This window comes from Enterobacter sp. BNK-16, assembly GCF_048684955.1.
Taxonomy (GTDB): domain Bacteria; phylum Pseudomonadota; class Gammaproteobacteria; order Enterobacterales; family Enterobacteriaceae; genus Enterobacter; species Enterobacter bugandensis.
In genome coordinates, this window is record NZ_JBLQTQ010000001.1 from 1,488,631 (window position 1) to 1,544,572 (window position 55,942).

The following is a 55,942-nucleotide window of genomic DNA, read 5'->3' on the forward strand; positions in this document are numbered from 1 at the left end:
TTGGTAGTTGAGGGGTAGCCTCGGGTGAATGAAAATTTCCCGGGGCTTTCCACTTTCTGTCCCTCAACAATGCTCAAGACAGAAAGTCTTAAGCACCCGCCGCACATCTTATCCTTCTGAATTAAAATGCAAAGATGTAATTCTGTTCTGAGCAAATTACATTATTTTGCGAGCCGCTTTCCAGAATAATAATTGATATTTTTAATGTTTTAAGCGGAAATAAAAAGGGAGTGAATAACTCACTCCCTTTATTCAACGATTAATTAACGGCTTCAACCCATTGCGCTTTCACGCAGCCGTGCTTTCAGCTTGTTATATTCGTCGATCACATACTGTTCCGCCGCGTGCTGATCCGCAATCGGCTCCACGTTGACGGCGCAGTATTTATACTCCGGCGTTTTGGTTATCGGGCTGAGGTTCTCCGTCACCAGCTCGTTACAGGCACCAATCCACCACTGGTAGGTCATATAGACCGCCCCTTTGTTTGGACGGTCGCTGACCTGCGCGCGGGTAATGATGCGCCCTTTGCGCGAATTCACCCACACCAGCGCTTCATCTTCAATACCGAGCCGTTCGGCGTCGGCGGTGTTGATCTGCGCGTAGCCCGGTTCGTCCGCCAGCGCCGCCAGCGCGGCGCAGTTGCCGGTCATTGAACGGCAGGAGTAGTGGCCTACTTCACGCACGGTAGAGAGCACCATCGGGTACTCCTCGGTGAGTTTATCGATCGGCGCAACCCAGTCGCAGGTGAAGAACTGCGCCAGCCCGTTCGGCGTGTCAAATTTCTCTTTAAAGAGATACGACGTCCCCTGGTCGGCCTCCGACTCGTCCCGGCACGGCCACTGGATGTAGCCCAGCTCACCCATTTTTTCATAGGTTGCCCCATAAAAGTCCGGGCACAGATGCCGCAGCTCGTCCCAGATCTCCTGGGTGTTGTTGTAGTGCATCGGGTAGCCCATGCGGGTGGCGATTTCGCTGATGATCTGCCAGTCCGTTTTCAGATCCCACTTCGGCTCGACCGCCTTAAAGAAGCGCTGGAAGCCGCGGTCCGCCGCCGTGTAGACGCCTTCATGCTCGCCCCAGGAGGTCGACGGGAGAATCACATCCGCCGCCGCCGCGGTTTTGGTCATGAAGATATCCTGGACAATCACCAACTCCAGATCCTCAAAGCCTTTGCGCACCGCAGACAGCTCGGCGTCGGTCTGGAGCGGATCTTCACCCATGATGTAGGCCGCCCGCACTTCACCGTGCGCCGCGCGGTGCGGCAGCTCGCTGATGCGATAGCCGGTGTGTGCCGGCAGGCTCTCCACGCCCCAGGCCTTCGCGAACTTCTCGCGGTTTTCCGGGTACTTCACGTACTGGTAGCCCGGATACGTGTCCGGCAGCGCGCCCATGTCGCAGGCACCCTGGACGTTATTCTGGCCGCGAACCGGGTTAACGCCGACGTGCGCTTTGCCCAGATTCCCGGTCAGCATCGCGAGGCTGGTCAGGGAGCGCACGGTTTCCACGCCCTGGTAGAACTGGGTCACGCCCATGCCCCACAGGATGGCGGCGGTTTTCGCTCCGGCATACATCCGTGCCGCCTGGCGGATCTCCTGCGCGCTCACGCCGGTTATCGCCTCTACCGACTCCGGCGTGTAGCCTTCGACAATTTTCCGGTACTCTTCAAACCCTTCCGTACGCGTGGCGACAAACGCCTGATCGTACAGGTTTTCCTCGATAATGACGTGCCCCATCGCATTCAACAGCGCGATATTCGAGCCGTTTTTCAGCGCAATGTGCATATCCGCAATGCGCGCGGTTTCAATTTTGCGCGGATCGCAGACGATAATTATCGCCCCGTTCTGTTTAGCGCGAATCACGTGGTTCGCGACGATAGGGTGAGAATCCGCCGGGTTATAACCGAAGATAAACACCAGATCGGTGTTATCTATCTCGTTGATAGCATTACTCATTGCGCCGTTACCGACCGACTGGTGCAGACCTGCAACCGATGGGCCGTGTCAGACGCGAGCGCAGCAGTCGACGTTATTGGTACCAATAACGGCGCGCGCGAATTTTTGCATCACGTAGTTGGTTTCATTCCCGGTCCCGCGTGAGGAGCCGGTGGTCTGAATGGCATCCGGGCCATACTTGGCCTTAATAGCACTCAGGCGCGTGGCGACGTAATCCAGCGCCTCGTTCCAGGAGACGGCTTCCAGCTTGCCGCCGCGCTCGCGGCGGATCATAGGGTTTTTCAGGCGCGGGGTGAGGATTTGTGTATCGTTAATAAAATCCCAGCCGTAATACCCCTTCAGGCACAGCGTGCCCTGGTTGGTTTTCCCCTGCGCGGCCTCCGCCCGGACGATTTTGCCGTTATCGACCACCAGGTGGATCTTGCAACCTGAGGCACAATAAGGGCAAACCGTGACGACTTTTTTCATCAGTCTGCTCCAGTTAATCAAATCTTTCGCACCGACTAATGCAGCTTCTATGCCATGTTTTTAGTGGGGTTACTCACCGGCTTTACGGTGCATTCCCGGCGAAATCCCTGACGAAAAGCAGACAATCGTCAAAATTGACGTGTCGAATGAGCGGCGGATGTGACATGGGTTGAATTTCCGTCACGGAAAAATCCATTTCACTGGAGCCGACGGCAGAATGGTTCAGACTTAACATAATCCCCTGACGGAAGCATATGATGAAACCGGCGATTCTGGTGGTTGATGACGATATGGCAGTGTGTGAACTGCTGCAGGATGTGCTGAGCGAGCACGTCTTTAGCGTGCTTGTCTGCCACAACGGCCAGGATGCGCTGCGGCAGGTCCAACAGGAGCCGGCTATCGCCCTTGTTCTGCTGGATATGATGCTGCCGGACATCAACGGCCTGCAGGTTTTGCTGCAGCTGCAAAAGCAGCGCCCGGCGCTACCGGTGATCATGTTAACCGGGCTGGGCAGTGAATCAGACGTGGTGGTGGGGCTGGAGATGGGGGCTGACGATTATATTGGCAAACCGTTCAACCCGCGCGTGGTGGTCGCCCGCGTGAAGGCGGTGCTGAGGCGTACGGGCGTGCTGGCGGCGGAAGCTCCCGCCGCGGGCATTGTGTTTAACGGATGGACGCTGGATACCTCCCGCTGCGAGCTGAGCGATCCGCAGCGTAATACCGTGCCCTTAACCCAGGGCGAGTACGGCCTGCTGCTGGCGCTCACGCAGAATGCCCGCCGGGTGCTGAGCCGCGATCGCCTGCTCGAGCTGACCCACAGCGAAAGCGCCGACGTGTTCGATCGCACGATTGACGTGCTGATCATGCGCCTGCGCCGGAAAATAGAGGCTAACCCGCATCAGCCTGCGCTTATCAAAACGATCCGCGGGCTGGGTTACGTGTTTGCCTCCGATGTGAGCCGACCCGAACAGGCGGCATAAGGCTTACGTTATCGCCGGAACAATGATGGCGGCAAAGATTGCAGCGATGCACAGATACTTGATGGCGTAATAGGCCTTACGGTTTCATTTTTTCAGACGCTGTCCCCGCTCGCGGCCCGCATGAACGTATTTAAAAATGCGGTTAATGCCGCCGGTGCTGTCATTCTCGTCATTCGGTGAGCGGGCTGCAGACATCAGCGTGGTCCCCACCCAATGGTTAACCGCCTGCGCCCAGCGCCACTTCATCGGACGTTCAATATCGCAGAAGAGAATAATGCGCGTTTGATCCGATTTATTTTCTGCCCAGTGGACGTAGGTCTCATCAAAAATAACGGCTTCGCCATCCCGCCAGCTGTGGCGCTGCCTGTCGACTTCAATAAAGCAGCGATCGTCATTCGGTGTGAATAAGCCCAGATGGTAACGAACCGATCCCGCGTACGGATCCCGGTGCTTACCCAGCTTCGCACCCGCCGGCAGCTCGGCAAACATGGCCGCCTTCACCGAGGGGATTTCACTCACCAGCCGGGTCGTCACCGGGCATAAAGACTGCGCGGAGGGATGGGCATCGGCATACCATTTCAGGTAAAAACGTTTCCAGCCGCGTTTAAAAAAGGTGTTAAAGCCAGCGTCGTTATTATTTTCCGCCGCCTTAATATGATGCTGCAAACGCAGCGCCTCTTCGCGAATAACCAGCCAGTTTTCCGTCAGCTTATTTAATTCCGGGAAGCGCTCTGTTTCAAAGAAAGGCTGCCTGGCGGGCAGGGAAGAAAACGCCGTCATAAACATATTGATGGGGGCCATGAACGTCGAATGGTCGAAGAGCTGACGAGAAAGCGTCTGTTTTTCTTTGCCGCGTGAATGCGCATAAATAACGCTGATAATGAAAATACCGATGATGATTGCTGCGAACATTTTTCCCTTGTCCTCTTTCTATCTCATTTCGGAAAAGCGTGCGGACAGAGTGCTGCCCACGCCGAATATGCCAGATGGAGAGAGTGTAGTTCGGGAATATAAAATTCATAGAACTGTAATGAAAAATCGCAATTATTGTTAAACTAAGCGCTCTCGCGAATAAACGCCTGCAGCTCGGCCAGCGTTTTTGCGCCGTCAATCGCATTGGCGGCCAGCAGGCTTGCCCGCGCGCAGGCGTGCGCCAGATAAATACTTTCTGTCAGCGGCAGCGATTCATGGCAGCCGTATAAAAAGCCGGCGCAAAAGGCATCGCCCGCGCCAACGCTGCCGATAATCTCGTCCTGCTCCAGCATCCATGACGGGATCCAGCAACCCGCTTCACCGCGAGCTTCTCCCCATGCGCCTTCCGGACAGTGGATCACCACCCGCTGGCGTACCCCGGCCGCCAGCAGCTGCGCCGCGGCGTCGGCGATATGGACAATGTGCGGGGCGTCGTTTTCGTCACGCATTGTCAGGCCGCTAAACTCACCGGCCTCGAGCTCGTTAATCACCAGATAGTCGAGATGGCGCAGGGCAGGGATGACCAGCGGCTGATAGCGCGGGTCGCCCTTGCGGGACACCAGGTCAAGGGAGGTTTCATACCCTTGCTCGCGCATCTGCGCCAGCAGCCGCGCGCTGCGGGTGCCAAACTCGTCATCCGGCATATCCAGGCTGTCGAGCAGCAGCAGGTAGCCGAGATGGAAGATCTTCATCGATCCATCGAGACGATCGAAGGCGGGAAGATCCAGCAGACGGTTGGCTCCCGGCGAGTGGAAAAAGGTGCGCTGCCCGCTGGGATCGGTCATCACCTGCGACATGGAGGTTGGGGCGAAGGTGGTGCGCTGCACGCGCTGGCGGTTGACGTGGTACTGGTCGAGCATCGCCAGAATGTAATCCCCGTCGCCGTCTTCCCCGATCAGCCCCACCGCCTGCAGCGGCAGGCCGGCGTGCATTTTCGCCAGCGTCAGCAGCACGTTGAGCGGCGCGCCGCCGGTTGAGCGTTCGCTGTGGGTGATTTCCGCCAGCCAGCCGCGCTCCGGCCACTGCACGATCTGGTGAACGTGATCCACCAGCATATTGCCTGCGGCGATGATGCCTTTGCGTTCCATTATGCCTGCCCCGCGCTGCCGAAGATGCGCATCTGCTCGGCGACCGTATCGGTTATCGCCTCTTCTATCCCCAGCAGCAGTTCGGCAAACTCATCGTACAGCGGCTGGCGGTTCGCCATACGCTGCTCAACGGCGGCGAGCGCGGCCTGCGACATGCCGGTGTAGAAGTTGATTTTATGAATGCCCAGCTCGATGGCGCGGCGGAAGTCTGCATCGCTAATCCCGGAGCCGCCGTGCAGCACCAGCGGCAGCCCCGTCTGCTGACGAATGGCGTCCAGGCGCGGGAAATCGAGCTTCGGTTCGCCTTTGTATTTGCCGTGCGCGTTGCCGATGGCGACCGCCAGCGCGTCGATGCCGGTCTTATCGACAAACTCCCGCGCCAGCTGCGGGTCGGTAAAGAACGCTTCATCCGCATGTCCGTACAGCGCGCCGCCTTCATCCCCGCCGACCGCGCCCAGCTCCGCCTCCACCGAGACGCCCACCGCGTGGCACATCTTCACCACTTCCCGGGTCTGGCGAATGTTCTCCTCGTAGCTCAGCGTCGAGCCGTCGAACATCACCGAGCTAAACCCCAGGCGCAGGGCGCGCACGACGGCCTCGAAATGCAGACCGTGGTCGAGATTCAGCACCACGGGAATATCGTGACGGGCGGCTTCGAACTTGACCGCTTCGACCAGCGAATCCAGGGAAACATACTTAAAGTGCACTTCGGCGATGTTGATGATAAACGGCGAGCGTTCCTGCTTTGCGGCGGCAAACAGCGCGCGCAGGAAATGGGAGTCGAGCACGTTGAACGCGCCCAGCGCGTAGCGATGTTTCCTGGCGTGCTCAAGACCGTCGGCAAGAGAAATCAGTGGCATCATTCACTCCTTATCTCCGAAACAGGTTGTACTCGTTGCACAACACCAGCACCGCCGGTTCGTCTTCTTCGATGTTGTTATAGCGGGCAACGGGCTGCAAAAAGTGGTTGTCGTGCTCGTCGTCATTCACCGACGACACTTCGCCCACCAGCACGTCGCCAAAGCCGCGTTCGCCCCAGAAGCTGTGATACAGACCGGGCGTGAGACAGATGCTTTCCCCTGGTGTGAGGCGCAGCTGGCTGCCGGGAGCGTGGGTTTGCCGACAGCCGTCAATCGTGACGGTCACGTCGGTGTTTTCGGTCTCTTCATGCGCTCCCGCATTCCATAACTCAATAATCAGGTTCCCGCCGCCCCGGTTAATGATGTCCTCCCGCTTGCGCCAGTGAAAATGCATCGGCGTCACCTGGCCGTCGCGCACGTGCATGATTTTTTCGGCGTAGCATTTCTCATACGGCACGCCGTTGGGGGAGCCGTTGCGCAGGGTAAACAGCGTCAGACCCTGTGCGGAAAAGCTGTTGCCGCCGAAAGCGGTCACGTCCCAGCCGAGCTTGAGGTCAAACACTTCCTGCCACTCGGCCCGATCAAGCTGCTGCCATTTTGTGGGTGGAAAGCTGGCAAACGGCGGGAGATGCACGTCGTGCATGGAAAAGAACTGCCGCGTGTGGCCGAGGATTTCATTAATGTCGGAGCGTTTCATGGGGACTCCTTGAAAACAGTTCCCTCTCCCTGTGGGAGAGGGAAAAGGATCATTTAACCGTCCACCCCTTATACGTGCCGACGTTCTTTTTATCGATCATCGTCACCGGGATCAGCACAGGCTCTTTCGGCGCAGGTTTGCCCTGCAGAATGTCATAGCCGATCTCCACCGCCTTCGCCGCCATCACCTGCGGATCCTGCGCCGGGGTCGCCACAAACAGGGAGTTTTCGCGCTTCAGCGCCTCTTCACCGTCCGGGGAACCGTCCACGCCGACGATAAAGAACTCGTTGCGCTGGGCCTGTTTCGCCGCCAGATCGGCGCCGATCGCGGTCGGATCGTTAATCGCGAATACGCCGTCGATCTTCGGATTGGCCGCCAGCAGGGAGGTCATCACTTCCAGCCCGCCTTCACGACTGCCTTTGGCATTCTGGTTGTCCGAGAGCACCTTGATGTCCGGATGTTTTTTGAATTCCGTCTGGCAGCCTTCCACGCGGTTCTGCACCGCGGAGACCGGCGGTCCGTTGATGATCACCACGTTGCCTTTGCCTTTCAGGCGGTCGGTAATGTACTTACAGGCCATTTCCCCCGCCTGGGTATTATCGGAGGTGATGGTCGCATCGGCCCCTTCCGCCGCCACGTCCACCGCCACGACCACGATCCCCGCTTCTTTGGCTCGCTTCACCGCCGGGCCGATCCCTTTGGAATCCGCAGCGTTGAGGATGATCATGTCCACCTTCGCGGCGATGAAGTTATCGATCTGCGACACCTGCTGACCCAGATCGTAACCGCTGGAAACCAGCGTCACCTTGACGTTATCGCCAGCCAGCTTGCGTGCTTCCAGCTCGGCACCTTTGGTGATCTGCACGAAGAACGGGTTAGCCAGGTCGCCCACCGTCACGCCGATGGACTTCAAATCTTTTGCCTGCGCAAACGGCGTTGCGGCCAGCAGGGCGCCAGCACAGAGCGCGGTCACTAAGGGTTTCAAACGCATCTTGTCTTCCTCGCTTGTAGGGTATTGTTGTTATGCACTTTGATGGTGTCGGGTACGGTATTTGTCGATCAGCACCGCTATGATGATCACCGCCCCTTTGATCACCAGCTGCCAGAAGTAGGAGACGCCCATCAGCGTCATACCGTTGTTGAGGGTGGCGATGATCAGCGCCCCCACCAGCGTGCCGGTGATCGTGCCGATCCCGCCGACGAAGCTGGTGCCGCCGAGGATCACCGCCGCAATCGCATCCAACTCGTAACCCGTGCCGAGGTTGCCGTTGGCGCTGTAGAGGCGAGAGGCGCTCATCACCCCGCCGAGGCCGGAGAGCAGGCCGCTCATGCCGTAGACAAACAGCAGCACCAGCCAGACCTTGATGCCGGTTAAGCGCGCCGCCTGCATGTTGCCGCCGACCGCGTAGATATGAACGCCGAGCGTGGTGCGGCGCAGGATGAACCAGCAGATAGCGATGACCGCCAGGGCAATGACGACGAGCCACGGAATCGGGCCGAGATAGTTATTGCCGATCCACTCGAAGCTGATGCTGGAGTTAATCACCGTGGTGCCGTCCGCCAGCAGATACGCCGCGCCTCGCAGCGCCGTATAGGTGCCGAGCGTGACGATAAACGGCGGCAGCCCGGCGAAGGCCACCAGCGCGCCGTTGAACAGCCCCAGCACCATGCCGAGCATCAGCGCCGCCGGTATGGAGAGCATCGCGAATTCAGGAATAAGCGAGACCACCATCGCCGCCACCGCCGTGGTGCCGAGAATCGAGCCCACGGAGAGGTCAATCCCGCCGGTCAGGATGATGAAGGTCATCCCCGCCGCCAGCACGATGTTGATCGACGCCTGACGGGTAATGTTGAGCAGGTTACTTTCGGTAAAGAAGTTCGGGGCGATAAAGCCAAACACCGCCACAATCAGGATTAAAATCGGCAAAATGCCGACCGTTTGCATCAGATCGCTCATCAGCATTTTTTTGGCGGAGGCGGATTTCGCCACCTGCTGCGGATGGGTTGGAGTTGTCATGATTGCACCGCCTGATGATGTGTGTCGTTCACGCCGGTTGCCAGCGTCATAATATTTTCCTGGGAGATGTCGCGCCCGTGCAGTTCACCCGCAATGCTGCCTTCCCGCATTACGTACACCCGGTCGCTCATGCCTACCACTTCCGGCAGCTCGCTGGAGATCATCAGAATCGCCACCCCCTTGCGCGCCATCTGGTTCATGATGCGGTAGATCTCGCTTTTGGCACCGACGTCCACCCCGCGCGTGGGTTCGTCGAGGATCAGAATGCGCGGGCCAATCGCCACCCAGCGGGAGATCAGCAGCTTTTGCTGGTTGCCGCCGGAGAGCCCGCCCGCGCGCACCTGAGAATGCGGCACGCGGATGTTGAGCAGGGCGATAGCATCGTCGGAAATGGACTGGGCTTTTTTGCGGTTAAGCATGCCGAAGGTGGCGTCGCGCTCCAGCGTCGCCATGGTGATGTTCTCCTGCGCCGCCAGCTCCAGAAACAGCCCCTGCTCCTTGCGGTTCTCGGTGAGAAAACCAATCCCGTTTTCAATGGCCGCGCGCGGGGAGTGGATCACCACCGGCTCGCCGTCCACCTCAATCATGCCGCCTGTGGCTTTACGCACGCCGAAAATCAACTGCGCCAGCTCGGAGCGTCCGGCCCCGACCAGCCCCGCCAGCCCGACGATTTCACCGGAGCGCACCTGCAGGCTGCATGGCTGCACTTTTTTACCGTCGGTGAGGTGGTGCACGTTGAGACGCGGGCTGCCGAGAGGGATATCGCGCTCTTTGTTGAACAGATCGCTGAGCGGGCGGCCCACCATCATTTTTACCAGCTCGGAGGCGTTGAGCTTGTCGCGCGTCAGGCTGCCGACGTACTGCCCGTCGCGCAGAACGCTGACGCGGTCAGAGAGTTCATACACTTCCGCCATGCGGTGGCTGATATAGATAATCGCCATGCCTTCATCGCGCAGGCGCAAAATCAGTTCGAACAGGCGGTGGGTTTCGCGGGAGGAGAGGGCGGCAGTGGGTTCGTCCATCACCAGGATGCGGCTGTTGCGGTGCAGCGCGCGGGCGATTTCCACCTGCTGCTGCTCGGCGATGGTCAGCTTCATCACCAGGTCGGTGGCGCTGAACTGCGCGCCGAGACGGTCAATCACCGCCTGCGCCTGGGCGGCCATCTCCTTGCGCTGCACCAGCCCGCCGCGCGACAGCTCGCTGCCGAGGAAGATATTTTCCGCGACGGTCAGATTGGGGGCGAGCTGCATCTCCTGGTAAATCAGGGTAATGCCTGCGGCCAGCGCGTCCTTCGGCCCTTTAATGTGAAACGGCTGGCCGTCGATCAGGATCTCGCCGCCGGTGGCGGTATAGGCCCCCGCGAGGATCTTCATCAGCGTGCTTTTTCCCGCGCCGTTTTCCCCCATCAGCGCGTGGATCTCACCGGGGAAGACCGTCAAATCTACGCCCTTGAGCGCGTGGAAATTGCCAAAGGTCTTGGCAATGTGGCGCATCTCTAAAACCGGGGTTCTGCTCATGGCGGATCTCCTGTGAATGTCGATATCTGCACTTCATCACAGGTGCGTAAATGCAAAATGTCAGAAGCTGTTCATATTTGTCATAGTTATGAATAGCGAATGTGGATCACAGTTACGGAGTCAACATGTCTTCACGCCCCCCGTTCTTCTCCAGCGCCCGCGGTCGCCTGCTGATATTTAACCTGCTGGTGGTCGCCGTCACGCTGATGGTGAGCGGCGTGGCGGTGCTCGGCTTTCGTCATGCCAGCCAGATCCAGGAGCAGGTCCAACAGCAAACGCTGGACGACATGACCGGGAGCATGAACCTCGCGCGCGACACGGCCAACGTGGCAACGGCGGCGGTGCGGCTTTCGCAGGTGGTAGGGGCGCTGGAGTACAAAGGCGAGGCCGAGCGGCTGAAGCAGATGCAAACGGCGCTGCGCCGCTCGCTGGAACAGCTGGCGGATGCCCCGCTGGCGCAGCAGGAGCCGGCGCTGGTGGCGCGGATTATTCGCAGAAGCAATGAATTACAGCAAAGCGTAACGGGGATGCTGGAGCGTGGGCAAAAGCGGCATCTTGAGCGTAACGCTTTGCTGAGCTCGCTCTATCAAAGCCAGAGCTATTTACGCCATCTTCAGGACATCAACCGCCGCTTCGGCAGCAACGTGCCGGACGCGCGGCAGCTGATGGAGATGGATCGGCTGATCGCGGCCGCGATTGATACACCTTCGCCGCGTGCTACCGTTCAGCAGCTGGACGCCGTGACCGCCACGCTGCCCCGAAGCGCCATACAGCCGGTCGTGGAGGGCGTTCTGCCCGATTTTAACGCCGAGCTGCGCAAGCTTGCCCCGCTGTCGAAGCAGCTGGAGGAGAGCGATCTGTCCATCAGCTGGTATATGTTCCACATTAAGGCGCTGGTGGCGATCCTTAATAGCGATATTAATCAGTACGTTGAGCAGGTGGCGCAGGCTTCCCGGCTTCGCACGGCCCAGAGCCATCACGAGTTGCAATCCATAAGCGTGTTTATCAGCATCTTCGCCGTGCTGGCGCTGATCATCACCGGCTGCGCCTGCTGGTATATCTACCGCAATCTGGGCTCCAACCTGACGGCCATCTCCCGGGCGATGTCGCGACTTGCCCACGGTGAACAGGATGTTTCTGTTCCTGCGCTGCAGCGGCGCGACGAGCTGGGCGAGCTGGCGCGCGCGTTTAACGTTTTTGCCCGCAACACCGCCTCGCTTGAGCACACCACGCGTTTGCTGAAAGAGAAAACCACGCAGATGGAGATCGACCGCATCGAGCGTCAGGGGCTGGAAGAGGCGCTGCTGCACAGCCAGAAGATGAAGGCCGTCGGACAGCTGACCGGCGGGCTGGCGCATGATTTTAACAACCTGCTGGCGGTAATTATCGGCAGCCTTGAGCTGACAGACCCCGAATCAAACGACGCGCCGCGCATTACCCGTGCGCTGAAGGCTGCCGAACGCGGCGCGCTGCTGACCCAGCGCCTGCTGGCGTTTTCCCGCAAACAGTCCCTGACGCCGCATGCAGTAGAGATGCTGCCCCTGCTGGAAAACCTTCGGGAACTGATGCGCCACTCGCTGCCCGCCACGCTTACCCTGGAGATTGAAGCGCAAACCCCGGCATGGCCCGCGTGGATTGACGTCAGCCAGCTGGAAAACGCCATTATCAACCTGGTGATGAACGCCCGGGATGCGATGGAAGGCCAGAGCGGGGCGATAAAAATTCGCACCTGGAACCAGCGCGTGACCCGCAGCGACGGACGCAGGCAGGATATGGTAGCGCTGGAGGTCATCGATCGCGGCAGCGGGATGTCGCAGGAAGTGAAATCCCGGGTTTTTGAACCGTTCTTCACCACCAAGCAGACCGGAAGCGGAAGCGGGCTGGGCCTGTCGATGGTGTACGGTTTTGTGCGTCAGTCCGGGGGGCGGGTAGAGATCGAAAGCGCGCCGGGACAAGGAACGACCGTGCGGCTCCACCTCCCGCGCTCGACGCTGCCCGCCGTTTCGGAGGATGAAGCGCTGGCTGCCACAACGTCCGTGGATAACGAGCGGCTTGTACTGGTGCTGGAAGATGAGGCGGACGTTCGCCAGACCCTGTGCGAACAGCTGCATCAGCTTGGTTACCTGACGCTCGAGGCGGACAGCGGCGAACAGGCCCTGAACATGCTGGCGGCGTCGCCGGATATTGGCATGTTTATCAGCGATCTGATGTTGCCCGGAAGCCTGAGCGGGGCCGAGGTGATTAACCATGTGCGCAGCCATTATCCGCAGCTTCCGGTGCTGCTGATCAGCGGGCAGGATTTGCGCCCGGCGCATAACCCGCAGCTGCCGGACGTTCCGTTACTGCGTAAGCCGTTTACCCGCCAGCAGCTGGCGCAGGCGCTGCGGAAGGTGATGGTAATTTGAGATTCCTCCGCTACCCCGGTTCCCGGCCATTCATTACCGTAAGGCCAGTTCCCCTGCGAGTCTGGCCTTATGAAACGTTACTCTACCGTCCTGTTATTTGGTCTGCTGGCTTTAACCAGCCAACTGGCGCATGCCGATGTGATTGATGACGCCATTGGCAACATTCAGCAGGCGATCAACGATGCCTACAACCCCAGCAGCAGCCGTAATGACGATGACGACGATCGTTACGACCGCAGCCGTCAAATCGACAGCCGACAGTACGACGATCGTCGTCGGCAGCTCGAAGACAGACGCCGCCGTTTAGACGAGCGTCAGCGCCAGCTGGATGACGACAGGCGTCGGTTAGAAGAGGACGAGCGCAGGTTGGAAGACGATTACGATCGCGGCTAAGTGCGGCCTGTTGCCCTCACCCAACCCTCTCCCACGGGAGAGGGAGAAAACCTAATCCAGCACAAGTACCATCCCGTCATATCCCGCTTCAATGCCGTCCGGCAGCGGGTTATCCATCATCCATGCGTCAAACTGGTGGCTAACGTGCGTCAGGATCACCTGCGGACAGCCAATCACCTCGTTCAGGGCTATCACCGTATTTAAATCACTGTGGTTGCGCGGCGTCTCCGGACGCGGTTCATGGCTGCAGTCGATGATTATCGCCTGTGGCTGATTGTTGAGCAGAAACGTCACCGTTTTATCCGGCAGCCCGGCGGTATCAGAAAGCCACGCCACGCGGCTATGGGCCGATTCCAGCAGATACCCGAAGGTCAGTTTTGAATGGTTGAGCGGCAGCGGCGTGACCCGCAGCCCCTGCAGTTCAAACATCACGAACGGCTCGACCGTGTGGCTGAAATCCAGAATGCCGGGGTGTTTAAACAGGTCGTCACAGCCCGCTTCATCCGGCGGACCGTAGACCGGGATGGTTGCGCCCACGCCCCAGCGCAGGGGGAATAGCCCCTGGACGTGATCCATATGATAGTGCGTGAGTAAAAACTGCTGGAAACTGCCCGCTGGCCAGTCGTCCATCAGGTGCGGAAAGCCCGCATCCAGCAGGGTGACTGCATCGTTGAATTTGACCACCGCGCTACAGGGGCGACGGCGATAGTTGTCCTGCAAACGCGCCCTGCGACACGCCGCGCAGTCGCAGCCAAAGACCGGGACCAGCTGCGCGCTTCCGGTTCCCGTTAACGTGATGGTCAGACTCATAACGCACCTCTACAGCGGTTTGGTGAATCGAAAATGGCTCTGCGTATATCCCTCACGAACGTAAAAACGGTGCGCGTCCGTGCGCTTCACGCTGGTGGAGAGTTCGGTCAGCTCGGCACCTGCCTGCCTCGCGATGTCCTCCGCCCATGCCAGCAGCTTGCTTCCAATCTTTAACCCGCGCGCCTGCGGCATCACCACCAGCTCCTGGATCTCGCCGATCCAACGGGCATGGTGCAGGTGAAACTGCATGTGCAGGCCGATCATGCCGACGACATTTCCGTCCAGCTCGGCAAGCTGGTAGCGCATGTTGTGATCCTGCAGATTGGCAAGATAACCGGCGTGAAACGCCTGGTGGTCAAATTCACACTGCTTAAGCTCGCAGATCAGAGCGTAAACGTTTTGCGCGTCGTCGGCGGTGGCGGGGCGAAGCTGGCAGTCAGGCATGCTGTCTCTCCTTCTGGCGAATAAGCGATAAAAAGGTCTCGACTGACTGTAGCAAACTTCCGTCGTTATTGAGGACGTGACAGCCCGACGGAGTGTAGCGCGCCGCGCGCTCAAGGCGCTGGTCGATCTCACGCGCATTTTCGCGCCCCCGGCTTTGCAGGCGGCTGCGCAGAATATCCGGAGAAACCTGCAGGCAGACCGGCAGCAGCGCCGCTTCGTACCGGGCTTTGGCCTGCGGCAGATGTGCGCGCGAGCCGTTAACCAGCACGTCGAAGCCCGCGTGCAGCCAGAGGTCGATCTCGATGCCGACGCCGTAATAAAAGCCGTTCGCGTGCCAGCTCAGCGCCAGCAGATTTTGCCCGGCGCGGGTAAAAAACTCCTGCTCGCTCAGGGCGATATGGTTTTCACTGCCAGCGTTCGCCGCGCGGGTAATGTAGCGGTGCGCCACCAGCAGCTGTGAATGTTCCCGCTGCCGTAACGCCGACAGCAGGCTGTCTTTTCCCGAGCCGGACGGGCCCATTAACCAGATGAGTCTTCCCATCAGAACACCCTTTTTCCCTGACGCCAGACGTGATCGATATGAACGTGCTCGCCCTTGCGGTGCGCCAGCACCAGATCCGCCCGTTTGCCTTCGGCAATCTCACCGCGGTCGTGAAGGTTGAGCGCGCTGGCGGGGTTTTTCGTCACCAGTCGAATCGCCTGCGGCAGCGTAAAGCGGTTGTCCTCGTCGTCTGCAACGCGGAAGGCCGCGTCCAGCAGGCTGGCGGGGTAGTAGTCAGACGAGAGGATATCCAGCAGGCCGAGGGAAGCGAGTTTGCTTGCCGCCACGTTGCCGGAGTGCGATCCGCCGCGCACGATGTTCGGCGCGCCCATCAGCACGTTCATGCCGTGTTTGCGCGATGCCTCTGCCGCCTCGAACGTGGTGGGAAATTCGGCGATCACGCTGCCAAGCTGGTGGGATTCGCGCACGTGATCGTGCGTGGCGTCGTCATGGCTGGCCAGCGCGATATTCCGGTCCCGACACATCGCGGCAATGGAGAGGCGGTTCGGCTGCGACCATTGTGCCGCAAGCGCCAGCTGCTCTTCTTCGTAGCGCGCCATCTCCGCGTCGTTGAGCGAGTATTTGCCCTGATAGTATTCACGGTACTTTTCAATGTTGGCGAACTGGCGCTGCCCCGGGGAGTGATCCATCAGGGAGACCAGCGAGACCGGCTCGCGCCCGACCAGCTTTTCAAACAGCGGCAGGGTGGTGTGGTGCGGCAGCTCGCAGCGCAGGTGCAGGCGGTGCTCGGCGCGGTTGAGGCCGCGCTTTTGCGTCTCCTCCACGGCGTTGATCATCTTTTCCAGATTTTCCAGACGATCGCCGCCGTCGCGCACGTCGCCGATCGCCACCGCGTCCAGCACCGTGGTGATGCCGCTGGCGACCATCAGCGCGTCGTGGCTGCTCATTGCCGAATGGGCGGGCCAGTCCACCTTCGGGCGCGGGGTGAAGAATTTATCCAGATTATCGGTATGCAGCTCAATCAGCCCCGGCAGCAGCCAGCCGCCGTCGCCGTCCATCGCCTCCGGGGAGCGACTCTGTGTTTCGGCAAACGCGCGGATGACGCCGTCCCGGACCTCAATCGAGCCGTTTACGACCTCATTTTCCAGCACCAGCCTGACGTTATTGATAATCATGCGTTTGTCCCCATCGGGTGCAGCCTGTCCGCCACGCGGGTGCGTACGGCGTCGTCGTGGAAGATCCCGACGATCGCCGCGCCGCGCGCTTTGGCCTGTTCGATCAGATCCATCACCGCTGCGCTGTTTTTAGCGTCGAGCGAGGCGGTGGGTTCATCCAGCAGTAAAATCGGATAGTCGACGATAAACCCGCGCGCGATATTCACGCGCTGCTGCTCGCCGCCGGAAAAGGTCGACGGGGCGAGGTGCCACAGGCGCTCCGGCACGTTGAGGCGCGTCAGCAGGCTGGCGGCCCTGGCGGCGCAGGTTTCGCGCGGCACGCCAAGATCCAGCAGAGGCTGCATCACCACGTCCAGAGCGGAGATCCGCGGGATCACCCGCAGGAACTGGCTAACCCAGCCGATCGTTGAGCGGCGCACTTCCAGCACCTTGCGCGCCGGGGCCTGAACCAGATCGACCCACTCTTCGTTATGGCGAATATGGATGTGGCCTTCGTCCGGTAAATAGTTGGCGTACAGGGAGCGCAGCAGGGTCGATTTACCGCTGCCGGAGTGGCCGTGCAGCACCACGCATTCACCCTGACTCACCTCTAGTGAGGCGTTTTGCAGCACCGGCAGGCGCACGCCATTTTGCTGGTGGAGCACAAAGGTCTTACTGACATTTTCAACGTGGATCATGTTGGCCTCTTAATTCTGTAATACCGACGACACCAGCAGCTGGGTGTACGGATGATGCGGGTCGTCGAGCACGCGGTCGGTCAGCCCACTTTCCACCACCTGACCCTGCTTCATCACCAGCAGGCGGTCCGCCAGCAGGCGCGCAACGCCCAGATCGTGGGTGACAATCACCACCGCCAGGTTCAGCTCCACCACCAGGCCGCGCAGCAGGTCGAGCAGGCGGGCCTGCACGGAGACGTCCAGCCCGCCGGTCGGTTCATCCATAAACACCAGCTTTGGATGGGTGACCAGATTGCGGGCAATTTGCAAACGCTGCTGCATACCGCCGGAAAAGGTGGTTGGCAGGTCGTCAATGCGCGAGGCGGGGATCTCAACCTCCTCCAGCCAGTGCTGTGCGGTGGCGCGGATGTTGCCGTAGTGGCGCGCGCCGGTGGCCATCAGCCGTTCGCCGATATTGCCTCCCGCCGACACCTGACGGCGCAGGCCGTCCATCGGGTGCTGATGCACCACGCCCCACTCGGTGCGCAGCAGGCGACGGCGCTCGGCCTCGCTTATGTCGTAGAGGGAGCGTCCCTGATACAGGATCTCGCCGTGTTGCGGCGTCAGACGCGCGGAGATGGACTTCAGCAGGGTGGTTTTGCCGGAGCCGGACTCGCCGACAATGCCCAGCACTTCGCCCGGCCACAGCTCGAACGACACGTCGCTGAAGCCTTTTCCCGGCGCATAAAGGTGGGTCAGGTTATTAACCGAAAGCAGCGGTTTCATTGGCCGTTCGCCTCGCTCTGTTGGCGGCAGTAATCGGTGTCGGAGCAGACAAACATCCGTTTGCCCGTATCGTCCAGCACCACTTCATCGAGATAGCTGTGTTTGGATCCGCAGATGGCGCACGGCTCGTCCCACTCCTGCACCGTAAACGGGTGATCGTCGAAATCGAGGCTTTCGACGCGGGTATAGGGCGGTACGGCGTAGATGCGTTTTTCACGTCCGGCACCAAAGAGCTGCAGGGCAGGCATCATGTCCATCTTCGGGTTATCGAATTTTGGGATCGGCGACGGGTCCATGACGTAGCGCCCGTTAACCTTCACCGGGTAGGCGTAGGTGGTGGCGATATGGCCGAAGCGGGCGATATCTTCATACAGTTTGACCTGCATGATCCCGTACTCTTCCAGCGCGTGCATGGTGCGGGTCTCGGTTTCGCGCGGCTCGATAAAGCGCAGCGGTTCCGGGATTGGCACCTGGAAAATCAGAATCTGATCTTCCGTCAGCGGAGTCTCCGGAATGCGGTGGCGGGTCTGGATCAGCGTCGCGTCTTCGGTTTTTTCGGTGGTGTTGACGCCCGTCACGCGCTTAAAGAAGTTGCGGATCGACACGGCGTTGGTGGTATCGTCCGCGCCCTGGTCGATAACCTTCAGCACGTCCGCTTCGCCAATCACGCTGGCGGTGATCTGAATGCCGCCCGTGCCCCAGCCGTACGGCATCGGCATTTCACGGCCACCAAACGGCACCTGATAGCCGGGGATCGCCACTGCCTTAAGGATGGCGCGGCGGATCATGCGTTTAGTTTGCTCATCCAGATAGGCAAAGTTGTAGCCGCTTAAGTTAGCCATTGGCGCGCTCCCGTTGCAGGCGTTTCAGCAGTTCCAGTTCGGCCTGGAAATCGACGTAGTGCGGCAGCTTGAGGTGCGAGACAAAGCCTGCGGCCTCGACGTTGTCCGCGTGGGCCAGCACGAACTCTTCGTCCTGCGCCGGGCCGGCAATGTGCTCGCCGTAGTCCGGCGCCTGCAGGGCGCGGTCAACCAGCGCCATCGCCATTGCCTTGCGCTCGCCGAGGCCAAACACCAGCCCGTAGCCGCGGGTAAAATGCGGGTCTTCATTCTCTGGCGCGACGAAACCGTTGACCATTTCGCACTCGGTCATCAGCAGTTCGCCGACGTTCACCGCAAAACCCAGCTCTTCCGGCACGATTTCGACGTCGAGATAGCCGCTGCGGATCTCTGCCGCGAACGGGTGGTTGCGCCCGTAGCCGCGCTGTGTGGAGTAGGCCAGCGCCAGCAGATACCCTTCGTCGCCGCGCATCAGCTGTTGCAGACGGGACGAGCGTGAGCACGGGTAGACCGGCGGCGTGCGGGTGACGTCGTCCGGCGTGGCGCCAGTGTCTTCTTCCGCTTTCGCCAGCCCCTGGTTTGCCAGCAGGCTGAAGACGTGCGGAGACGGTTCCTGTTCGACATCTGAAGTGCTGAGCGTTGGGGCTTCGCCGTTCGCCAGCAGCGTGAAGTCCAGCAGACGATGGGTGTAGTCGTAAGTCGGGCCAAGCAGCTGGCCGCCGGGAATGTCTTTATAAACGGCAGAGATTCTGCGCTCCAGGCGCATTTCCGTCGTGTTCACCGGCTCGCTGACTGCCAGACGGGGAACGGTGGTGCGCCAGGCGCGCAGCAGGAAGATGGCTTCCACGTTATCGCCGCTGGCCTGCTTCAGCGCCAGCGCTGCAAGCTCGCGGTCAGCAACGCCGCCCTCGGTCATCACACGGTCAACCGCGAGGTTAAGCTGTTGCTCAATCTGGGCGACGCTCAGCTCGGGAAGCTGTTCATCGCCCCGGCGTCTGTGCTCCTGTAAGGCATGGGCGGCGGCGATCGCCTTTTCGCCTCCTTTGACGGCTACGTACATCAGCACACCTCCACGTGGGTAGTCCGCGGGATTGCCAGAAGGCGCTCGCCGCAGGTCAGGATCAGGTCAATGCCGAGCGGGAACGGGTGCGGGCGCTCGGTCAGCTCATGGATAATGCACTCCGGCAGCTGCGGCGCGACCATGCGCTCGTCGGCGATGCCTGCGCCCGTCAGGCGAAGCATGCGGCCGCCGCTCAGGCTGGAGACCTGCAAAATCAGCGTGGCGCTGGTTTCCGGTGCGACGGCGCTGCCTTCGCTCAGGGCGTTAAGCTGTTCATGGCTGATCTGTTCGTCGGCCACGGCAAAGACCGCCTGCTGGGGCTGATCGACCAGCGGCGCGCTGGTGTGAAAGCGCAGGTTCTGGCTGGCGATATCGTTCAGCAATGCGCCTGACAGCCATACCGGGGTGTCGTTGTCCGCCAGCGTCAGCAGCACGCTGGTGGAGGCGAGGTTCAGCGGCAGCCAGCCCTGCGAGAGCTGGTGCAAGGAGACAATCACCCCCGGCTCGCTCATGGCCTTCAGCAGGCGACGGAAACTCTGTTGGGCATCCTGGACGGCCAGGGTAAAAGCAGGTTGAAGCGTCATGCGTTGTCTCCGCGAACGAGCGTAAAGAAGTCGACCCGGCTGGTGTTCACTTCGGCCTGACGCGCGGCAAGGCGTGCGGCGCGGTCGGCTTCCAGCGGGGCAATAAGGGTTTCCATTAACGTCTGGAAATGCGGGTGTTCCTGTAAAAGCGCGTCGATCACCGCGCAGCGCTCGGCGTGCGTTTTGTCTCGCCCAAGTACGTAGCTATAGCCCAGCGTGCCGCTGTTAAGGCGGATAGCCGCGCGGGTGAGGGTGGCATCGCCGGCGAAGAAGCGCTCGCCGGTGCCGCCCATGCGTGCCTGGATCTGCACCAGACCGATCTCCGGCGCGCGGATCGTGTCGTAGTCCGGCGTCAGGCCGAGTGCGTTCATGCGGGCGGCCAGCGCAGCAGGCTGGCTATGGGCCAGCACGCGCATCCAGCGCTGTCGGGTGGAGGTGTCGAAGTGCATTCAGTGCTCCATGGTGAATTCAATCATGTCGGCGCGGGTCAGGCTGACGGAGTATTCCGTCGCGTTGATCTCGCCGTCACGGTGGTTGAGGGTGCGCACGCAGAGCAGGGGGGCCATGTTGGGGATCTCCAGCACCTTGCTCTCTTTCGCCTGTGCACGGCGGGCGCTGATGCGCGTCTGGGTGCGTTTGAGCGCGATACCCGTCGCGTCCTGAAGGAAATCATGCAGGGAACCGCTGGCGAAATGTTGCAGCACGGGCCAGAGGGTGAGGTCCGCGAAGTAGTGGTCGATCTGGCAGACCGCCACGCCGTTGACCCGGCGCAACGTACGCAGGTGTACGACGTTGTCACCCTCCTGAATCCCGAGCGCGTCCGCCACGTGGCGGGAGGCCGGGCGCAGTACCGAGAGCAGCTTTTCGCTGGTCGGATGGCTGCCCTGATCCAGCAGGTTCTGGCTAAAGCGCGCCTGGGCGTTGAGCGGGTAGTCAAACGGGCGCATCAGCACCAGCACGCCGACGCCCTGACGGCGCTGGACCCAGCCGCGCTCCACCAGCTGGTCAATGGCGCGGCGCAGGGTGTGGCGGTTCACTTCGTAGCGGTCGGCAAGCTGCTGCTCGGCGGGCAGGTAGTCACCGCAGCGGTAGTGCGTGCGCAGCTCCACTTCGAGCCTGGCCGCAATCTCTTGCCAGCGGGTAGGGTAACTGGTCGGATGTCTGGATAAGTGCATACCAATCAAAGCCTCGCTAATCAGATGAAGTGCTTACGCAAGCGTTGAGAGAGAAAATCCAGCAGGCTGACGGTGACGATGATAAGCACCATCAGGGCGCAGGTTTGCTGGAACTGGAAACCGCGAATCGCTTCCCACAGGGTGACGCCAATCCCGCCTGCGCCCACCATGCCGACCACGGTGGCGGAGCGAACGTTGGACTCGAAGCGGTACAGGGAGTAGGAGATCAGCAGCGGCATCACCTGCGGCAGGACGCCGTAGAGGATCTCTTCGATTTTGTTGGCGCCCGTTGCGCGGATGCCTTCCACCGGGCCGGGCTCGATGGCTTCGACCGCTTCCGAGAGCAGCTTGGAGAGCACGCCGGTGGTGTGGATGAACAGTGCCATCACGCCGGCGAACGGACCCAGGCCAACGGCGACCACGAACAGCATCGCAAAGACCATTTCGTTGATGGCGCGACAGGCGTCCATCAGGCGACGCATCGGCTGGTAAACCCACCACGGTACGATGTTTTCGGCGCTCATCAGGCCGAACGGAATGGAGAGAACGACGGCGAGGGCGGTGCCCCAGACGGCGATTTGCAGGGTGATGGCCATTTCGCTGAGGTAGTCCTGCCACTGGCTGAAATCCGGCGGGAAGAAGTCGGCGGCGAAGGTCGCCATGTTGCCGGAATCTTTGAAGAGCAGCAGCGGATCCATCTCCGCGCCCTTCCAGGAGATAACGAGTACCGCCAGCAGGAAGGCCCAGCTTATGAGCGAGAACCAGCTGCGCTTCGGCGGCGGGAGGGTGATGGTTTGCATGTTGGCTCCTTAATCTGTTCTCCCTCTCCCCCAAGGGAGAGGGGACTTGTGTTACTGCACCGCTTTATTCACGCTCGTCATCGCACCCAGCGCGGCGGTCAGGCGGTCGAGGTCTTCCAGCTGGGCCTGGATTTCAGAGACTTTGCTGGTCTTCTCCTCTTCCTTCAGCCCTTTGTTGTCCTTCACGGCCTGCATCTGCTTAAACAGCGCCAGCTGGCGAATCGGGACCAGCTGCAGATCGCTGGACGGGCGGAACGGTGCCCAGCCCAGACGTTCCAGAACCGCTTTCTCTTCCGGCGTTTTGCCGTAGTTCATAAAGAAGTCGTAGACCTTGTCCTTGGTGCTTTCGGAGAGATTTTTGCGCCAGACGATCGGGTCGCCGGGGATCAGCGGGGATTTCCAGATGACCTTCAGCTCTTTCAGCTTGTCAGGCGCGGAAATTTTCAGCTTGTCGAGGTTTTCGGTGTTGTTGGTGGCAACGTCCACCTGCTTGTTCGCCACGGCCAGCGCGTTGGTTTCGTGGCTGGCGTTGACGGTGCGCTTAAAGTCGCTGGCGGAGATGTTGTTTTTCGCGAAGACGTAGTAGCCAGGGACGAGGAAGCCGGAGGTGGAGTTCGGATCGCCGTTACCAAAGGTCAGATCTTTGCGTTTGGCGATCATGTCGTTGAGGTTGTTGATCGGGCTGTCCTTGTTGACGATCAGCACGCTCCAGTATCCTGGAGAACCATCTGCCGCAACGGTCTGGGCAAAGACCTGACCGTTGGCGCGGTCCACCGCTTCCATGGCGGAAAGGTTGCCGTACCAGGCGATGTCCACTTTGTTAAAGCGCATCCCCTGGATGATGCCCGCGTAGTCCGGGGCGAAGAAGGCGTTCACTTTGATCCCCAGTTTGGTTTCCATATCTTTCAGGAACGGTTCCCACTGCGGCTTCAGGTTTTGCTGTGATTCCGTTGAAATGATGCCAAAGTTCAACGCTTTTTCCTGCTCTTCGGCGTACGCCGGGCTTAACAGGGTGCTGATGCTGAACATGCTGGTGAAGGCCAGCGCGGCAACGGCTTTGTAGTTCATTTCCATTCCTCGTTATCGGGGCGTTAAGCAGCCTGCGCGCGTTCTTCGACGCGGTTTACGCTGCGGTAGAGATGGTCAAAACGTTCGTTATCAAACTGGTGGCTGGCGCCATCGAAGAACACGTGGCCCTGACGCAGGGCGACGATGCGCTCGCAGTAGCGCAGGGCGTAATCCACCTGATGCAGCGTCACCACCACGGTGATGCCGTCGTTCTGGTTGATGTCGCGCAGGGTTTCCATCACGATGCGGGCCGACTCCGGATCCAGCGAGGCGATGGGCTCATCGGCGAGAATTATTTTGGCTTTCTGCATCAGAGCGCGGGCGATAGCGACGCGCTGCTGCTGCCCGCCAGACAGCGTGGACACGCGCTGGTGGGCGAAGTGCGCCATGCCGACGCGGGTCAGCGCCTGTAAGGCTTCCTGCTTCTGTGATGGGGAGAACCAGCGCAGGCAGGTGCGCCAGAACGGGGTGCTGCCGAGCGCGCCAATCAGCACGTTCTCCAGCACCGTCAGGCGGTTCACCAGGTTGAACTGCTGAAAGATGTAGCCCGTCCGGGCGCGGCTTTTGCGAATATCGCTCGCCAGACGGCCCGCATGCTGCACGGTGTTACCCAGCAGCTCGACGCGGCTTTCCGGCGTTTTATCGCAGGTAATAAGGCCACTTAAGTGACGCAGAAGGGTGGATTTTCCTGAACCGGACGGCCCCAGCAGCGCCACCATTTCGCCCTGCTGGACGGTCAGATCAACGGCATGCAGCGCCTTGTTGTGATTGAAGGTCTTGCTCAGTTTCTCGACGCGGATGACAGTGTGCATGTGCTGGGCCTCACGATAAATGTGGCCTCATGCTGGCGCATCAATATGACATTTGGGTTAAGTGCAGGTTGCGGGAGTTTGAAGAGTTGAGGGGAGTTTGATGACAGGCGGAGGCAGACCGCCTACCGCCCGAAAATTAGTGCTGCTGCTTAACGACGTTAATCATCCACGGCACGCCGTACTTGTCGGTGACCTTACCGAAGCCGTGCGCCCAGAAGGTTTCCTGCCAGGCCATGTCGATATTCCCGCCATCGGCAAGGTTGTCGAACCAGCGCTTGCCTTCTGACACATCCTGCGTGTCGAGCACCAGCGTGAAGCCCGCGTACTCTGCGCTGCTGCCCGGCGGCAGCCCGTCGCTCATCATGATATCGCTGCCCGCAATGCGAACGTTGGAGTGAGCGATAGCCGAATCCGGAAACTGCATGCCGGACGGACAGCCTTCTTCGCTGTTATCGCTTTTTGGCATTTCGCCGAAGGTGATTTTATAGAGGAGTTCTGCGCCGACGGCTTGCTGATAGAAGGCGGTAGCCTCTGCACAGTTGCCGGCAAAAGAGATGTAGGGACTTAACGGCATAATCTTTACCTCACGTAAGAAAAGCCCGTTAAGTGTAGTTCCCGAAAGCCCGGTAAGCGAAGCGCTACCGGGCGGGTTAAATCAGTTCTTTTTCACGAACTCAGATTTCAGTTTCATCGGACCGAAGCCGTCAATTTTGCAATCGATATTATGATCGCCTTCCACCAGACGGATATTCTTCACTTTGGTGCCGATCTTCAGCATGGAAGAGCTACCTTTCACCTTAAGATCTTTCACCACGGTGACGCTGTCGCCATCCGCCAGCAGATTACCGTTGGCATCTTTGACGATCAGTGCATCAGCGTCCTGCGCTGGCTCGGCATCATTCCATTCGTGTGCACATTCCGGGCAGATGAACATGCCATTATCTTCGTAGGTGTATTCAGAATTGCATTTTGGGCAGTGTGGGAGTTGCATGTCGGTATCCTCAAAAGTGTTAACGCGCTGGAAAGTGCCAGCTAAATGACGGCAGAGTGCCGAAAAAGGCGGCAAGTATAACGCAAATCCACACTTTTGTCGGTGCTATTGTGAATTTAAAAAACGCAGAAAATGTGTTGCGAGTGACACTTACTGTCAGTCAGCTAAGCGATGCTAACGTCATTAACACGGTGGAAAGAGAAGTCGCTAAATATATCGAATATTTTATTGCGGCAAATTGCTACGCACCTTCATTTCGGATAAGGTGAAGCAACGCATTGTTATTTATCTTCGAACTTTACTGCCATGCATTTCTTATGTTGGCGGCCTATCCCTCTCTTTTTAGGTGGGTAAATAATGATGATATATCCTGAAGCTTCTTAAAATGGGCCAGGCTTTTTATCTTTTGGCTTTCAGGCCTTAAGGAGAGCTTTACACGCCATGCAGGGATAGCCATTTATTTCTGATTATCTTCAATTAGTTATATTTTGGTGAACATGTTTTCCACACGTGATCATATAAGCCTGAACATCATAATTAATACAAGTGGCTTAATAAAAGTAATAAATTTGCGTTAAGGAAAGGCTTTTATCATGCACACACAGACCATTTTTGAATTAAGTCAGGAAGCTGAGCGTTTGTTACAGCTTGCCCTGCAAAATCTCAATACCCTGAAATCAATGCCGACAGCGAAGCTGGAGAGCACGACGGCTGCTATTACAGGCGAAAAGAACAACGTGCTGCCTTTGCATTTTAGTGCGCGAGGCGTCGAAGCGCAGCAGGCAACGCTGAATAATGAATTACGCAAAATAACACGTCTGGAAATGGTTCTGGCTATCGTTGGCACGATGAAAGCGGGGAAATCGACCACCATTAATGCCATTGTGGGTACCGAAGTGTTGCCGAACCGCAACCGCCCAATGACGGCGCTGCCTACGCTGATACGTCATACGCCAGGCCAGAAAGAGCCGGTGCTCCACTTCTCACATGTCTCTCCTATTGATGATTTGATTCACCTGCTGCAGAAAAAGCTTGGCGATTACGATCGCGGCAAGTTGGCTCTGCAACTGGAAATTGATAAGGACATGAATACGCTGCTGGAGCGTATTGAGAAAGGCGAGGCCTTTGAAAAGCATCATCTCGGGGCGCAGCCAATATTTCATTGCCTGAAAAGTCTCAATGACCTGGTGAGGCTCTCCCAGGCGCTGGGCGTGGCGTTTCCGTTCTCCGAATACGCGGCCATCGAACATATTCCGGTGATTGAAGTGGAGTTCGTGCATCTTGCGGGTCTGGATGCGCACCTCGGGCAGCTGACGCTGCTCGATACCCCCGGCCCCAATGAGGCCGGACAACCGCATCTGCAAAAAATGCTTAGCGAACAGCTAGCCCGCGCGTCGGCGGTGCTGGCGGTGATGGATTATACCCAGCTTAAATCTATTTCTGATGAAGAGGTCCGTCAGGCTATTTCGGTTGCGGGGAAATCAGTGCCTCTGTATGCGCTGGTGAATAAATTCGACCAGAAGGATCGCAATAGCGACGATGAAGAGCAGGTCAGGGCGATGATCTCGGGGACCTTAATGAAAGGCACTATTTCGCCTGGCCAGATCTACCCTGTTTCCTCTATGTGGGCGTATCTGGCAAACCGCGCCCGCAACGAGATGAATGCCCGCGGACGCCTGCCGGATCATCAGGAGCAGCCCTGGGTGCAGGATTTTGCCGAAGCCGCACTCGGACGCCGCTGGCGTTCGGCGGACCTGGACGATATAAACCATATCCGTCACGCAGCCGATTTGCTCTGGGAAGATTCGCTGTTTGAACAGCCGATACGCAAACTGATTTACGCCGCCTATGCCAATGCCTCGCTATTCGCGCTGCGCTCGGCCTCGCATAAGCTGCTCAACTACGCGCAAAATGCCCGGGAGTATCTCGACTTCCGCTATCAGGGGCTGACGGTGGCCTTTGAGGGGCTGGAACTGAACATCGCGCGTCTTGAAGAGGATATGGCGTTGCTGCAGACGCGCCAGAGCGCGGTGAGCGATGAGGTGAAACATGAAGTTGAGCAGGCGCTGAACGCGACCGCGGACTTTATGGAGGCCGAAAAATCGGCGCTTCACCAGGCCATGGGCCATGTGTTCAGCCCTCAAAATATTCTTGATTTGGCAGGTATTGAGCGGCTGAATCGCCGCAGTGACAAACAGCAAGAGCGGGAACCGCTGGTTCTGGATGATGAAGGTCAGGCGCAGATCGTCCTGAGTAAAATTCGCTCCTCCTGTGAACTCATCATGCTGGATGCGCAGGCAAAAATTGCCCGGGAGCTGGCGTTACGCTTCGATCAGCTGGAATCTACGCTGGCGCGCTCGCTGAATGACGCTATCCGCCCCATTGAAACGCGTATAAAAGAGCATCTGAGCCATGCCGGCTTCCGGGCGCGGATCAGCTTCCCGGCTTTTCAGGCAAACCAGCTTGACTTCAATACGCGCGCGCTGTTTAACGATGCCATTGCACAGGATAACCGCCCGGCAGGTCAACTTTCCGCCGGGAGCAGTATGCGTGAAACCGTTTCGCGTTGGCTCAATAATCCGGGCTGGGGCTGGGATGAGTATGTGGTCACGCGCACGCACTATGTTATCGACATTGCGCAACTGCATGACAAATTTAAGCAACATATTGATCAGTTTTGTGAACAAATACGTAAAGCTTTATCCGCGCAGGTCGATGTCTCTGTTACGGCCGGAATGGCGACGTTCTTTGCAGAATTTTCGTTATGCCTGACCGGGTTACAGGAAAGCTTGCGTGATAGCCTCGCAGTGCGTCAACAAAATGAGCATTCAACCCGAGCGCTCAGCCAGCTGTTGAAGCAAAGCATTACGACTGCGACGTGGATTCAGGAAGATACCCGACTGTTACGCGATGACATTCAAACTCTATTCGCAGCAGAGCAACCATGACAACACAGCTACTGGACGGTCCCGGGCGGACGCTGGAGTGTATTCATCCCAGGTTTATGGTCGATCTTGTGCAGGGCGTGGACGCGGCGCGCCATCCCCATCTGGGGCCGCAGCAGCTGCAGTTTCGTGAACGTTTGACTCAGGAGATCATGACGCATACCCGGCTACGGCCCTGGGCGATGGCGGGAATGCTTAACGAGAACGCGGCCCTGCGCCTGGGGCTGGCGGAAAAACTCGCCGGCATGTTGGATCCGGGCCATCTTGCGCTGACGCTGATGGCCGATAAACTGACTGCACTGTGCCAGCAGGCTCACCTGCGCGCTCAGCCATCTCCCGGCCTGCTTGAACAGTATGCGGAGCTCTCCTCTCATTTTACCCAACGTGCCGCCTATAAAGAAAAGGCGCTGACCCAGCGTGGACTGACGGTACAGGCGGGCGAGCATAGTGAACAAATTTTCACCCGCTGGCGAGCCGGTCACTATGATGGCTGGTCTTTGGCCGGGCGCTGCTTCATTGTTCTGGAAGAGCTGCGCTGGGGAGCATTTGGCGATGCCTGCCGTCTGGCGAACAACGATGTGTCGGCCATGCTCAAGGATAATTTACGCAGCATGGCCGCCAACTACCTCGCACAGGGCATCAATGCGTCTCCCACAACGCGCCATTTCTATCATCAATGGCTGACCACACCCGCTTCGGCGGGTTTAATCGATCACAAAGACATGCTGGGCTGGCTGGGCGACTGGTGTCAGGCGGATATACACCCGGTGAGTTGGTCAGTGACGCAAAACTGGCAGACCGTCGCGCTGGGTATGCCGAGGCTGTGTTCGGCAAAACGGCTGGTGGATGCGATGGTGGAAGAGATTTTTGGTTGAACCCCTCATCCTGACCCTCTCCCCCCAGGGGAGAGAGGATGGCTGGCGCGGTGCGTTAGTGATTCATTTCTAACGGTTTCGGTTCAGGCGGGATCTCTTGCACATTTCCGTAGCGTTTCGCGTATAGCGCCGTGATGATGGGCACCAGGATTGCGGTGACAATCACGCTGGCGGCAACCAGTGCCGTCGCGGACGCGGCCACCGGTTCGAAGGCCGGGTTAATCTGGGCGATAATCACCGGGTTTGCAACGGCAGCGCCTGCGGCTGAAGAGGCGGCGACGCCCGCCGTGCCGTTTCCTCCCCCGATTACGCGGTCAGCAACGATCAGCGGAATACCGGTGATGATGATAACCGCGATACCCAGCACAATCCCCAGCAGTCCCGTATCCAGAATCACGTTCAGGTTGATGGTGTTACCCAGCGCAAAGCCAAAGAACGGGATCAGCACCGGCGTGGCTTTGCTGAAGAAATCACGCAGATCGTGATCCAGATTGCCCAGCGCGAAGCCGATCAGGAATGGCAGGATCGCGCCGACAAAATGATGGGGCTCAAAAGAAGCCAGGCCAGCGGATCCCAGGATCAACATCGTCATGAGCGGGCCGGACTCCAGAGACATCAAAACAAACGCGCCGGACTCCTCTTTCGTTCCGTACTGGTTCATCAGGCTGGCATACAGCCCGCCGTTGGTCATGTCCATCGCCGAGACAATCGCCAGGACGGATAACCCGGCGAAGAAACCGGTCTGAATTCCATTTTCAGGAATGAACATCGCGCATATCATTGCGACCACCCAGGCAACCGCTATTTTGGTTATCACCAGCGTTCCGGATTTGCGTAATACGGTACCGGTTGCCCGCAAATTAATGGATGCGCCGATACAAAAGAACCAGACCGCCAGGATGGGAACGGTACCCGTAATCATCCCCTTTGTGAAACCACCAAAATAAGCCCCGGTTTCAGGTGCTAATGTATTCAGAATAGCACCGAGTACCAGCGGCACCAGCATCATACCACCCGGTATGCGTTCTATCGTGGCTTTAATCTTCATCTCTAACCCTCACAATTTCGCCTCTCATGGTGAGCGGCAGGTGCGAATAAAAAAATCAATAAATTCAATTTGATGAAGGGTGCTCTTGATGATTGGTTTGTGATAACCCTGCACCGAAATTCAGTTAGCGCTCTCGTTTCCTCTCGTCAGAAAACATGCGTCGCTATGTTTCAGGAATTATCATGCGATCGATGGAATATTGATTCAATGAAAATAAAACGGTGTTTTAGTTATCTTCATCACATATTGAATGTAAACTTTACGGCGCGTTGTGAGAGCTGAAAATTTATGTAAATCTCTTGTAAAAAATATGGCTTTTTATTCTGTTGGGAAAAGAAAAAGGATGAGGGCGAAAATGAGGGCTCTGGAAGGTTGAGAAAGTACTTATTTGCGGTAGTTGACAAAAACTGTCTTCACCTGACGCAGTATAAATATATGTGTGAAGTTGATCACAAATATAAACGCTGGTAGGGTAAAAAGGTCATTAACTGCCCAGACAGGCGTCAACAGGTTCGGTTGTATCGACGGTAAACGTCAATGTAAGTAAACCTGCTACGCTTGAAGATGGAGGTTCGCACGGAGCGGATCTCGGGTTCACAGAGTGCGAGTTGGCTGTGGAACGGACAGGGCTAAGTCTACGAGGAAAGCTATGCTAAGAAGGAAAAAGGTTAAACCCATTACGCTTCGCGACGTCACCATTATTGATGACGCTAAACTGCGTAAAGCGATCACCGCCGCCTCGCTCGGTAATGCGATGGAATGGTTCGATTTCGGTGTCTACGGCTTTGTTGCCTATGCATTAGGTAAAGTGTTCTTCCCCGGTGCTGACCCAAGCCTGCAGATGATTGCCGCGCTGGGTACATTCTCCGTTCCTTTCCTGATCCGCCCGCTGGGTGGTCTGTTCTTCGGTATGCTCGGTGACAAATACGGTCGCCAGAAAATACTCGCTATCACCATTGTCATTATGTCGATCAGTACGTTCTGTATCGGCCTAATACCGTCCTATGCCACGATCGGTATCTGGGCACCTATTCTGCTGTTGCTCTGTAAGATGGCGCAGGGCTTCTCCGTCGGGGGTGAGTATACCGGGGCGTCGATCTTCGTCGCGGAGTATTCCCCTGACCGTAAGCGCGGCTTCATGGGCAGCTGGCTGGACTTCGGTTCGATTGCCGGGTTTGTGATGGGTGCGGGCGTCGTGGTTCTGATTTCAACCGTGGTCGGTGAGGAGAACTTCCTCGACTGGGGCTGGCGTATCCCGTTCTTTATCGCGCTCCCACTGGGTATCATCGGTCTTTACCTGCGACATGCGCTGGAAGAGACACCTGCGTTCCAGCAGCACGTTGATAAACTGGAGCAGGGCGACCGCGAAGGGCTGCAGGACGGCCCGAAAGTGTCCTTTAAAGAGATCGCGACAAAGCACTGGCGCAGCCTGCTGACCTGTATTGGTCTGGTGATTTCCACCAACGTTACTTACTACATGCTGCTGACCTACATGCCGAGCTATCTGTCGCATAACCTGCACTACTCGGAAGATCACGGTGTGCTGATTATTATCGCCATCATGGTGGGTATGCTGTTTGTACAGCCGATTATGGGTCTGCTGAGCGACCGCTTTGGCCGTCGACCGTTTATCATCCTGGGTAGCGTAGCGCTGTTCGCGCTGGCGATCCCGGCGTTTATTCTGATCAACAGTAACGTGCTGGGTCTGATATTCGCGGGTCTGCTGATGCTGGCGGTGATCCTGAACTGCTTTATCGGGGTGATGGCATCCACATTACCTGCGATGTTCCCGACGCACATTCGTTATAGTGCGCTGGCGGCGGCGTTCAACATCTCCGTTCTGATTGCCGGCCTGACGCCTACGCTTGCCGCCTCTCTGGTGGAAAGCACGCAGAACCTGATGATGCCAGCCTACTACCTGATGGTTATTGCGGTAGTCGGCCTGGCGACCGGCCTGACCATGAAGGAGACGGCGAACCGTCCTCTGAAAGGGGCGACGCCTGCGGCATCTGATATTCAGGAAGCGAAAGAAATCCTGCGCGAGCACTACGATAACGTTGAGCAGAAAATTGAGGATATCGACGCAGAGATTGAAGAGCTGCAGAAGAAACGCTCCCGTCTTGTTGATCAACATCCACGCATTAACGAGTAATAAAGAAACCCGCCAACGGCGGGTTTTCTTTTATTAGCATCCGGCGGCGATGTAGTCGCCGTTGGCGCTAATGGGGATGACGGTCAGGAACAGGACGGTCGCGAACAGGATCAGGATGATACCTCCGGCAATTTTAACTGCCGGCACCAGCCATCTGAACGCGCTATCTCCCCCGAACCATGCCACCGTGCGTTCACGGGCATAACGAACCGCCAGTGATAGCCCCATAATAGAGAGTGCCGTTCCTAAAGACATGGTCATAACGGCCGCCATTCCCCAGGTGACAATGCCCAGCGCGTTCGAAAACATCAGAATCATGATCGCACCGCTGCACGGACGTGCGCCAATCGCCAGAATGACGCCCAGACGCGTTTTCCAGTCACCTTGTGTCAGATCTGCGCCCACGCCGTGATGACCACAGCCACAGTGTTCATCGTGCTGATGAAGGGGAGTGATGGCTGAGATCCTCATTCTTTGAGGCCGCAGGCTTTTCAGCGCCTGGTAAATGATGAAAGCACCAAATGCGCCAATCAGCACGGCGCTTATCTTCTCGACATACCAGCGGCTGGTGCTGATATCCCCTGACGCGAGGTTAAATCCTACTGCCAGAATAAAGACAAACAGAATGGCGCTGACGCCCTGCATCAGGCTACCAAGAAAGGGAACGGTGCGTGCGGCCAGTTCGCTCTCCTTATTTGTGCTCAGGTAGGTTGTCACGATGAACTTCCCGTGCCCCGGCCCGATGGCGTGAAGGACGCCATAAAAGAAAGCGCCTGTTAAGAGCCATAATCCACCGCTGTACTGGTTGTTATTAAGCTGCAGTAGATACATCACCAGATAACGGTGCAGCGTAATCTGCGTGGCAAGGCACCACTGGATAAAGGCGTTCCAGTGCGTATGCAGCGTAAAAGCGGCGAAGAGGATAGTCAGCAGCATCAATCCGGCCGTAGGGAGGCGCCAGTAGCGAGGCAGGCGTTGTGTATTCATCAGGGGGAGCTCTGCGGAGAAGAATATTTGCCGCTATTATAGTTGATCTTCTCTTTCAGTTCGCAGGATCGCATCAGGATCTTGCTGTAATTGTGGATAAGTCTGTGCGTAAAAGGGTATAAAGCGGGGTTTTGCTGGGGAATGCAGCAGTCAGTCATTTTTTTGCAACTTTTCTGTTGCGGGCTGCGGAGAACTCCCTATAATGCGCCTCCATCGACACGGCGGATGTGAATCACTTCACAGTTAACCCGGTCGGTTGAAGAGAAAAAATCCTGAAATAACGGGTTGACTCTGAAAGAGGAAAGCGTAATATACGCCACCTCGCAACGGTGAGCGAAAGCCGCGTTGCACTGCTCTTTAACAATTTATCAGACAATCTGTGTGGGCACTCAAAGTGACATGGATTCTTAACGTCCTCGGACGAAAAATGAATACCAAGTCTCTGAGTGAACATACGTAATTCATTACGAAGTTTAATTCACGAGCATCAAACTTAAATTGAAGAGTTTGATCATGGCTCAGATTGAACGCTGGCGGCAGGCCTAACACATGCAAGTCGAACGGTAGCACAGAGAGCTTGCTCTCGGGTGACGAGTGGCGGACGGGTGAGTAATGTCTGGGAAACTGCCTGATGGAGGGGGATAACTACTGGAAACGGTAGCTAATACCGCATAATGTCGCAAGACCAAAGAGGGGGACCTTCGGGCCTCTTGCCATCAGATGTGCCCAGATGGGATTAGCTAGTAGGTGGGGTAACGGCTCACCTAGGCGACGATCCCTAGCTGGTCTGAGAGGATGACCAGCCACACTGGAACTGAGACACGGTCCAGACTCCTACGGGAGGCAGCAGTGGGGAATATTGCACAATGGGCGCAAGCCTGATGCAGCCATGCCGCGTGTATGAAGAAGGCCTTCGGGTTGTAAAGTACTTTCAGCGGGGAGGAAGGTGTTGAGGTTAATAACCTCAGCAATTGACGTTACCCGCAGAAGAAGCACCGGCTAACTCCGTGCCAGCAGCCGCGGTAATACGGAGGGTGCAAGCGTTAATCGGAATTACTGGGCGTAAAGCGCACGCAGGCGGTCTGTCAAGTCGGATGTGAAATCCCCGGGCTCAACCTGGGAACTGCATTCGAAACTGGCAGGCTAGAGTCTTGTAGAGGGGGGTAGAATTCCAGGTGTAGCGGTGAAATGCGTAGAGATCTGGAGGAATACCGGTGGCGAAGGCGGCCCCCTGGACAAAGACTGACGCTCAGGTGCGAAAGCGTGGGGAGCAAACAGGATTAGATACCCTGGTAGTCCACGCCGTAAACGATGTCGACTTGGAGGTTGTGCCCTTGAGGCGTGGCTTCCGGAGCTAACGCGTTAAGTCGACCGCCTGGGGAGTACGGCCGCAAGGTTAAAACTCAAATGAATTGACGGGGGCCCGCACAAGCGGTGGAGCATGTGGTTTAATTCGATGCAACGCGAAGAACCTTACCTACTCTTGACATCCAGAGAACTTAGCAGAGATGCTTTGGTGCCTTCGGGAACTCTGAGACAGGTGCTGCATGGCTGTCGTCAGCTCGTGTTGTGAAATGTTGGGTTAAGTCCCGCAACGAGCGCAACCCTTATCCTTTGTTGCCAGCGGTCCGGCCGGGAACTCAAAGGAGACTGCCAGTGATAAACTGGAGGAAGGTGGGGATGACGTCAAGTCATCATGGCCCTTACGAGTAGGGCTACACACGTGCTACAATGGCGCATACAAAGAGAAGCGACCTCGCGAGAGCAAGCGGACCTCATAAAGTGCGTCGTAGTCCGGATTGGAGTCTGCAACTCGACTCCATGAAGTCGGAATCGCTAGTAATCGTGGATCAGAATGCCACGGTGAATACGTTCCCGGGCCTTGTACACACCGCCCGTCACACCATGGGAGTGGGTTGCAAAAGAAGTAGGTAGCTTAACCTTCGGGAGGGCGCTTACCACTTTGTGATTCATGACTGGGGTGAAGTCGTAACAAGGTAACCGTAGGGGAACCTGCGGTTGGATCACCTCCTTACCTTAAAGAACCTGCCTTTGCAGTGCTCACACAGATTGTCTGATGAAAAGTAAGCAGCAAGGCGTCTTGCGATTGAGACTTCAGTGTCCCCTTCGTCTAGAGGCCCAGGACACCGCCCTTTCACGGCGGTAACAGGGGTTCGAATCCCCTAGGGGACGCCACTTGCTGGTTCGTGAGTGAAAGTCACCTGCCGTCATATCTCAAAACTGACTTGCGAGTCACGTTTGAGATATTTGCTCTTTAAAAATCTGGATCAAGCTGAAAATTGAAACGACACATCTTTAATGGTGTGTTCGAGTCTCTCAAATTTTCGCAATCAGAAGTGAAACATCTTCGGGTTGTGAGGTTAAGCGACTAAGCGTACACGGTGGATGCCCTGGCAGTCAGAGGCGATGAAGGACGTGCTAATCTGCGAAAAGCGACGGCGAGGTGATATGAACCCTTGACCCGTCGATGTCCGAATGGGGAAACCCAGTGTGTTTCGACACACTATCGTTAACTGAATACATAGGTTAACGAGGCGAACCGGGGGAACTGAAACATCTAAGTACCCCGAGGAAAAGAAATCAACCGAGATTCCCCCAGTAGCGGCGAGCGAACGGGGAGCAGCCCGGAGTCTGAATCAGCTTGTGTGTTAGTGGAAGCGTCTGGAAAGTCGCACGGTACAGGGTGACAGTCCCGTACACGAAAATGCACAGGTTGTGAACTCGAAGAGTAGGGCGGGACACGTGGTATCCTGTCTGAATATGGGGGGACCATCCTCCAAGGCTAAATACTCCTGACTGACCGATAGTGAACCAGTACCGTGAGGGAAAGGCGAAAAGAACCCCGGCGAGGGGAGTGAAAAAGAACCTGAAACCGTGTACGTACAAGCAGTGGGAGCACCTTCGTGGTGTGACTGCGTACCTTTTGTATAATGGGTCAGCGACTTATATTCTGTAGCAAGGTTAACCGTATAGGGGAGCCGCAGGGAAACCGAGTCTTAACTGGGCGTTAAGTTGCAGGGTATAGACCCGAAACCCGGTGATCTAGCCATGGGCAGGTTGAAGGTTGGGTAACACTAACTGGAGGACCGAACCGACTAATGTTGAAAAATTAGCGGATGACCTGTGGCTGGGGGTGAAAGGCCAATCAAACCGGGAGATAGCTGGTTCTCCCCGAAAGCTATTTAGGTAGCGCCTCGTGAACTCATCTTCGGGGGTAGAGCACTGTTTCGGCTAGGGGGCCATCCCGGCTTACCAACCCGATGCAAACTACGAATACCGAAGAATGTTATCACGGGAGACACACGGCGGGTGCTAACGTCCGTCGTGAAGAGGGAAACAACCCAGACCGCCAGCTAAGGTCCCAAAGTCATGGTTAAGTGGGAAACGATGTGGGAAGGCACAGACAGCCAGGATGTTGGCTTAGAAGCAGCCATCATTTAAAGAAAGCGTAATAGCTCACTGGTCGAGTCGGCCTGCGCGGAAGATGTAACGGGGCTAAACCATGCACCGAAGCTGCGGCAGCGACGCTTATGCGTTGTTGGGTAGGGGAGCGTTCTGTAAGCCGTTGAAGGTGTGCTGTGAGGCATGCTGGAGGTATCAGAAGTGCGAATGCTGACATAAGTAACGATAAAGCGGGTGAAAAGCCCGCTCGCCGGAAGACCAAGGGTTCCTGTCCAACGTTAATCGGGGCAGGGTGAGTCGACCCCTAAGGCGAGGCCGAAAGGCGTAGTCGATGGGAAACAGGTTAATATTCCTGTACTTGGTGTTACTGCGAAGGGGGGACGGAGAAGGCTATGTCAGCCGGGCGACGGTTGTCCCGGTTTAAGCGTGTAGGTGTGTGTTCCAGGCAAATCCGGTTCACTTTAACACTGAGGCGTGATGACGAGGCACTACGGTGCTGAAGTGATAAATGCCCTGCTTCCAGGAAAAGCCTCTAAGCATCAGGTAACACGAAATCGTACCCCAAACCGACACAGGTGGTCAGGTAGAGAATACCAAGGCGCTTGAGAGAACTCGGGTGAAGGAACTAGGCAAAATGGTGCCGTAACTTCGGGAGAAGGCACGCTGATATGTAGGTGAAGTCCCTGCGGACGGAGCTGAAATCAGTCGAAGATACCAGCTGGCTGCAACTGTTTATTAAAAACACAGCACTGTGCAAACACGAAAGTGGACGTATACGGTGTGACGCCTGCCCGGTGCCGGAAGGTTAATTGATGGGGTTAGCGGCAACGCGAAGCTCTTGATCGAAGCCCCGGTAAACGGCGGCCGTAACTATAACGGTCCTAAGGTAGCGAAATTCCTTGTCGGGTAAGTTCCGACCTGCACGAATGGCGTAATGATGGCCAGGCTGTCTCCACCCGAGACTCAGTGAAATTGAACTCGCTGTGAAGATGCAGTGTACCCGCGGCAAGACGGAAAGACCCCGTGAACCTTTACTATAGCTTGACACTGAACACTGGTCCTTGATGTGTAGGATAGGTGGGAGGCTTTGAAGCGTGGACGCCAGTCTGCGTGGAGCCGTCCTTGAAATACCACCCTTTAATGGCTGGTGTTCTAACGTGGACCCGTGATCCGGGTTGCGGACAGTGTCTGGTGGGTAGTTTGACTGGGGCGGTCTCCTCCCAAAGAGTAACGGAGGAGCACGAAGGTTAGCTAATCCTGGTCGGACATCAGGAGGTTAGTGCAATGGCATAAGCTAGCTTGACTGCGAGAGTGACGGCTCGAGCAGGTGCGAAAGCAGGTCATAGTGATCCGGTGGTTCTGAATGGAAGGGCCATCGCTCAACGGATAAAAGGTACTCCGGGGATAACAGGCTGATACCGCCCAAGAGTTCATATCGACGGCGGTGTTTGGCACCTCGATGTCGGCTCATCACATCCTGGGGCTGAAGTAGGTCCCAAGGGTATGGCTGTTCGCCATTTAAAGTGGTACGCGAGCTGGGTTTAGAACGTCGTGAGACAGTTCGGTCCCTATCTGCCGTGGGCGCTGGAGAATTGAGGGGGGCTGCTCCTAGTACGAGAGGACCGGAGTGGACGCATCACTGGTGTTCGGGTTGTCATGCCAATGGCACTGCCCGGTAGCTAAATGCGGAAGAGATAAGTGCTGAAAGCATCTAAGCACGAAACTTGCCCCGAGATGAGTTCTCCCTGAGACTATAAGTCTCCTGAAGGAACGTTGAAGACGACGACGTTGATAGGCCGGGTGTGTAAGCGCAGCGATGCGTTGAGCTAACCGGTACTAATGAACCGTGAGGCTTAACCTTACAACGCCGAAGCTGTTTTGGCGGTGAGAGACAGATTTTCAGCCTGATACAGATAACAGAATTTGCCTGGCGGCTTTAGCGCGGTGGTCCCACCTGACCCCATGCCGAACTCAGAAGTGAAACGCCGTAGCGCCGATGGTAGTGTGGGGTCTCCCCATGTGAGAGTAGGGAACTGCCAGGCATCAATCAAGAAGAACCCCGTACCGTAAGGTGCGGGGTTTTTTGCTTTGTGCGCCGGAAAATGCCGGATGGCGGCTTCGCCTTATCCGGCTATAGGTTTTGCAGGCCCGGTAAGCGCAGCGCCACCGGGAAATGCTAATCGCACGATCTTACCGGGAAGAGATACAGGAGTATAAATAAGGTAAGGTTTTGATAAACGCAGAAAAGCAAAAACCCAGCCATAGGCTGGGTTCTTTAAATAGTGGTGCCCGGACTCGGAATCGAACCAAGGACACGGGGATTTTCAATCCCCTGCTCTACCGACTGAGCTATCCGGGCAACGGAGCGCATTAAACCGCAATCGCGCCTTATCGTCAACATTATTTCAGGAAAAGCTGTTCAACTGCTTAAGTTTGCGGCAATCTGTACGTTTTCACCGTGAAAATGCACAAATCTTCCAGACAATACCGGGCCGTGCGGCAATGCTGATGACAACAGGAGGGCAGTATGGCAAACGACTGGCTTGAGCTCCGTCAGCATGCGGATACCGGCATTGAAACGATTAAAGCGCACTTCGAAGGCCATGCCTTCGATCCCCACTGGCACGATAGTTATCTGGTCGGGATTACCCTTTCAGGCACCCAGCAGTTTCACTGTCGTCGCGAACGCCACCGCAGCCATCCTGGTGATGCGTTCTTACTGGAGCCGGGTGAAATTCACGACGGCGACGCGCCTGTGGAAGGAGGCTTTACCTATCTCACCTTCTATCTTGACGAGCAGTGGCTGACGCGTACCCTCCGTGGATTATATGAAGCCACGCCGGATCGCTACTCGCTTCACTTTGCTCAAACGCTAACGCGAGAACCTCAGCTGGTCCGTTCTATCGGCGAGACGTTTAACGCGTTGCATAGCGATGAGATGAAAATTGTTCAGCAGAGCACAATGGATAAGCTGCTCTCTCAGATCACCTCCCATTGCCACTGGCGTAAGAAACTCCCGTCGCAGCTACAGAGCGCTGCCGTGGCGCACCGCGCACGCGACTATCTTTATGCGCATATCGGCGAGAACGTGGGGTTGTCAGACCTTGCGCGCGAGACGGGCACGGATCGCTTTACACTGACGCGCTGCTTTAAGCGCGAGTTCAACCTGGCACCTCACGCCTGGCTTATTCAGCTGCGTCTGGCAAAGGCGCGACAGCTGCTGGCGCACGGCGAACAGCCTGTTAATGTGGCTACAGCGCTCGGTTTTGCCGACCAAAGCCATCTGGGACGCTGGTTCCAGCGTGCATACCGCATTTCCCCTGCCCACTACCGCCGGTTGTGCACAAACCTTCCAGACGTTTCCAGAAAATAGCGGCACAGTAATGGCTCTAACAAAAAAGGAGCCATCTGTGAGTCTGATGCCTTATCTGCTGTTTGCCTTTGTCGCGTCGATAACGCCCGGCCCGACGAATATCCTCGTTCTCACTAACAGCCAGTACTTTGGTGTGAAAAATACCATTCCCGCCATTTTGGGGGGATGTATTACGGCGAGTCTGATTGTGCTGATATCGGGTGCCGGCGCCGGGGAGGTGCTGCGTCAGTTTCCTCTGATACGCCAGGCAATGAGTTGGGCGGGAGTGCTGTGGCTAACCTGGATGAGCTGGCAACTGTATCGGGCGCCTGCGGCGAATCTTTCTGAGAAGACGCCTCATCGCTTCACCGCGCAAGCCGCAGCGCTGCTGCAGATGGTGAATCCGAAAACGTGGATGATGGCGCTGGCAGTAGTGAGTCTTTTTGCTCCCGCGAGCATTCATCCGTTAAGAGATATTGCGCTGATGGCGCTATGGTTCTTACTGATTTCTGTGATGTGCCTGATGTGCTGGGCGTGGCTGGGGAAGGCGGTAAACCGGGTGTTTCGCACCACCGTGGCGATGGTGCGGTTTCAGCGCCTGATGGCGCTATGTCTGCTCGTCTCCGCCTGGGCGGGCATGCTGGTCTAGGTTAACGCCCCGCCCATACGACACTGGGCAAAGCGCAGAATGTCTTCCGCCAGGCGGTGCGCCGTATCCACATCGGCCTGGCTACGGTTCACCAGCATGCGGCTCAGGCAACCCTCCAGTACGAGCTCCATCTGCTTAGCGACCATTGCCGGGTCATCCACTTCAAGCGTTGTCAGCAGTTCGTGGGTGAAGTCATGCGCCGCACGTTTTTGCTGATCCGCCAGCTGGTGTATTGGATGGCCAGGATCGGGATAAAACGTACAGGCAGCAATAAACAGGCAGCCTGGATAACGATTGTTGCTGACGCACTCTGTCAGGGCGGTGTAGCGCGCTAACAGTTTTTGCTCAGCGGTCAGCTCTTCATTCAACATTAGCTGCCTGCGCCAGATATCCACCTGCTGGCTAAGATAGCGTAGGGCATCATAAAGCAGCGCCTCTTTATCCGGCCAGAAGCGCTTAAGCTCATCCAGAGGGTAATCGATACGGTCGGCTACCATCTCAAGCGTGGTGCTGGCGATCCCTTGAATCTCAAGTAGTTGCAGGGCTTGTCCCAGTACGTCTTCGCGTTGCACGGTTATCTCCTCCGCTATTCCCAACGGTATGTCCCGTCTAAAGTGTTGTTTACGGTTGGCGATTGCGCAAATGCGCGCTGAATGCCGGTGCGTCCATAAACCCGGTTACACGCTGTTCTGGCAGCTCTTCCCCCTGCTCATTGAAGAACAGAATGGTTGGCAGCCCAAGTACGGTAAGGTGTTTAAGCAGGGCCTTATCCTGCGCATTGTTGGCTGTGACGTTTGCCTGAAGGAGTACCGTCTCTTTCAGGGCATTTTGCACCTGAGGATCGCTAAAGGTGTATTTTTCAAACTCTTTGCAGGCAACACACCAGTCGGCATAGAGGTCGAGCATCACCGGTTTGCCTTTTGCCTGCGCCAGCGCGCTGTTGAGCTCATCGACGTTCTTAACGTGTATAAAGTTTAAATGTGCCTGCGTCTGGCCCACAGGCGAGCCGAACGCCCAATCCTGAAGCGGGCGCACGCTCACCAACGCGGCGGCGAGCAGGAGAATTTGCACCAGACGCATCCACGCTTTTTTTGCCCCCAGGCTGACGATAAACGCCCAGGAAAAGAACGCCACGCCGAGCATGGCCCACAGGCGCAAACCCCACGCGTTACCCATGATGCGCTCCAGCAGGAACACCGGGAGCGCCAGGATGACAAAGCCGAACGCGGTTTTCACCGTCTCCATCCACGGGCCGCTCTTCGGCAGCAGGCGGTTGCCAAACACCGTCACCAGAATCAGCGGCAGGCCCATCCCCAGCGCGTAAAGATACAGCGTACCCCCGCCGAGCCACATATTACCGCTCTGGGCGATGTACAGCAGGATAGCGCTCAGCGGTGCTGTAGTGCAGGGGGAACAAATCAACCCGGCGATGGCGCCCATTGCGAACACGCCGCCCGCAGAGCCACCCTGCTGGCGATTGCTCATCAGCGTTAAGCGGGTTTGCAGCGAAGAGGGCAGTTGAAGCGTGAACAGGCCAAACATTGACAGCGCCAGCAGAATAAATACGGCTGACAGGCCGATTAGCACGTAAGGGTGCTGAAGCGCTGCCTGGAACTGCAGTCCGGCCGCGGCGACCACGAGGCCGAGCGCGGTATAGGTGAGCGCCATGCCCTGCACATAAATAAAGGCCAGGAGCAGCGCCCGGGCGGTAGAAAGACGCTGTTTGCCGCCCAGTACAATCCCGGAGATAAGCGGGTACATCGGCAGGACACAAGGGGTAAAGGCAATGCCGATACCAATCAGTAAGGCCCAAAGTGCTGAGAACGGCAGAGCAGAAGCAGCTTCGGCTTCGCCTTTATCCCTCACCTTGCCCCTCTCGTCTGAGGGGAGAGGGGAGGCAGCCGCTTTAACTTCAGTAAGCGGAACGACCTTCGTTTCAGGGGGGTAGCAGAAGCCCGCGTCGGCACAGCCCTGATACGTAACCGTCAGCGTGGCATCTTTATCCGCCTGATTCACCGTAACGGGCACGCTTAAGCGCTGGCGATAAATTTCACTTTTACCGTAGAACTCGTCCTCATGCCATTCGCCAGCGGGCATCTGCAATGCGCCAACGTTGGCCTTTGCCGGCGTGATGCTGACCTGCTTGCGGTAGAGGTAGTAACCCTCTTTCACCTGCCAGGTCAGATTGAGATCGTGCTGGTTTTGCTGAAAGTCGAAAATGAACGCCTGGTCGGCGGGAATAAAGTTCGAACGGCCGGGCGCGTCAAACAAACCGGCAAATACTGACGTGCTGCACAGCAGCAGGATCAGCGTAAAGAAGCGTTGAGCCATGAGAGATAGTCGTTATCGCCGTGGACCACTGGCAGCACCAGCAGCTCCGGGGTTTGATAAGGATGATGAGACTTGAGGCAGTCAAGGAGCGCCTGCTGATTCGCCAGATTGGTTTTGAGCAACATCTGGACTTCATACTCCTGCTCCAGCTTGCCTTCCCAGTAATAAAGGGAGGTCGCGCCGGGGAGCAGCGTGACGCAGGCTGCCAGTTTTTCGGCCAGCGCTTTGGCGGCGAGATCCTGGGCAGAGGCTTCATCAGGGGCGGTACAAAGTACGACAACAGCATCAGGCGTGTTCACAAGTCGACCTCCTCATCACGAAAGTCTTCACTATATCACGCCATGCGATTGGTCATTAATGAAACGGGCCGCAGAGCGGCCCGATTTTAACTATTTTTACAACGGCTAACCGTTTACAGCACAATGCCGCCAATGATAAAGCCGAGGACGACGCAAAGCGTAATCGCCACCACGCCCGGGATCAGGAACGCGTGGTTAAACACGTACTTACCGATGCGGGTTGAGCCGGTATCGTCCATCTCAACCGCGGCCAGCAGGGTTGGGTAGGTTGGCAGAACGAACAGCGCAGAAACCGCCGCAAAAGACGCAATCGCCGTCAGCGGCGTCACGCCCAGCATCAGTGCCGCAGGCATCAGCGCTTTGGTGGTGGCAGCCTGAGAGTAAAGCAGCGTCGCGGCAAAGAACAGTACCACCGCCAGCAGCCACGGGTAGTTGTGCAGCAGGTCGCCGGCAACGGTCTGGATGTCGCTGATGTGCGCTTTCACGAAGGTGTCACCGAGCCACGCCACGCCCAGTACGCACACGCAGGCGCTCATACCGGATTTGAAGGTGCTGGCGTTCAGCACTTCGCTGGTGTCGATTTTACAGGTGATGCTAATCAGCGTGGCGATGGTCAGCATGAATACCACAATCGCTTCGTTACGCGGCAGCACCGGGTTCTGGATCAGCCCCACGGTGTCGCTGATGGCGGTCGCGTAGAACATCACGGCGACGATACCGATCAGGAACAGCAGCACGGAGCGTTTCGCGTGCGGCTTCAGCTCGAAGACCTGGCTACCGCGCAGGCTCACTTCACCTTTTGCCAGACGCTCCTGGTAAACCGGATCGTCTTTCAGCTCGGCACCGAGGAAGTTACACAGCACGGCGGTAATCATCACCGCAATTAGCGTGACTGGAATACAGATCGCCAGCAGCGTCAGGTAGCTCACGCCCATCGGCTCAAGGATACCCGCGAAGAAGACTACGGCGGCTGAGATTGGCGACGCGGTGATCGCAATCTGCGACGCCACCACGGCAATAGAAAGTGGACGAGACGGGCGAATCCCCTGTTCTTTTGCCACCTCGGTGATCACCGGCAGCGTGGAGAACGCCGTGTGGCCGGTTCCCGCGAGAATGGTCATAAACCAGGTCACCAGCGGGGCAAGGAAGGTGATGTATTTCGGATGGCGGCGCAGCATGCGCTCCGCCAGGCTCACCAGGTAGTCCATACCGCCCGCCACCTGCATGGCCGCAATAGCGGCAATAACCGCCATGATGATTTCGATAACGTCAAAAGGAATTGCGCCGGGTTTAATCTGAAAGATAAGGGTAAGTACGAGCACCCCGAGACCGCCGGCAAAACCAATGCCGATACCCCCGAGCCGCGCGCCCAAATAAATCGCCAACAGGACGATGACGAGTTCTGCTCCAAACATAAAGACCTGCCTTGCTTATTAACAAGTTGATATTGAATTGTTGTATTTAGGTAACGCCTAAAAAGAAAAAAGGCACGTCACAAGTGACGTGCCTTTCGGAAGCCTAGCCTGAACTGTTACTGTTCGCTTTCATCGGTATATCGTTTCGCTTTATATGCCGGATGCATCAGGTTCTGGGCCGAGAAGATATCGTCCAGCTCGGCTTCGGTCAACAGTCCACGCTCCAGCACGACTTCACGCACGCTCTTACCGGTTTCGGCGCAAATCTTACCAACGATGTCACCGTTGTGGTGGCCGATGAACGGGTTGAGGTAAGTAACGATCCCGATGGAGTTATAAACATAGCCTTCACAGACTTCTTTATTCGCGGTGATGCCGTTAATGCATTTTTCCAGCAGGTTGTAGCAGGCATTAGTCAGGATGTGAATGGATTCAAACATCGCCTGGCCAATCACCGGCTCCATCACGTTCAACTGCAGCTGACCGGCTTCGGAGGCCATGGTCACGGTGGTGTCGTTACCAATCACCTTGAAGCAAACCTGGTTCACCACTTCTGGCACTACCGGGTTAACTTTGGCTGGCATAATGGAAGAACCCGCCTGCAACTCTGGCAGGTTGATTTCGTTCAGGCCAGCGCGCGGGCCGGAGGAGAGCAGGCGCAGGTCATTACAGATTTTGGACAGTTTCACCGCCAGACGTTTCAGGGCGCTGTGTACCATTACGTACGCGCCGCAGTCGGATGTGGCTTCAATCAGGTCTTCCGCAGGCACCACAGGCAGGTTAGACACTTCCGCCAGCTTCTGAACCGCCAGCTGCTGATAGCCATCCGGGGTGTTCAGACGCGTACCGATGGCGGTGGCGCCCAGGTTCACTTCCAGCAGCAGCTCGGAGGTGCGCAGCAGGTTTTTGGTCTCTTCGTTAAGCAGCACGTTAAACGCGTGGAATTCCTGACCGAGGGTCATTGGCACCGCGTCCTGCAGCTGTGTACGGCCCATTTTCAGAATGTCCTGGAACTCAACGGCCTTACGCTGGAAGCCATCGCCCAGTTGGTTGATCGCGTCGACCAGTTTGACCACGGAGGCATACACCGCGATACGGAAGCCGGTTGGGTAGGCGTCGTTGGTGGACTGGCATTTGTTAACGTGGTCGTTCGGGTTGAGGTACTGGTATTCACCTTTCTGGTGGCCCATCAGCTCAAGGCCGATGTTTGCCAGTACTTCGTTGGTATTCATGTTGACGGAGGTACCCGCGCCGCCCTGATAGACGTCAACCGGGAACTGGTCCATGCATTTGCCGTTGTTCAGCACTTCATCGCAGGCAGCGATAATCGCATTTGCCGCGCTTTTAGGAATGGTTTGCAGCTCTTTGTTCGCCAGCGCTGCGGCTTTCTTCACCATCACCATGCCACGGACAAACTCAGGGATATCGCTGATTTTGCTGTTGCTGATGTAGAAGTTTTCAATCGCTCTCAGAGTGTGAACACCATAGTAGGCATCCGCTGGAACTTCCCTGGTACCCAACAAGTCTTCTTCGATACGAATGTTGTTTAACATGTGAACCTTCTTTTCAAGCTGCCGATGGATTGTACTAAACACACAACATATATGTGGTTTTGAATATTTTCTGACCGACGATTATTCCCTCAATCGGCCAGATGTTCGAGATCATATGCTGATGATAGCGAATTGCCGTAAGCTGGATCACTTATTATCGACCCGATTCCATGATAATTATTAATCTGTGAAATGTGTCACCGCTTTAATATTTCCGAAAAAAATATCCGTGCAAACCGATTGAATTTTGGCTAACCGTCTCCATCTCTTACAGACGCGTGACGCGAACACATTCAGACAGGGGCCAGATGGCACCTGCCACACAGGAGATGCCAGTGCGCTGGATACCGTTTATTGCTTTCTTTCTCTATGTTTACATTGAGATTTCTATTTTCATTCAGGTAGCTCACGTGCTGGGCGTCCTGCTGACGCTGATTCTGGTGATCTTCACCTCCGTCATCGGCATGTCGCTGGTGCGTAATCAGGGTTTCAAAAATTTCCTGATAATGCAGCAGAAGATGGCCGCAGGCGAAAGCCCGGCAGAAGAGATGATCAAAAGCGTGTCGCTGATTATTGCTGGCCTGCTACTGATCCTGCCGGGGTTCTTCACCGACTTCCTCGGCCTGCTGTTGCTGTTGCCGCCGGTGCAGAAGCACCTGACCATGAAGCTGCTGCCGCACCTGCGCTTCAGCCGCATGCCGGGCGGCGGGTTCAGCACAGGGCCAGGCGATACCTTCGAAGGGGAGTATCAGCGCAAGGATGAACAGCGCGACCGTTTAGACCATAAAGACGATCGATAATTTTTTTGCCCGGTGGCTTCGCTTACCGGGCCTACGGATTTTTCCGCTTCGGTAAAAACGCCCACAGCCCCGCCAGCATGACGATGGCGTACATACTCTTCCATCCCACCATCGCCAGTAGCAGCAGGCACAGCACGCCCCCGACGACCGCCAGGGCTTTATAGCGACCTTTCAGCAGACGACAGCCCGCCAGCATGCACAGCAGGTAGATCATGATGAAAATACCGTTGGCGTAGATAATTAGAGCATCGAGGTTGATGTCGAGAAGATAAATACCCAGCGAGCTCAGGACGCAGCAGCCCAGCACGGCATTCAGCGCATTCATCGGGAGTTGACGTTTAGACAACCGCGCGAGGCGGCTCTCAGGTTTGTAGCCCGCCTGTGACCACACCAGACGGGCGAAGCTCTGGATATAAATGTTGAGGCTGGCAAAGCAGGCGAGATAGCCAATCACACAGGCCACCCATAGCGCCTTCACGCCGAAAAGTTTAACCACGATACCCGGTAGCGATGCGGCGGCGGCTTTATCTTCGCCGAACGCGTTGAAGTGCAGCACCAGCACGGTACAGGCCCAGTATACGGTGCCCGCCAGCAGTAAACCAATCATCAGAGCGCGGGGAAAATCACGCTCGGGCTGTTTAAACTCGGATGCCAGGTGAGCGAACGCTTCAAGGCCAACAAAACACCAGAACATGACGGATAACGAAGCGAAAAGCTGTGAATGGTCGATATCGTTTATCGCAGGGAAGGGGATATCTGCTACGGTAATGTTACCCGCAAACCAGATGGCGACGATCAGCACGACGATCAACGCTGCAACCAGCGTTTGCAGATTCGCGCTTGAACTGGCTCCGCGCGAGCCCACCCACCAGACGATCGCCAGCGTACCCAGTTCAGCCAGCAGCAGTTGCTCATCGTGCCAGCCAAACAGCGCCTGTCCAAAGCCGGTGGCGATATGCAGGGCTGCCGGAAGGCCAACGGGTATTACCGACAAAAACAGCCAGCCGGTTACGCGCTCCATGCGCGGACCAAACGCCATGCCGACAAAATGCGCCACGCCGCCCGCGCTGGGGAAGTGCCGCCCGAGTATGGCAAACACAATCGCCACCGGGAACACCAGCAGGATCAGCACCGGCCATGCCCAAAGACTGTTATTTCCGGCGACCAGCGCCGCCAGTGCCGGTACGGCAAACACGCCGGTACCTAACAAGGAGGTTGAAAGCAGGCCAACGCCCTGCGCCAGCCCCAGCTCCTGCCTGAGTCCACTCATTTACCTTGCCCTGCCACCATCAAAAGAGAGTGGATGGTAACACTTTCGCAAATTTTTTTTCGATTCCCCCTTGAAGGGGTAAAAAGCTATCCCCATCTCTCAGGGCACTAGTCGGAAAACCGCATGCGGGCCGGCGTCATCCATAACTGATAATGACTTTCTCAAAGGAGAGCTATCAATGAGTATTCGTCCGTTACATGATCGTGTGATCGTCAAACGTAAAGAAGTTGAAACCAAGTCTGCTGGCGGCATCGTTCTGACCGGTTCTGCAGCAGCCAAATCAACGCGTGGCGAAATCATCGCTGTCGGTAAGGGCCGCATCCTGGAAAACGGAACTGTGCAGCCGCTGGACGTTAAAGTTGGTGACATCGTAATTTTCAACGATGGCTACGGCGTGAAATCCGAGAAGATCGACAATGAAGAAGTGTTGATCATGTCCGAGAGCGACATTCTGGCAATTGTTGAAGCGTAATTTACGCACGAGAATTTGAGGAAATAAGAACATGGCAGCTAAAGACGTAAAATTCGGTAACGACGCTCGTGTAAAAATGCTCCGCGGCGTAAACGTACTGGCAGATGCAGTTAAAGTGACCCTGGGCCCGAAAGGCCGTAACGTAGTGCTGGATAAATCCTTCGGCGCGCCAACCATCACCAAAGATGGTGTTTCCGTTGCACGTGAAATCGAGCTGGAAGACAAGTTCGAAAACATGGGCGCGCAGATGGTGAAAGAAGTTGCCTCTAAAGCGAACGACGCTGCAGGCGACGGTACCACCACCGCGACCGTACTGGCGCAGGCTATCATCACTGAAGGCCTGAAAGCCGTTGCTGCGGGCATGAACCCAATGGATCTGAAACGTGGTATCGACAAAGCTGTCGCATCCGCTGTTGAAGAACTGAAAGCGCTGTCCGTACCGTGCTCTGACTCTAAAGCCATTGCTCAGGTTGGTACTATCTCCGCTAACTCCGACGAAACCGTAGGTAAACTGATCGCTGAAGCGATGGATAAAGTCGGTAAAGAAGGCGTGATCACCGTTGAAGACGGTACCGGTCTGGAAGACGAACTGGACGTGGTTGAAGGTATGCAGTTCGACCGCGGTTACCTGTCCCCATACTTCATCAACAAGCCAGAAACTGGCGCTGTTGAGCTGGAAAGCCCGTTCATCCTGCTGGCTGACAAGAAAATCTCCAACATCCGCGAAATGCTGCCAGTGCTGGAAGCCGTTGCGAAAGCAGGCAAGCCGCTGGTTATCATCGCTGAAGATGTTGAAGGCGAAGCGCTGGCGACCCTGGTGGTTAACACCATGCGTGGCATCGTGAAAGTGGCTGCGGTTAAAGCACCTGGCTTCGGCGATCGCCGTAAAGCAATGCTGCAGGATATCGCTACCCTGACCGGTGGTACCGTGATCTCCGAAGAGATCGGTATGGAGCTGGAAAAAGCGACCCTGGAAGACCTGGGCCAGGCGAAACGCGTTGTGATCAACAAAGACACCACCACCATCATCGACGGTGTGGGTGAAGAAGCCGCTATTCAGGGCCGTGTTGGTCAGATCCGTAAGCAGATCGAAGAAGCCACTTCCGATTACGACCGTGAAAAACTGCAGGAGCGCGTAGCGAAACTGGCTGGCGGCGTTGCGGTAATCAAAGTTGGTGCGGCGACCGAAGTTGAAATGAAAGAGAAGAAAGCACGCGTTGACGATGCCCTGCACGCGACCCGTGCTGCGGTAGAAGAAGGCGTAGTTGCTGGTGGTGGTGTCGCGCTGGTGCGTGTAGCCGCTAAGCTGGCTGGCCTGACCGCTCAGAACGAAGACCAGAACGTGGGTATCAAAGTTGCGCTGCGCGCAATGGAAGCTCCTCTGCGTCAGATCGTGTCCAACGCCGGTGAAGAGCCGTCTGTGGTTGCGAACAACGTGAAAGCGGGTGAAGGTAACTACGGTTACAACGCGGCAACTGAAGAATACGGCAACATGATCGACTTCGGTATCCTGGACCCAACTAAAGTGACCCGTTCTGCTCTGCAGTACGCGGCATCTGTAGCTGGCCTGATGATCACGACCGAGTGCATGGTAACCGACCTGCCAAAAGGCGACGCGCCTGACTTAGGTGCTGCTGGTATGGGCGGCATGGGTGGAATGGGCGGCATGATGTAATCATGTTGTTCTGAACCTCTCAGAACGAACCCCGGGCAGAAATGTCCGGGGTTTTTTATTGCCGCTACTCAAATGTTCCCTTCACGCATGCTACGCCTTCGCACACCATCTGGCGGCCTTTCGCCCAGACCTCGCGGATCTTCAGGTCATCCGTCAGCACCAGGAAATCGGCATCGCATCCGGGCGCGAGCCGCCCCTTATGCTCCAGCCCGAGAAACTCCGCTACGTTACGCGTAAACGGCAGAAGCGCCTCCTCCAGCGGCAGGTGATACCGGCTGACCAGTTGCTGCAGCGTCTGAGGCAGAGATTCGAACCCGGCTACGCCAATGCCCACCAGATTACCGTTCGCGTCAAAATTCGGTTGGCTGCCGTTACCGTCCGAACTGAGCGTAAGCCGGTTAAACGGTACCTGCGCTTCACGGGCCGTCGCGATGGCGGTGGCGGCATCAATGGGCTCACTGATGCTGGTGGTGATGTCGATATAGCCCCCATCACGGGCATAATCCAGCGCGGCGAGGAACAGCGCCTGGTCGCGGTTAACGTGGGTTGGCAGCAGCTTCGTGCGGGGCACGTCGGCATTATTCAGGATGTTAAGCAGGGGCTCCAGCAGCTTCGGGCTGTTGCCGAGGTGAAACACGGATATGCCCGCTTTAGCGCCCAGCAGCCCGCCGACGCGCGACTGGGCGGCCATATTCGCGAGCTGGTCATCCGCTGGTGCGGAAGAGCGATGGTCGGAAATCGCGCATTTCACGCCGATGATTTTATCAATCAGCGCCACATCCTTTTCGATGCTGCCGGTAATTGTCGGAGAAGGCAGCCCGTATGCGCCTGTCAGCATCCACGCGCTGATCCCTTCATGCTCAAGCGCCCGCGTTTTTGCCAGCAGAGATTCGGGATGGCGGGTCACGCCGTCGGTACCCAGCAGGCCAACAACGGAGGTGATGCCCGCCGCCACCAGCGCGGACAACCGTACCTCCGGCGTCCGGGTGTGCGGACCGGCTTCACCGCCGCCGCCGATCAGGTGTACGTGCTGATCGATAAAGCCTGGACAAACCACCGCCCCGGCGAGATCGGTTTCAGGACAGTTAAGCCGCATTGCTGCGCGATCCATTTTTTCAATCGCGACGATTTTTCCCCCGGCGATCAGCAGATCGCAACGTCCCCGATCCTCCGGCGCGTAAAGGTGCACATTGCGGAAAAGATGGGGTTCCAGCACTGAAAAATCCATTTTTATCTCCTCAGAAGAGTAGCTGCATTACCCACATTGAGAGTAGGGCGTTAATGACGCAGACGGTAATTATGTGTGGATAATACTTCGGGTTAACGCCTGCGGTGCCCAGGCAGCGGCCGGTGTTTTGCACCGGATTGCCCATCAGATAGATGGCGGGCAGCAGAACGGTGGCATCGTGGCCGTTGAGCGTGCCGGCAGCCACCAGGCTGGCGCAAACCCCCACGCCACCGCCCATACTCATCACCGAGGCCAGCAGGACCGTTGCCGCCGCGCCCGGAAGCCCCCACAGGGCCATAATTGGCTCGCAAATATTGCCAACAATATCCAGCAGGCCGGTCACCTTGAGCGCCTGAATGATGACAAACGCCATAACCACGTTCGGCAGCAGGCTGGTAGTGGCGATGGTAAAGCCTCGGCGGGCGCCATCGATAAACATGTCCATGATATTTTTACGCGGCTGGGCGATCATTTTTTTCCTCCTGAATACGACGATCTTCCATGTGAGCGATCCACAGACGCAGGAGGTTCGCGCCAACAAATTTAAACATCAGTATGACGGCCAGCGGCGTGATTACCGGGACGGTAATAAACGTGAAGAGTGCGGCGCCGGAAGAAAAATAGTTGGTAATGATGGCGCTACCGCTGGTCTGGAAGGTGGCGAAAATGGCGCGCTCGCGATCGGTAATAGCCCCTTCGTCGGTCAACTCTTTGGTCATCCCTGCTGCGGCATCGGTATTTTGCAGGTTGGCGATGAGGGCCAGAGAGCAGACGCCCGGTACGCCAAGCAGCGGGCGCAAAATGGGCGTCATCAGCTGTTGCGCGGCACGCAGCCCGCCCAGCCCCTCGGTGACGGCAATGATCCCGAGCGATAAAATGACCGAAGGCGCCAGTTCAAGGGCAAACAAGAAACCGTCTTTCGCCCCCGTGCCGCCCTCACCGCGAAACGTGAGCGCGCCGTTCACCGGACCGAAGCTGCCGTTTAGGACGGTAAAATCCAGCACGCGCCACCATTCGGTACTTTTGGCGAAAAAGCCTGAGAAAAATACGATGGTGAGCACAAACGCCAGATAGCCCACCCATGTTACCTTTTCCTCTCCTGAGGATGATGCACTCATGAAACCCCCTGTTTTAATCGCGTACAAAAGTTGTACGTCGCAACACTAAAAACGATCGAGGGCTAAAACACGATATCCCAAAGGGCATTATCAGAATTCATTTAAGATGTCGGAGGAGTGATGTACGGAATCCGGCTCGCAGAAATGCGCGGGGATTTTTCTTTTAGTCATCTTTTAGGTATAAGATTTACACACGGACAATTACTGTCCAGCTTATTGAAAACGAGGAATAACATGCGCGTAAAAGTCTGTGCAGGGATCGTAGGAGCAGCGTTGCTGCTGGCGGGTTGTAGCTCCAGCAATGAACTGTCGGCAGCGGGCCAGGGCGTTCGCTTTGTGGAAGATAAGCCAGGCAGCGAATGCCAGCTGTTAGGCACGGCCACCGGTGAACAAAGTAACTGGATGTCGGGTCAGCACGGTGAAGAAGGCGGCTCTATGCGCGGCGCGGCGAATGCCTTGCGTAACCAGGCTGCTGCAATGGGGGGGAACGTGATTTACGGCGTGAGCAGCCCGACGCAAGGAATGCTCTCCAGCTTCGTGCCAACGGCCAGCCAGATGAGCGGCCAGGTCTATAAGTGCCCGAACTGAGTTTACTTGCTGATGGCGCTGCGCCCCACCTCGTAGGGCAGGTAAGCGTAGCGCCACCTGCCTTTTAGCGCTGCCGCAGTTGCAAATCCAGCGGCGTCTTACTCGGCTCTCCGCCAATCTCGCGTGCCAGCTTCGGCACCATATAACCTGAAACCAGCGTTAACAGCTCGCGCATAATTTGTCGGGCTTCCTCATCCGTCACCATGAAATGCGCCGCGCCCTGCACGCGATCCAGTACGTGCAGGTAATAGGGCATCACGCCTGCGTCAAACAAGGCATTGCTGAGATCGGCCAGCACCCGGGCGCTGTCGTTCACGCCGCGCAACAACACGCTCTGGTTGAGCAGCGTCACGCCCGCCTTACGCAGACGCGCCATCGCCGCGCGAAATTCATCGTCGATCTCGTTCGCGTGGTTGATATGGTTTACCAGCAGCACCTGTAGACGTGACTGCTCCAGGCGCGTGACCAGGGCGTCGGTAATACGCGCCGGGATGACGATCGGTAAACGGCTGTGAATGCGCAGACGCTTAATGTGCGGGATGGCTTCAAGCTGCGTCAAAAGCCAGTCCAGTTCATGATCTTTTGCCATCAGCGGGTCACCGCCGGAAAAAATAATCTCATCCAGCTCTGGATGGGCGGCGATATAGTCCAGCGCAACCTGCCAGTTGCGCTTATTTCCCTGGTTTTCGGCATACGGGAAGTGCCGACGGAAGCAGTAACGACAATTTACCGCACAGCCGCCTTTTACCAGCAGCAGGGCGCGATTGAGATATTTGTGCAGTAAACCCGGCACCACGCTGTTTTGCTCTTCCAGCGGATCGGTGCTGTAGCCCGGCGCTGTAATAAACTCATCCTGCGACGTAAGGGTTTGTTTTAATAAAGGATCGTCAGGGTTGCCTTTTTCCATGCGCGCAACAAACGCGCGGGGAACACGCAGGGCGAAAAGTCGCTTTGCCTCACGGCCAGCAAGCAACTCCGGATGCTGATCGAGGTCTAAAAGACGCAGCAATTCATCAGGACTGGTGATTACATCGGCAAGTTGCGATAACCAATCTTCTCTGGATGGGGTGTTTAGGGTTACAATATGCGCCATTTTGTGGCTTAGCTACCAGTTAACAAATTTAGAGGGCCTTATGGCAACGTACTATAGCAACGATTTTCGTGCTGGTCTTAAAATCATGATGGACGGCGAACCGTACGCGGTTGAAGCCAGCGAATTCGTTAAACCAGGTAAAGGCCAGGCATTCGCACGCGTTAAGCTGCGCCGCCTGCTGACCGGCACCCGTGTTGAGAAAACCTTCAAATCTACTGACTCCGCTGAAGGCGCTGATGTTGTCGATATGAACCTGACTTACCTGTACAACGACGGTGAGTTCTGGCACTTCATGAACAACGAAACCTTCGAGCAGCTGTCTGCTGACGCGAAAGCCATTGGCGATAACGCGAAGTGGCTGCTGGATCAGGCTGAGTGCATCGTGACCCTGTGGAACGGCCAGCCTATCGCCGTTACCCCACCAAACTTTGTTGAGCTGGAAATCGTTGAAACCGATCCAGGTCTGAAAGGTGACACCGCGGGTACTGGCGGCAAGCCAGCAACGCTCTCCACCGGCGCTGTGGTGAAAGTACCGCTGTTCGTACAGATCGGTGAAGTGATCAAAGTGGATACTCGCTCCGGCGAATACGTATCCCGCGTGAAGTAATTTACGTCATGATTCGAGGCGCAGCGTCCGCTGCGCCTGATTTTTGCAGGCAGGGATGATGAAACGTACCGTTAAAATTCTGCTTCTGTTAGCGCTCTCCAGCGTACTGCTTTCCGGCTGTAACACCGCCCGTGGCATGGGGGAAGATATCCAGGACCTCGGTCATATCATTTCTCACGCAGCCAGCTAAGTCCGTCTAATTTTCCTAAAATTGCTTCCTTTTCCGTCAATCGGCGGGATCTTGTCTATTCTTAAGTTGCTATACACAAAACAACTTTGGCTATAAAAGGAAGATATTATGGTTAAGAAAACAATTGCAGCGATCTTTTCTGTCCTCGTGCTTTCCTCCGTGTTGACTGCATGTAATACCACCCGCGGCGTAGGTGAAGATATCTCCGACGGTGGTAACGCGATTTCTGGTGCAGCAACTAAAGCTCAGAACTAATGAAGCATGGACGGTACGGCACGTGAGTTTCACCGTACCGTCAATTCTCTGCTTCCTGCAGGGATAAAAACGGTGAAAAGCGTGTATCCATATGCAGCTTCATGCGGATATTGCGTTTATAGGTATAAACCGTTTTTCCGTTAATGCTCAGGTGAGCGGCTATCTTTTGGTTGCTCGCGCCGTCCATCCATAACGTCAACACTTTCTCCTCCTGTCGTGTCAGCAAGGGGGCGGCCACCGTCGGGCGGTACGTGCTTGCGCGCGAAATTAACGCGTCATTGATAACCGTCGCGATTTCCTCAAGAGGGGCATTTTTCATTAGCGAAGACCAGACCGGGAAGTTCCCGAGCCAGGTCGCCAGGTTCTTGTCCTCTCCCGATTGCAGCATAATAAAAGGTAATCTTTCGCTAGCATTCAGCAAAGAAGAGAGTTGCTGGAAATGGTGAATATCCTGCCTGAAACCATGCAGGTCAGCGATGACCAGCTCAGGTTTCCATTGCAGAATGTGCTCCCTGGCGAGGAATAGATTGTTCAGCCCGGTCACAACGTAGTGCCCCGGGAACAAA

51 protein-coding genes, 2 tRNA genes, 3 rRNA genes and 1 pseudogene (1 of these 57 cut by a window edge) are annotated in these 55,942 nt (G+C 56.8%); 19 read left to right on the forward strand and 38 right to left on the reverse strand.

The genetic code is table 11. The annotated features are described in order from the left end of the window. Positions 1-272: 272 nt before the first annotated feature. Positions 273-2,420 carry a formate dehydrogenase subunit alpha gene (gene fdhF / locus ACMGGH_RS07130; protein ID WP_232949042.1) on the reverse strand — a complete coding sequence of 716 codons (2,148 nt, stop codon included), beginning with the start codon at positions 2,418-2,420 and terminating at the stop codon, positions 273-275. Between the two features lie 257 nt (positions 2,421-2,677). On the opposite strand from fdhF, the gene ACMGGH_RS07135 reads away from it, so the two are divergent. Next, the gene (locus ACMGGH_RS07135) at positions 2,678-3,400 is read left to right on the forward strand and encodes a response regulator (protein WP_192972052.1); all 723 of its coding nucleotides are present in this window, start codon (positions 2,678-2,680) and stop codon (positions 3,398-3,400) included. A 3-nt stretch (positions 3,401-3,403) separates the two neighbouring features. On the opposite strand, the pseudogene lpxO reads toward ACMGGH_RS07135, so the two are convergent. From lpxO to ACMGGH_RS07170, 7 genes and pseudogenes are all read right to left on the reverse strand, one after another. Continuing rightward, a pseudogene (lpxO, locus tag ACMGGH_RS07140) lies at positions 3,404-4,312 on the reverse strand (lipid A hydroxylase LpxO). A gap of 143 nt (positions 4,313-4,455) precedes the next feature. Further along, positions 4,456-5,460 carry a carbohydrate kinase family protein gene (locus ACMGGH_RS07145; protein WP_232949043.1) on the reverse strand — a complete coding sequence of 335 codons (1,005 nt, stop codon included), beginning with the start codon at positions 5,458-5,460 and terminating at the stop codon, positions 4,456-4,458. Next, on the reverse strand, positions 5,460-6,320 hold the full coding sequence (locus ACMGGH_RS07150; protein WP_028015195.1) for a ketose 1,6-bisphosphate aldolase: 861 nt from the start codon (positions 6,318-6,320) through the stop codon (positions 5,460-5,462). Before ACMGGH_RS07150 ends, ACMGGH_RS07145 begins: the two co-directional genes overlap by 1 nt. A 10-nt stretch (positions 6,321-6,330) precedes the next feature. Further along, entirely contained in the window at positions 6,331-7,017 is a 687-nt protein-coding gene (locus tag ACMGGH_RS07155) for a D-lyxose/D-mannose family sugar isomerase (protein ID WP_048999403.1), read from the reverse strand. Positions 7,018-7,066: 49 nt separating this feature from the next. Next, a complete protein-coding gene (locus tag ACMGGH_RS07160) occupies positions 7,067-8,008 on the reverse strand; it encodes an ABC transporter substrate-binding protein (protein ID WP_028015197.1) in 942 nt (313 codons plus the stop codon). A gap of 30 nt (positions 8,009-8,038) precedes the next feature. Then, positions 8,039-9,034, reverse strand: coding sequence for an ABC transporter permease subunit (locus ACMGGH_RS07165; RefSeq protein ID WP_028015198.1), 996 nt, complete (start codon positions 9,032-9,034; stop codon positions 8,039-8,041). Continuing rightward, positions 9,031-10,551, reverse strand: a complete 1,521-nt coding sequence (locus tag ACMGGH_RS07170) for a sugar ABC transporter ATP-binding protein (protein ID WP_028015199.1) — start codon at positions 10,549-10,551, stop codon at positions 9,031-9,033. The genes ACMGGH_RS07165 and ACMGGH_RS07170 overlap by 4 nt, the downstream gene beginning before the upstream one ends. A 125-nt stretch (positions 10,552-10,676) precedes the next feature. Between ACMGGH_RS07170 and ACMGGH_RS07175 the strand changes: the two genes are divergently transcribed. Continuing rightward, on the forward strand, positions 10,677-12,956 hold the full coding sequence (locus ACMGGH_RS07175) for an ATP-binding protein (protein ID WP_041911518.1): 2,280 nt from the start codon (positions 10,677-10,679) through the stop codon (positions 12,954-12,956). A 69-nt stretch (positions 12,957-13,025) separates the two neighbouring features. Further along, complete coding sequence (yjdP, locus tag ACMGGH_RS07180; protein ID WP_126327272.1) at positions 13,026-13,349, forward strand: DDRRRQL repeat protein YjdP; 324 nt, start codon at positions 13,026-13,028, stop codon at positions 13,347-13,349. Positions 13,350-13,400: 51 nt separating this feature from the next. Here the strand turns inward: yjdP and phnP are convergent, their stop codons facing one another. The 16 genes from phnP to ACMGGH_RS07260 all read right to left on the reverse strand — a co-directional run bounded on the left by phnP (position 13,401) and on the right by ACMGGH_RS07260 (position 25,051). Next, positions 13,401-14,159, reverse strand: coding sequence for a phosphonate metabolism protein PhnP (gene phnP / locus ACMGGH_RS07185; protein ID WP_232949044.1), 759 nt, complete (start codon positions 14,157-14,159; stop codon positions 13,401-13,403). 9 nt (positions 14,160-14,168) lie between these two features. After that, the gene (phnO, locus tag ACMGGH_RS07190) at positions 14,169-14,603 is read right to left on the reverse strand and encodes an aminoalkylphosphonate N-acetyltransferase (protein WP_232949045.1); all 435 of its coding nucleotides are present in this window, start codon (positions 14,601-14,603) and stop codon (positions 14,169-14,171) included. Continuing rightward, positions 14,596-15,147, reverse strand: coding sequence for a ribose 1,5-bisphosphokinase (gene phnN / locus ACMGGH_RS07195; protein WP_028015204.1), 552 nt, complete (start codon positions 15,145-15,147; stop codon positions 14,596-14,598). The genes phnO and phnN overlap by 8 nt, the downstream gene beginning before the upstream one ends. After that, positions 15,144-16,280, reverse strand: a complete 1,137-nt coding sequence (gene phnM, locus ACMGGH_RS07200) for an alpha-D-ribose 1-methylphosphonate 5-triphosphate diphosphatase (protein ID WP_136344147.1) — start codon at positions 16,278-16,280, stop codon at positions 15,144-15,146. Before phnM ends, phnN begins: the two co-directional genes overlap by 4 nt. After that, positions 16,277-16,957 (reverse strand): phosphonate C-P lyase system protein PhnL, encoded by a 681-nt coding sequence (phnL, locus tag ACMGGH_RS07205; protein WP_192972035.1) that lies wholly within the window; start codon positions 16,955-16,957, stop codon positions 16,277-16,279. Before phnL ends, phnM begins: the two co-directional genes overlap by 4 nt. Before the next feature lie 9 nt (positions 16,958-16,966). Beyond that, positions 16,967-17,722, reverse strand: a complete 756-nt coding sequence (gene phnK, locus ACMGGH_RS07210; RefSeq protein WP_045261067.1) for a phosphonate C-P lyase system protein PhnK — start codon at positions 17,720-17,722, stop codon at positions 16,967-16,969. Then, positions 17,719-18,564, reverse strand: a complete 846-nt coding sequence (gene phnJ, locus ACMGGH_RS07215; protein WP_041911512.1) for an alpha-D-ribose 1-methylphosphonate 5-phosphate C-P-lyase PhnJ — start codon at positions 18,562-18,564, stop codon at positions 17,719-17,721. The genes phnK and phnJ overlap by 4 nt, the downstream gene beginning before the upstream one ends. Beyond that, the gene (locus tag ACMGGH_RS07220) at positions 18,557-19,621 is read right to left on the reverse strand and encodes a carbon-phosphorus lyase complex subunit PhnI (RefSeq protein WP_232949046.1); all 1,065 of its coding nucleotides are present in this window, start codon (positions 19,619-19,621) and stop codon (positions 18,557-18,559) included. Before ACMGGH_RS07220 ends, phnJ begins: the two co-directional genes overlap by 8 nt. After that, positions 19,621-20,205: a phosphonate C-P lyase system protein PhnH gene (phnH, locus tag ACMGGH_RS07225; RefSeq protein ID WP_045630769.1), complete on the reverse strand. Its 585-nt coding sequence runs from the start codon at positions 20,203-20,205 to the stop codon at positions 19,621-19,623. Before phnH ends, ACMGGH_RS07220 begins: the two co-directional genes overlap by 1 nt. After that, on the reverse strand, positions 20,202-20,654 hold the full coding sequence (gene phnG / locus ACMGGH_RS07230) for a phosphonate C-P lyase system protein PhnG (protein WP_028015211.1): 453 nt from the start codon (positions 20,652-20,654) through the stop codon (positions 20,202-20,204). The genes phnH and phnG overlap by 4 nt, the downstream gene beginning before the upstream one ends. Next, on the reverse strand, positions 20,655-21,380 hold the full coding sequence (phnF, locus tag ACMGGH_RS07235) for a phosphonate metabolism transcriptional regulator PhnF (protein ID WP_041911508.1): 726 nt from the start codon (positions 21,378-21,380) through the stop codon (positions 20,655-20,657). Between the two features lie 20 nt (positions 21,381-21,400). Beyond that, positions 21,401-22,180 carry a phosphonate ABC transporter, permease protein PhnE gene (gene phnE / locus ACMGGH_RS07240; protein ID WP_048957485.1) on the reverse strand — a complete coding sequence of 260 codons (780 nt, stop codon included), beginning with the start codon at positions 22,178-22,180 and terminating at the stop codon, positions 21,401-21,403. A gap of 51 nt (positions 22,181-22,231) precedes the next feature. Beyond that, the gene (gene phnD, locus ACMGGH_RS07245) at positions 22,232-23,248 is read right to left on the reverse strand and encodes a phosphonate ABC transporter substrate-binding protein (RefSeq protein ID WP_194386878.1); all 1,017 of its coding nucleotides are present in this window, start codon (positions 23,246-23,248) and stop codon (positions 22,232-22,234) included. Positions 23,249-23,271: 23 nt separating this feature from the next. Then, a complete protein-coding gene (phnC, locus tag ACMGGH_RS07250) occupies positions 23,272-24,060 on the reverse strand; it encodes a phosphonate ABC transporter ATP-binding protein (protein ID WP_041911507.1) in 789 nt (262 codons plus the stop codon). 136 nt (positions 24,061-24,196) lie between these two features. Continuing rightward, on the reverse strand, positions 24,197-24,634 hold the full coding sequence (yjdN, locus tag ACMGGH_RS07255) for a VOC family metalloprotein YjdN (RefSeq protein WP_232949047.1): 438 nt from the start codon (positions 24,632-24,634) through the stop codon (positions 24,197-24,199). 81 nt (positions 24,635-24,715) lie between these two features. Further along, the gene (locus tag ACMGGH_RS07260) at positions 24,716-25,051 is read right to left on the reverse strand and encodes a zinc ribbon domain-containing protein YjdM (protein ID WP_047366881.1); all 336 of its coding nucleotides are present in this window, start codon (positions 25,049-25,051) and stop codon (positions 24,716-24,718) included. Positions 25,052-25,644: 593 nt separating this feature from the next. Between ACMGGH_RS07260 and crfC the strand changes: the two genes are divergently transcribed. After that, positions 25,645-27,999 (forward strand): clamp-binding protein CrfC, encoded by a 2,355-nt coding sequence (gene crfC / locus ACMGGH_RS07265; RefSeq protein WP_232949048.1) that lies wholly within the window; start codon positions 25,645-25,647, stop codon positions 27,997-27,999. Continuing rightward, a complete protein-coding gene (locus tag ACMGGH_RS07270; RefSeq protein WP_028015219.1) occupies positions 27,996-28,871 on the forward strand; it encodes a diguanylate cyclase regulator RdcB family protein in 876 nt (291 codons plus the stop codon). The genes crfC and ACMGGH_RS07270 overlap by 4 nt, the downstream gene beginning before the upstream one ends. 55 nt (positions 28,872-28,926) lie before the next feature. Here ACMGGH_RS07270 and kdgT read toward each other — a convergent pair whose 3' ends face one another. Then, a complete protein-coding gene (kdgT, locus tag ACMGGH_RS07275) occupies positions 28,927-29,919 on the reverse strand; it encodes a 2-keto-3-deoxygluconate transporter (RefSeq protein WP_219357928.1) in 993 nt (330 codons plus the stop codon). Between the two features lie 649 nt (positions 29,920-30,568). Between kdgT and proP the strand changes: the two genes are divergently transcribed. Beyond that, positions 30,569-32,071 (forward strand): glycine betaine/L-proline transporter ProP, encoded by a 1,503-nt coding sequence (gene proP / locus ACMGGH_RS07280; RefSeq protein ID WP_028015221.1) that lies wholly within the window; start codon positions 30,569-30,571, stop codon positions 32,069-32,071. Between the two features lie 33 nt (positions 32,072-32,104). On the opposite strand, the gene ACMGGH_RS07285 is transcribed toward proP, so the two are convergent. Beyond that, a complete protein-coding gene (locus ACMGGH_RS07285; protein WP_232949049.1) occupies positions 32,105-33,058 on the reverse strand; it encodes a nickel/cobalt transporter in 954 nt (317 codons plus the stop codon). Between the two features lie 495 nt (positions 33,059-33,553). On the opposite strand from ACMGGH_RS07285, the gene ACMGGH_RS07290 reads away from it, so the two are divergent. The 4 genes from ACMGGH_RS07290 to rrf all read left to right on the forward strand — a co-directional run bounded on the left by ACMGGH_RS07290 (position 33,554) and on the right by rrf (position 38,523). Continuing rightward, a 16S ribosomal RNA gene (locus ACMGGH_RS07290) occupies positions 33,554-35,093 on the forward strand. Positions 35,094-35,178: 85 nt separating this feature from the next. Next, positions 35,179-35,254, forward strand: a tRNA-Glu gene (locus ACMGGH_RS07295). Positions 35,255-35,437: 183 nt separating this feature from the next. Further along, positions 35,438-38,342: ribosomal RNA gene (locus ACMGGH_RS07300) — 23S ribosomal RNA — on the forward strand. A gap of 65 nt (positions 38,343-38,407) precedes the next feature. Next, positions 38,408-38,523: ribosomal RNA gene (gene rrf, locus ACMGGH_RS07305) — 5S ribosomal RNA — on the forward strand. Together the 16S, 23S and 5S rRNA genes with 1 tRNA gene alongside form the textbook arrangement of a ribosomal RNA operon. 241 nt (positions 38,524-38,764) lie before the next feature. Here the strand turns inward: rrf and ACMGGH_RS07310 are convergent. Continuing rightward, positions 38,765-38,840, reverse strand: a tRNA-Phe gene (locus tag ACMGGH_RS07310). Between the two features lie 168 nt (positions 38,841-39,008). Here ACMGGH_RS07310 and ACMGGH_RS07315 point away from each other — a divergent pair. Both ACMGGH_RS07315 and ACMGGH_RS07320 read left to right on the forward strand, forming a co-directional pair. After that, positions 39,009-39,854 carry an AraC family transcriptional regulator gene (locus ACMGGH_RS07315; protein WP_041911503.1) on the forward strand — a complete coding sequence of 282 codons (846 nt, stop codon included), beginning with the start codon at positions 39,009-39,011 and terminating at the stop codon, positions 39,852-39,854. 37 nt (positions 39,855-39,891) lie between these two features. Next, positions 39,892-40,482: a LysE family translocator gene (locus ACMGGH_RS07320; protein WP_028015224.1), complete on the forward strand. Its 591-nt coding sequence runs from the start codon at positions 39,892-39,894 to the stop codon at positions 40,480-40,482. On the opposite strand, the gene ACMGGH_RS07325 is transcribed toward ACMGGH_RS07320, so the two are convergent. The 5 genes from ACMGGH_RS07325 to aspA all read right to left on the reverse strand — a co-directional run bounded on the left by ACMGGH_RS07325 (position 40,479) and on the right by aspA (position 46,080). Next, positions 40,479-41,054, reverse strand: coding sequence for a transcriptional regulator (locus ACMGGH_RS07325; RefSeq protein WP_028015225.1), 576 nt, complete (start codon positions 41,052-41,054; stop codon positions 40,479-40,481). The two genes, ACMGGH_RS07320 and ACMGGH_RS07325, sit on opposite strands and share 4 nt — an antisense overlap. A gap of 49 nt (positions 41,055-41,103) precedes the next feature. Beyond that, positions 41,104-42,813, reverse strand: coding sequence for a protein-disulfide reductase DsbD (locus ACMGGH_RS07330; protein ID WP_232948707.1), 1,710 nt, complete (start codon positions 42,811-42,813; stop codon positions 41,104-41,106). Next, on the reverse strand, positions 42,789-43,112 hold the full coding sequence (gene cutA, locus ACMGGH_RS07335; RefSeq protein WP_028015227.1) for a divalent cation tolerance protein CutA: 324 nt from the start codon (positions 43,110-43,112) through the stop codon (positions 42,789-42,791). Before cutA ends, ACMGGH_RS07330 begins: the two co-directional genes overlap by 25 nt. 113 nt (positions 43,113-43,225) lie before the next feature. Then, positions 43,226-44,527, reverse strand: coding sequence for an anaerobic C4-dicarboxylate transporter (locus ACMGGH_RS07340; RefSeq protein ID WP_008502949.1), 1,302 nt, complete (start codon positions 44,525-44,527; stop codon positions 43,226-43,228). Between the two features lie 116 nt (positions 44,528-44,643). Continuing rightward, positions 44,644-46,080 (reverse strand): aspartate ammonia-lyase, encoded by a 1,437-nt coding sequence (aspA, locus tag ACMGGH_RS07345; RefSeq protein WP_003855923.1) that lies wholly within the window; start codon positions 46,078-46,080, stop codon positions 44,644-44,646. A 335-nt stretch (positions 46,081-46,415) separates the two neighbouring features. Between aspA and ACMGGH_RS07350 the strand changes: the two genes are divergently transcribed. Further along, positions 46,416-46,880 carry an FxsA family protein gene (locus ACMGGH_RS07350; RefSeq protein ID WP_028015228.1) on the forward strand — a complete coding sequence of 155 codons (465 nt, stop codon included), beginning with the start codon at positions 46,416-46,418 and terminating at the stop codon, positions 46,878-46,880. A 31-nt stretch (positions 46,881-46,911) separates the two neighbouring features. Here the strand turns inward: ACMGGH_RS07350 and yjeH are convergent, their stop codons facing one another. Next, positions 46,912-48,150 carry an L-methionine/branched-chain amino acid transporter gene (yjeH, locus tag ACMGGH_RS07355; RefSeq protein WP_232948706.1) on the reverse strand — a complete coding sequence of 413 codons (1,239 nt, stop codon included), beginning with the start codon at positions 48,148-48,150 and terminating at the stop codon, positions 46,912-46,914. 178 nt (positions 48,151-48,328) lie between these two features. Between yjeH and ACMGGH_RS07360 the strand changes: the two genes are divergently transcribed. Beyond that, positions 48,329-48,622, forward strand: coding sequence for a co-chaperone GroES (locus ACMGGH_RS07360; protein WP_003855929.1), 294 nt, complete (start codon positions 48,329-48,331; stop codon positions 48,620-48,622). Positions 48,623-48,653: 31 nt separating this feature from the next. Continuing rightward, positions 48,654-50,297, forward strand: coding sequence for a chaperonin GroEL (groL, locus tag ACMGGH_RS07365; RefSeq protein WP_023310114.1), 1,644 nt, complete (start codon positions 48,654-48,656; stop codon positions 50,295-50,297). A gap of 64 nt (positions 50,298-50,361) precedes the next feature. On the opposite strand, the gene iadA is transcribed toward groL, so the two are convergent. From iadA to ACMGGH_RS07380, 3 genes are read right to left on the reverse strand one after another with little or no spacing between them, the layout of a single operon-like run. Then, on the reverse strand, positions 50,362-51,525 hold the full coding sequence (gene iadA / locus ACMGGH_RS07370; protein WP_193542287.1) for a beta-aspartyl-peptidase: 1,164 nt from the start codon (positions 51,523-51,525) through the stop codon (positions 50,362-50,364). A gap of 10 nt (positions 51,526-51,535) precedes the next feature. Continuing rightward, positions 51,536-51,997, reverse strand: coding sequence for a YjiG family protein (locus tag ACMGGH_RS07375; protein WP_028015231.1), 462 nt, complete (start codon positions 51,995-51,997; stop codon positions 51,536-51,538). Next, the gene (locus ACMGGH_RS07380; RefSeq protein WP_045261285.1) at positions 51,978-52,643 is read right to left on the reverse strand and encodes a nucleoside recognition domain-containing protein; all 666 of its coding nucleotides are present in this window, start codon (positions 52,641-52,643) and stop codon (positions 51,978-51,980) included. The genes ACMGGH_RS07375 and ACMGGH_RS07380 overlap by 20 nt, the downstream gene beginning before the upstream one ends. Positions 52,644-52,877: 234 nt before the next feature. Between ACMGGH_RS07380 and ACMGGH_RS07385 the strand changes: the two genes are divergently transcribed. Further along, complete coding sequence (locus ACMGGH_RS07385; protein ID WP_014882205.1) at positions 52,878-53,231, forward strand: DUF4156 domain-containing protein; 354 nt, start codon at positions 52,878-52,880, stop codon at positions 53,229-53,231. A 64-nt stretch (positions 53,232-53,295) separates the two neighbouring features. Here the strand turns inward: ACMGGH_RS07385 and epmB are convergent, their stop codons facing one another. Further along, positions 53,296-54,324: an EF-P beta-lysylation protein EpmB gene (gene epmB / locus ACMGGH_RS07390; RefSeq protein WP_028015233.1), complete on the reverse strand. Its 1,029-nt coding sequence runs from the start codon at positions 54,322-54,324 to the stop codon at positions 53,296-53,298. 40 nt (positions 54,325-54,364) lie between these two features. On the opposite strand from epmB, the gene efp reads away from it, so the two are divergent. From efp to ecnB, 3 genes are all read left to right on the forward strand, one after another. Next, a complete protein-coding gene (efp, locus tag ACMGGH_RS07395; RefSeq protein ID WP_003855940.1) occupies positions 54,365-54,931 on the forward strand; it encodes an elongation factor P in 567 nt (188 codons plus the stop codon). Positions 54,932-54,989: 58 nt separating this feature from the next. After that, on the forward strand, positions 54,990-55,121 hold the full coding sequence (locus ACMGGH_RS07400; protein WP_028015234.1) for an entericidin A/B family lipoprotein: 132 nt from the start codon (positions 54,990-54,992) through the stop codon (positions 55,119-55,121). A 108-nt stretch (positions 55,122-55,229) separates the two neighbouring features. After that, the gene (gene ecnB / locus ACMGGH_RS07405; protein WP_003855942.1) at positions 55,230-55,376 is read left to right on the forward strand and encodes a lipoprotein toxin entericidin B; all 147 of its coding nucleotides are present in this window, start codon (positions 55,230-55,232) and stop codon (positions 55,374-55,376) included. 40 nt (positions 55,377-55,416) lie between these two features. Here the strand turns inward: ecnB and ACMGGH_RS07410 are convergent, their stop codons facing one another. Continuing rightward, on the reverse strand, positions 55,417-55,942 hold the 3' portion of the coding sequence (locus tag ACMGGH_RS07410) for a response regulator transcription factor (protein ID WP_232948704.1). Its footprint extends 74 nt past the window's final position; the window shows 526 of its 600 coding nt (coding positions 75-600); its start codon lies off the right edge, out of view; its stop codon occupies positions 55,417-55,419.

What these genes read in the sequence shown, in the direction of transcription:
- ACMGGH_RS07135 (WP_192972052.1), top strand. Translation starts at nt 2,678, where the DNA reads ATGAAACCGGCGATTCTGGTGGTTGATGACGATATGGCAGTGTGTGAA.
- ACMGGH_RS07145 (WP_232949043.1), bottom strand. Translation starts at nt 5,460, where the DNA reads ATGGAACGCAAAGGCATCATCGCCGCAGGCAATATGCTGGTGGATCAC.
- ACMGGH_RS07150 (WP_028015195.1), bottom strand. Translation starts at nt 6,320, where the DNA reads ATGCCACTGATTTCTCTTGCCGACGGTCTTGAGCACGCCAGGAAACAT.
- ACMGGH_RS07155 (WP_048999403.1), bottom strand. Translation starts at nt 7,017, where the DNA reads ATGAAACGCTCCGACATTAATGAAATCCTCGGCCACACGCGGCAGTTC.
- ACMGGH_RS07160 (WP_028015197.1), bottom strand. Translation starts at nt 8,008, where the DNA reads ATGCGTTTGAAACCCTTAGTGACCGCGCTCTGTGCTGGCGCCCTGCTG.
- ACMGGH_RS07165 (WP_028015198.1), bottom strand. Translation starts at nt 9,034, where the DNA reads ATGACAACTCCAACCCATCCGCAGCAGGTGGCGAAATCCGCCTCCGCC.
- ACMGGH_RS07170 (WP_028015199.1), bottom strand. Translation starts at nt 10,551, where the DNA reads ATGAGCAGAACCCCGGTTTTAGAGATGCGCCACATTGCCAAGACCTTT.
- ACMGGH_RS07175 (WP_041911518.1), top strand. Translation starts at nt 10,677, where the DNA reads ATGTCTTCACGCCCCCCGTTCTTCTCCAGCGCCCGCGGTCGCCTGCTG.
- yjdP (WP_126327272.1), top strand. Translation starts at nt 13,026, where the DNA reads ATGAAACGTTACTCTACCGTCCTGTTATTTGGTCTGCTGGCTTTAACC.
- phnP (WP_232949044.1), bottom strand. Translation starts at nt 14,159, where the DNA reads ATGAGTCTGACCATCACGTTAACGGGAACCGGAAGCGCGCAGCTGGTC.
- phnO (WP_232949045.1), bottom strand. Translation starts at nt 14,603, where the DNA reads ATGCCTGACTGCCAGCTTCGCCCCGCCACCGCCGACGACGCGCAAAAC.
- phnM (WP_136344147.1), bottom strand. Translation starts at nt 16,280, where the DNA reads ATGATTATCAATAACGTCAGGCTGGTGCTGGAAAATGAGGTCGTAAAC.
- phnL (WP_192972035.1), bottom strand. Translation starts at nt 16,957, where the DNA reads ATGATCCACGTTGAAAATGTCAGTAAGACCTTTGTGCTCCACCAGCAA.
- phnK (WP_045261067.1), bottom strand. Translation starts at nt 17,722, where the DNA reads ATGAAACCGCTGCTTTCGGTTAATAACCTGACCCACCTTTATGCGCCG.
- phnJ (WP_041911512.1), bottom strand. Translation starts at nt 18,564, where the DNA reads ATGGCTAACTTAAGCGGCTACAACTTTGCCTATCTGGATGAGCAAACT.
- ACMGGH_RS07220 (WP_232949046.1), bottom strand. Translation starts at nt 19,621, where the DNA reads ATGTACGTAGCCGTCAAAGGAGGCGAAAAGGCGATCGCCGCCGCCCAT.
- phnH (WP_045630769.1), bottom strand. Translation starts at nt 20,205, where the DNA reads ATGACGCTTCAACCTGCTTTTACCCTGGCCGTCCAGGATGCCCAACAG.
- phnG (WP_028015211.1), bottom strand. Translation starts at nt 20,654, where the DNA reads ATGCACTTCGACACCTCCACCCGACAGCGCTGGATGCGCGTGCTGGCC.
- phnF (WP_041911508.1), bottom strand. Translation starts at nt 21,380, where the DNA reads ATGCACTTATCCAGACATCCGACCAGTTACCCTACCCGCTGGCAAGAG.
- phnE (WP_048957485.1), bottom strand. Translation starts at nt 22,180, where the DNA reads ATGCAAACCATCACCCTCCCGCCGCCGAAGCGCAGCTGGTTCTCGCTC.
- phnD (WP_194386878.1), bottom strand. Translation starts at nt 23,248, where the DNA reads ATGAACTACAAAGCCGTTGCCGCGCTGGCCTTCACCAGCATGTTCAGC.
- phnC (WP_041911507.1), bottom strand. Translation starts at nt 24,060, where the DNA reads ATGCACACTGTCATCCGCGTCGAGAAACTGAGCAAGACCTTCAATCAC.
- yjdN (WP_232949047.1), bottom strand. Translation starts at nt 24,634, where the DNA reads ATGCCGTTAAGTCCCTACATCTCTTTTGCCGGCAACTGTGCAGAGGCT.
- ACMGGH_RS07260 (WP_047366881.1), bottom strand. Translation starts at nt 25,051, where the DNA reads ATGCAACTCCCACACTGCCCAAAATGCAATTCTGAATACACCTACGAA.
- crfC (WP_232949048.1), top strand. Translation starts at nt 25,645, where the DNA reads ATGCACACACAGACCATTTTTGAATTAAGTCAGGAAGCTGAGCGTTTG.
- ACMGGH_RS07270 (WP_028015219.1), top strand. Translation starts at nt 27,996, where the DNA reads ATGACAACACAGCTACTGGACGGTCCCGGGCGGACGCTGGAGTGTATT.
- kdgT (WP_219357928.1), bottom strand. Translation starts at nt 29,919, where the DNA reads ATGAAGATTAAAGCCACGATAGAACGCATACCGGGTGGTATGATGCTG.
- proP (WP_028015221.1), top strand. Translation starts at nt 30,569, where the DNA reads ATGCTAAGAAGGAAAAAGGTTAAACCCATTACGCTTCGCGACGTCACC.
- ACMGGH_RS07285 (WP_232949049.1), bottom strand. Translation starts at nt 33,058, where the DNA reads ATGAATACACAACGCCTGCCTCGCTACTGGCGCCTCCCTACGGCCGGA.
- ACMGGH_RS07315 (WP_041911503.1), top strand. Translation starts at nt 39,009, where the DNA reads ATGGCAAACGACTGGCTTGAGCTCCGTCAGCATGCGGATACCGGCATT.
- ACMGGH_RS07330 (WP_232948707.1), bottom strand. Translation starts at nt 42,813, where the DNA reads ATGGCTCAACGCTTCTTTACGCTGATCCTGCTGCTGTGCAGCACGTCA.
- ACMGGH_RS07340 (WP_008502949.1), bottom strand. Translation starts at nt 44,527, where the DNA reads ATGTTTGGAGCAGAACTCGTCATCGTCCTGTTGGCGATTTATTTGGGC.
- aspA (WP_003855923.1), bottom strand. Translation starts at nt 46,080, where the DNA reads ATGTTAAACAACATTCGTATCGAAGAAGACTTGTTGGGTACCAGGGAA.
- yjeH (WP_232948706.1), bottom strand. Translation starts at nt 48,150, where the DNA reads ATGAGTGGACTCAGGCAGGAGCTGGGGCTGGCGCAGGGCGTTGGCCTG.
- ACMGGH_RS07360 (WP_003855929.1), top strand. Translation starts at nt 48,329, where the DNA reads ATGAGTATTCGTCCGTTACATGATCGTGTGATCGTCAAACGTAAAGAA.
- groL (WP_023310114.1), top strand. Translation starts at nt 48,654, where the DNA reads ATGGCAGCTAAAGACGTAAAATTCGGTAACGACGCTCGTGTAAAAATG.
- iadA (WP_193542287.1), bottom strand. Translation starts at nt 51,525, where the DNA reads ATGGATTTTTCAGTGCTGGAACCCCATCTTTTCCGCAATGTGCACCTT.
- ACMGGH_RS07375 (WP_028015231.1), bottom strand. Translation starts at nt 51,997, where the DNA reads ATGATCGCCCAGCCGCGTAAAAATATCATGGACATGTTTATCGATGGC.
- ACMGGH_RS07380 (WP_045261285.1), bottom strand. Translation starts at nt 52,643, where the DNA reads ATGAGTGCATCATCCTCAGGAGAGGAAAAGGTAACATGGGTGGGCTAT.
- ACMGGH_RS07385 (WP_014882205.1), top strand. Translation starts at nt 52,878, where the DNA reads ATGCGCGTAAAAGTCTGTGCAGGGATCGTAGGAGCAGCGTTGCTGCTG.
- epmB (WP_028015233.1), bottom strand. Translation starts at nt 54,324, where the DNA reads ATGGCGCATATTGTAACCCTAAACACCCCATCCAGAGAAGATTGGTTA.
- efp (WP_003855940.1), top strand. Translation starts at nt 54,365, where the DNA reads ATGGCAACGTACTATAGCAACGATTTTCGTGCTGGTCTTAAAATCATG.
- ACMGGH_RS07400 (WP_028015234.1), top strand. Translation starts at nt 54,990, where the DNA reads ATGAAACGTACCGTTAAAATTCTGCTTCTGTTAGCGCTCTCCAGCGTA.
- ecnB (WP_003855942.1), top strand. Translation starts at nt 55,230, where the DNA reads ATGGTTAAGAAAACAATTGCAGCGATCTTTTCTGTCCTCGTGCTTTCC.